Source organism: Brevibacillus centrosporus (assembly GCF_003710815.1).
Taxonomy (GTDB): domain Bacteria; phylum Bacillota; class Bacilli; order Brevibacillales; family Brevibacillaceae; genus Brevibacillus; species Brevibacillus centrosporus.
Genome location: NZ_RHHP01000015.1, coordinates 230686 through 287789, shown reverse-complemented (window position 1 = coordinate 287789; position 57104 = coordinate 230686). Strand labels below are relative to the sequence as shown.

The following is a 57104-nucleotide window of genomic DNA, read 5'->3' as shown; positions in this document are numbered from 1 at the left end:
CACTTCCACACTGTTCTCATTTAGGTAAAAGATGATTTCCAGCTCTTCTACACGGCTGCGATAAGGACCGGTCGGACGGAATTCAAATTCCTGCACGAACGGGTATGCTTTTCCCAAGTGCCGATTGTACTCGCAATCCACCTTGTACAATTGAAAGCCGATCTGCGAAACGGCATCCATGACTTTGGCCATCAAAGGATGCGGACGCACCTCGATAAAGTCGGAGTCGCCTGGGTCAATCGCATTTTTAATATCCAGTCCGGTACGCAAATACACGGGCTGACGCCCCATGGTCAACGGTGTCTCATACGGGAGACGGAAAGCGAAAGGCAGCACCTTGTGTTCCTTCGGCTGCAGAACGACCCTCTCCGTCAGACGATGCTTGATGAGCGTGCACTCCTCTTTCACCTTACTGTCGTTGTTCTCCCGCTCGTAATGGGTGATGACGTACATGTAAATCTCATCGATCTCCTGGGCCACATCTCCCCCGGTTAGATGCACTTCCCCTGACAGCACTTCCCCGGGAATGAGGGAATCCTGCTCCAAGCGGGTGTCCACTTGTGCGGAACCAATCCCCACGCTGGCCAATAATTTTTTGAACATCGACATGTACCACTCTCTCCTTTACGCTTCGACCGGTAGAATTTTGCCCGTTAGGAAAACCGGTGCTTATGTAGAGATATACGAATCCACAAAAAGAAAGTTTCGGGCAACTTTCTTCCATACATCATCCGGTTTTACCTCGGCCGTCACGAACAAGTGCAGCGTACGGCTGATGACTACCGTCTTGACCCTGACCTCCACCATCGTGCGATCAGGCAGCACATATTCGCGCCTCCGCAGCATTTCATGCAAAACCTGATGGACCTCAGCGACCTGTTCGACTTTCTTTCCTTTCAGGGACGCCAGGTCCTTTTCCATCCACTCGACCACCTGCACCTCTATGGTTGGATGGGGCTTGGGATCCATGACTGTGACCCGTACCTCTTCGATCCCGACCGCTTGCTTTCTGCGCGAGACGTTTTGACTTTTTTTCAGCTCCTGATTTTCTTCGTACAGCTTTTTGTTTTGGAACTCCAGGCTTTTCTTCACCAGCATCATTTCTTCCATCTCTTTTCCGTATAAAAAAAGAACGGTGGATCCGCCTAAAAGGATACCGATCACCCAGATAGCTACATAGCGCTGCCAATGTGCTCGCTTCATGAGCGTACCTGGATGAGCCATTGCACACAGATCGTTCCAATGTGCGCACCGAGAAAAGCGACGACGATCATTACCAGCTGCTTGAAAACAGGTGTCAAGTTGCCCATCAATATTTTTTCGATTTGCAAAAACGAATCAAAAGTTCCCCCTAACGCCCCCACCAAGCCCCATATCTTTAATTGATCAGCCAATTGTGCCATAGACAAAAGAGGAGGCTTGTCGGTCAAAAAAGCACCAATTCCACCGGAGAGTGATCCTCCGACCACGATTCCATACGCCACAAAAAACGTCAGAATGACCTGAGCCATACTGCATTCATCCCCCAGACTGCTTGTGCTTATCCTTATCCCTACGCAGCTTGTCAGACTTTTATGAACGCTCATCCAACCTGTCGTGACGGCACCCAAGTAAGAAAACCTCTATCGAGGCCTGTTCGAGGAGGAGCGACCGCGTTTTAGCGGAAAGTTTCCATGCGCTCCGGAATTCATAAGCAATACGCTTATAAATTCCTATACGTTAAAAAACGGCATGCTCAGGAACATGCCGCTCTCTGACCTAATTTTTTCGTCTGCCTTGCCTGCGCAGTCTTTTTTCGATACGAGGTGAATTCATCACCATCAGATCCATGAACAGGTTGACCATGTTCGGATTGCGCAGCAGCTGGTTAAATACGTCTGGATTTTCTTTGAACCATTGCTCATTTGCCTTGACCCAAGACTTAAATCCGGTATTGGATTTGTAGTACTGATTTAATCGTCGTATCGGTCGATAGGCGCTCATCTTAATCTATCCCTTCATCAAAGAATATGGAGAGAAGAAAGATGATAATGACAATCCAGATCACTACTTCAAAGCCATCCTGGTCAAAAAAGCCCATCCTGTCGTCCCCCCTTCAATCTGTCACGCTCTTCTCCCGCCCACGGGGCTATTCATTATAGGTATATGTCGCGTGATAGGAAATGGATTGGACGCTTGCCCTCCTGCCTCTCATTTTCCGCTATCGCCCAATTGTGTGCATAGAGAGGCTCCTGTTCCACTCATACTAATCAGGAAATGAACAGAGAGGAGACGATTATGGAAGCCTCAACGGGTTCACTGTGGCGAAACAAGCCTTATTTGTTACTCCTGCTCATTGTTTTTTTCATGCACCTCGCATCTTACTTAGTCATCCCTGTCTTTCCTATTTTTCTGGAGAAAGCCCGTACCCTCTCGCTTTCCCAGGTGGGATTGATACTCGGTGCTGGCAGCATCACGTATCAAATCGGGAGCTTGCTCGGCGGCCCGTTGTCTGACCGCTTTGGCAGGCGCAGCATCATCATGATTGGTGCCCTTTTGCAGGGAAGTGCCATGCTAGGCTACCATTACTCTCTGACCTACTGGCTCTTTTTTCTGTTTTCCGCTGTCAACGGGCTGGGGCTTGGTCTGCTAGCCCCTACGATCAAGGCCATGATTGCCGATGAAGTGGACGTTCATAACCGTACAGCCGCTTTCTCCTGGCGTGGGATTCTCGCGCACTCTGGCATTATCGTAGCTGGCGTCGTCATTGCATGGATGACTTCAAGAGGACAACAGCCATTTCTGATCGCCGCGCTCGTATTTGCCCTGCTCGCAGCGCTTACCCGCTTCAGCCTGCCCGATGACCGCTGTGTCGGACCTGACTGCCAGCGCACGCCTCTCTCGGAGTACAAAAATCTTTTGACCCATCGCAGCTTCCTGTTCTTTTCCCTGATTACCCTGGTGATTTGGGCACTCTACGCGCAGTTTGCCTTAATCCTCCCGCTGCGGGGAGAGCATGTCCTGCACTCGGCAACGATGATCGGGCTGATCTGGACGATCAACTCGATAAGCGTCGTGCTGCTGCAAGGGTTCATCTCCCGTTTTGTCCTGCAGCGAATCAATCCTTATCTGTCCCTGGCGATGGGAACGACGCTCCTGGGTACGGGTCTCACCGTGATGGGCTGGGCTGAGCATTTTATTACCTTGAGCGGATCAGCCATTCTATTCATTCTGGGGGAAATGCTGTTCATGCCCGTGCAGGACAGTCTCGTGACCCATTTTGCCAAAGAAGATCGGCTCGGTGCCTATTTTGGTTTTTCCAACTTTGTCTCTGGCATTGGAACGGCGATTGGCACGAGCCTCGGTGGGATGATGGTGGACAAGCTGGGTGGGGTCGGCAGTCTTTATCCGTGGATCGCGTATGGGGTGATCACCCTCTTCGTGACGGCAGTTCTGGGTTTGTTTGCCATATACGCCATGGCACGATACAAGAAAACCGACTCGCAAACCTTAGCACCTCGAACGAGAAAAAAGGAGGGAGCCACATGACGTGGACAGATAGAGAAGACGTGGTCGTAAAACCAGCTGCCGAGGAGAGGCCAACAAAAATGCCTTTGTCTTCGCTGCTGATTCAATTGGAAGACATCGCAAGCGCACGGCCTTATTCCAAAACAGCAAAAACCAGCAAAGGATCGTGGTTCTCATGACGAAATCAAAACCGAAATCAGCAAGAATAGACCAAAATCCCGAACGAAACAGACAACCAGACTCCATCAAAAACAACGCCCCCGGCTTCGGGGACAAGAAGCTGGAAGGACCGAATCGCCCTTCCACGTAAAGATTTATCCTCGAGTGTTCGTCCTGCGAACGCTCTTTTTTATTCCTGGCAAATGGAAGCTCATTTTCGACAATATTCGGATATTTTCTTGAAGGTTACGTCGAGATAGCCTATTATGATAGGAAAGAATACCCATAAACGGAAAGGACGTAGAGCCTTGCCACTCAAATCGACGACCAAATCTCATCTTTATCCCCTCTTTCTTCTGATGCTGCCCATCATTTTTACGGTGGTCGTTGTCATCGGGTACTCACAGGCGAAGCAGCTCTATTTTCAATCTGGTGTGCGTGCGATGGACAGGCAGCTGAACACCGTTACGCAAATCCTCTCTCTTTTTAATGCACAAGTGAAAGACAACATCCTTAGCTATACAGAAGCCGAAAATCAAATCAGAGACATGATGGTAGGGCCCAAGCGTGCAGATCAAACGCGTGACCACTCCCAGGTCAAGCTGACTCTTGCACAGGGAGATGAGCTTTTCGCTTTCAACTCCCAGGGGAGCCTGACGATTCACGGCTCACTTGAGGGCCAAAATATGTACAACCTGCCCAATCCCGGTGACCGCTTTTTGGTCAAGCAGACCTTGAACGAAGGAAAAATGGTCAGTACGTATCGTTGGAATTTGTCTGACGAATCCTCCAGCATCGAAAAAATCGCAGTTGTCCGATACTTCCCCCAATGGGACTGGTACATTTGCCTCGTCTCGCCAGAAGATGAATTTTACGAACAATTTAGCAAGGTAAAACTGTTTCTCATCATCCTGGTAGTGATCAGCTACCTGATCGCAGCGATCTTGTTGACTCTCACCACAAGAAAAGAAAAAGCACTCCTCACCTCTACCTTGCGCGGAGAACAGCTGGCAGAGGTCAATCAAAGCATTCTCAAATCACTCGCAGTCGCCTTGGAAGAGCGCGATGCCTATACGTCTGGTCATTCTCAGCGAGTGGCTTATTATACCCGTATAATCGGTCAGAAAATGGGTCTGGATAAAGAAACACTCGACCTGATGTACACGGGAGGACTTCTCCACGACATTGGCAAAATCGGAATCGAAGACAGTATCCTGCTCAAGCCAGGAAAGCTCACAGAGGAAGAATTTCACAGCATCAAGTCTCATCCCGTACGCGGGGAAGCACTCCTGCGAAAGCTGTATGCCGAAGTAGACAAAAAGGATGCAGACAGTATTCGTTCCATTCTTGCGATCACCCGTCATCATCATGAACGTTTTGATGGGAAGGGCTACCCGGATCAGCTGCAGGAGGAAAACATCCCGATCATAGCCCGAGTAACAGCCGTCGCCGACTCATTTGATGCCATGACCTCCTCCAGAGCCTATCGAAGGGGATTGTCCTTTTCCAAAGCATGCGATGAGATCATCCGTAATTCCGGAACGCAGTTTTGCCCGAAGGTTGTTGAAGCTTTTTTTCAAAGCATTACAGAGGAAACCTTTCACCATGCCCAACAAATCTCGCGAGCCAATGAGATTTTGGACCCTCTCGTACAAGAGAAACGAATTCATCTCGCCTAGAATAGGCAGATAAAATTATAAAAAGCAAAGCCGTGCAGCTCCACTTGTGGGGCGAACACGGCTTTGCTTCTTTTCATCGGGTTATGCAATAGGAACGAGCTTGTACGGCAAGGAAAACGACTCGAGCTTTGCCAAAAACTTGTCGTACGCCTCCTGATCCGGCGCGATCAACTGCAGGTAGCGAGTAAAATAGAAGACGATGCGGTCCTCTAGCCCCTCTTGCAAGCGATAGTGCGCAAGTGTTGCAATATCTCTCTGGTTGTAAAAGTAGTCGTAGCGCTCTTCGGTCAGCGGAGCGCGAAAGGTGCGGCTGACAACCACTCCGTTGCTCAGGTTTTCCCTCGTATTTTCTTTGGTTGCCCCGAGCAGCCGGAGAAGCTCCCCTGCCCTTCGTCCGCCTAATTTCTCGGCTAGCATACTGTCGTTGTACTCGACCTCCAGATCACTTAAGCGATGCGCAACCGATTCAAGCATGCTCATCAAAACTTTGCGCACGGCCAGATTCTCAGTCGCAAATTGGTTGTCGAATACGTTGAACTCGAAGGACGTAGCCTGATTGATTCGCTTCGTATAGAAAGTGACTGTGTTCATCGTGTTTCCTCCACTCGATCGTTATCGCGGCAGAATCGACTCCCATGTTTGTCGATCCAGCTTACGGATAATCGAGAACAGGAGACGCTTCGCCGCTTCGTAATCCGCTGTATCGATGATTGAAGCATGGCTGTGAATATAGCGGGACGGAATGCCGATTACGGCAGAGGGAACACCTTTGCCGTGGTTTTGCACGACACCTGCGTCCGTGCCCCCTTTGGCGACGTAGATCTGATATGGAATCTTTTCCTCTTCACAGGTCGCGATCAACAGCTCTCGCAGCCCCACCGGCATGACGTACATCGGATCGTAAATACGCATCAAGAGACCGTTCCCCAATTTGCCGCCTTCCTCTCGCACGCCAGGGATGTCTCCTGCCGGGCTAGCATCCAGCGCCAGGAACAGATCCGGTTGAATCAATTCCGCTGCTGTTTTGGCACCGCGTGTACCCGCCAGCTCTTCCTGAACAGTCGCTCCCACATAAACCACATTCGGATGACCAGGACGCTCATGCAGCTCTTTTGCCAGCTCTACTGCCAGACTGCAGCCATAGCGGTTGTCCCACGCCTTTGCCATGATGCGACGCGGGTTTGCCATCACCTGGAATGGACAGATCGGCAAAATCGGCTGGCCAGGACGAATGCCCAAACGCTCCGCTTCTTCTCGTGTATCTACACCGATATCGACGTACATGTTGCGGACATCCATCGGGCGATTGCGCTGATCATCGCTCAGCACATGCGGCGGGATCGAGCTGATGACGCCTTGAATCACACCTTGGCCCGTAATAATTTGCACACGCTGTGCCAACAGAACCTGTCCCCACCATCCGCCTAAGGTTTGGAAGGAAATAAAGCCTTTCTCGGAAATGCGTGTAACCATGAAGCCCACTTCATCCATGTGTCCTGCAACCATGATCCGCGGTCCGTTTTCGTCTCCACGCATAACGCCGAACATGCTGCCCAGGTTGTCATAGACCAATTCATTTGTATACTGACTTATGTATTCCTTCATGATATCGCGTACCGGGCCTTCAAACCCGGGTGCGCCAGGTGCTTCCGTCAGACGTTTCCACAACTCGAGCGAAAACTCGTTCTCCATTCCAGTCGTGCCTCCTCTTTTGTACAGCAAAAATTTCTACGTACTCTATTATCTGCGAGGGCGAACAGGGATGCAACTGATCGATGGGCAGGAAAAGACATTCCATTTCCCGAATGCTTGTAAGATACATATCGTCAAGGAGGGAAAAGCATGTCGATCACACTTCGCAAATTAACAGAGCCACAGGACTTACAGCAGCTCGAGGCCTTGGAGGGTGCTGTATGGAATACGACCGAGGTCATTCCTTACCACATGACCATTACGATCGCCAAGTTTGGCGGCCTTTTTATCGGAGCGTTTGATGAAGACAAAATGGTCGGGTTTCTGTACACATTTCCAGGAAATTCTCACGGAGAGCCTCATCTCTGCTCGCACATGCTCGGATTTTTACCGGAATACCGCAAGCAAGGTCTCGGCGTGCAAATGAAATGGCTGCAGCGAGATGAAGCGATGGAGATGGGGCACACCAAGATCACATGGACGTACGATCCACTAGAAACGGTCAACGGGGTTTTGAATATCGCCAAGCTTGGCGGCATCGTTCGGACGTATTTGCCAAACTGCTATGGCGATCTTGACGATGAGTTCAGTCGTGGGATTCCTACGGATCGCTTCTTAATCGAATGGTTTCTCGATAGCCACCGGGTAGAGAATCATCGTGCCCAAAAAGGAGAAAAGCCGAATCTCGTGGAGGGAGCTCCCGAAGTGCTTAGCTATGAAATCGTCGACGGACTCCCAAAACCTATCGAGCAGCGTTTCGATCTGCAAGAGCCGATCCTTCTGCTGCCTGTGCCTGCTTACTTTCAAGAGGTCAAACGCCGTGACATGGACGTAGCTCGCAGCTGGAGAAAGCTCACGAGTGAGCTCTTCCAGTCTTACATGGGGCAAGGCTATACGGTGACGTACGTCTTCCGCGATCCAGATCAGGACATCGTCCGCTACGTGCTCGACAGACGGCCGCTCCCGGCGATTCTGGATTCCACCGCCCGTGCTTAAAAGCGATTCGTCCCACCTTATGGTACAATGGGTGTTGATCTACCCTATTGGAAAGAGGACGAGAACGAATTATGCATAGATCTGAATACGATTTCGATGTCATTATCATCGGCGGCGGCCCTTCCGGTTTGATGGCTGCGGTTGCTGCCTCCAGCCAAGGCGCGCGTGTCTGTCTGGTAGAAAAAGGCGGAAAGCTGGGGCGCAAACTGATTATCTCCGGCGGTGGCCGCTGCAACGTCACCAATGCCAAGGAACAGGACGAGCTGATCAAGCAAATGCCTGGAAATGGACGGTTTATGTACAGCGCATTTGCCCAGTTTAGCAACCGGGATATCGTTCAGTTTTTTGAAGAGCTGGGCGTTGCTTTAAAAGAAGAAGACCGCGGCCGCATGTTTCCGGTAACAGATAAAGCCGTTACTGTCGCGCAAGCTTTGATCGACAAGATTAAAGCACAGGGAGTCACCATTCGGCTGAACAGCCCTGTCCATAACGTTCTGTATACAGATGGACGAACAGAAGGAATTCTGCTCCAATCGGGGGAAAAGCTGCTGGCTCCTTGTGTCATCATTGCCGTTGGCGGCTGTTCGGTGCCGCAAACCGGTTCTACGGGAGATGGTTATGCTTGGGCCAAAGACGCTGGGCATACCATTACCGACCTGTACCCAACCGAAGTACCGCTCGTTGCCAATGATTCGTTCATTCGCGATAAATCCCTACAGGGCCTGTCCTTGCGGGATGTAGAAATGACGTTGTACGCGCCAAACGGCAAGAAAGTGAACACGCAGGAAGGCGACATGATTTTTACCCATCAAGGTCTGTCTGGGCCTGCTTCCCTGCGCATGGGGCATTATGTCTCCATCACACAGCGTAAGCACGGGTCCGTTCCCCTGTCTTTGACACTGGATCTGATGCCGACCAAGAGCGTCGAGGAAATTGAGACGGAAAGCTGGGGCCTTTTGGAGGAACAGCCCAAAAAAGCTGTAAAAAATGTTCTGAAAGGCTACCTGCCGGAACGGATTATTCCGATCTTGCTATCACTCTCCTCCATTACGGAAGAGACAACGCTCAGCCATATGCGCAAACAGGAGTGGGCAGCATTCGCGAAATTGATCAAAGCCTTCCCTTTGACCATCACAGGCACGCTCTCCCTGCAGGAGGCCTTCATCACAGGAGGAGGCGTCAGTGTAAAAGAAATCGATCCGAGAACCATGCAGTCCAAATGTGTGGAGGGCCTATACTTCTCCGGCGAAGTCATGGATGTCCACGCTCATACTGGCGGTTACAATATTACGATCGCCTTTTCCTCCGGCTATGTAGCAGGCACACATAGTGCTCAAGCCGCACTGGAAAATTATTCTGCAAATCAGGTTTAAGGTCAGCGCGTTCGGGGAATCTATTGAATGGGTAACTCTTTTTGGAAAAGAGTGATCAGCATCTTACTCCCCCCTAGTTGTAAGATGCTGGTTATCACACCTTTACTCCCTTTATCTTCCCTATTATGAAGCGGCGCCTCGGTGAGCGCCGTTTCTTTTTTTGTACCCAGACTTGCTCTTTTTCATATTCAGCCACAAGAAAAACCACTCACAGGAATGAGCGGTATGTTCGGTTTGTTCGACTTCCCTCTGCAATCTGCTAATCGTTTAATCCCTTCCCATCGAGAATTTGCTGCATGTACTTTTCCACTCTTGCCTCTCTCGTTTTGGCTTGCTTGGGTTGTGAAAAATGAAGCAGGTAAGCTCTTTGACGTCCGGGTGTCAATTCTTCAAAAGCCGCTTTCAAGGCAGGCATTTCTTCAAATTTGTTCTGAAGCTCTTCCGGAACGGTATAGTCTTCGTTCTTTTTCAAGCTCACTTCCAAACCTGCTTTTTCAACTTCGATCGCTTCCATGATATACGCTTTTACGATAGCTTCCTGTTCCACGATTTGATGAATATCCGTGAAACGAATCTGGCGCGCAGCTTGTACATTCTCTGTTTGCTGGATGAGAATCCCCTGAGGGTCCTTGAGCAAGGCACCCTTGTGAAACAGCAGCGCGCAGTATTCTTTAAATCCATGTATTAAAACGATATTTTTGCCCTCAAGCGTGTAACAAGGATGCATCCACTTAAACTCTTCGGTCAGCTCACAATCCAGCACGATATTTCGCAGCTTCTCAAATTCTTCCCGCCACTTTTTAGACTTGCTTAAAAACTCATCAACCTTCGGATTCAATCTGCTGCTTGTCATCAAGGAACACTCCTCTTCTGTTTTCGAGTTCCCAGCTAAATGATTCCCTTTATTATGGAATGAATGTTTGTATATGGCAAACATTCATAGCTGCATAAAAGATAGCCTGTAAGAAAACCTCTATCGAGGCCGTCTCAAGGAGGGGCGACCGCGTTTTAGCGGTAGGCATTCATGCGCTCCGGAATTCATAACCGTAGCGCTTATAAATTCCTATACGTTAAAAAAACACCCGCTGCCTTTGCATCGGGTGTCTCTCTCTTTTACGAGGAAGCTACAGCTTGATATAAATAGGCAAAGCCCGCCATCAGAAACGCGAAGCCAAGCAGGTAAAACGTATTGGCCCGCTGCTTGACCCGTTTTTCATTCCCCTTGAAATGGGCTTCCATGCGAGACTGCCATCGTTTCGTTCTAGGCTGGATCATCACAATCACGCCAATCAGAAGAAGAAACAGAGGAAAACTCAAGGATGGATCACCCTTTCTTCTTACGTCGCAAGAGCCAGCGCGTCTCTGCTTCCTCTGGTGCCCCTTCGACTACGAGGCGCGCTTCTTCTGCCAATTGATAGGCTTCCGCAAACGCCAGCTGTCTAAACGACTGCTCCGCCTTCGTCAGCAAATCGTTTACCTGGCGATTTTGTCTGCGATAGCGGTTCGTATATTGGATGGCCCCTTCCGCCAGCTGGCAGGTGGAGATGACCCGCTCTGCCATTCGCTCCGTCTCGGCCACCAATTCGTTGGCGTCCGTGATTAGGATAGCGACTTCCTCCAGATCGTAGCGGTATTCCTCCATGATTCCTTTAATTTGAGCCAGCGTTTGAACCACTTCTTCAAACAAGTATTTCAAATGATCAGGGATGCCCGGCAGATAGCTTCTTTTGATCTGCTGACGAACGCGGACCAGTGTTCCCGAAATCCGTTCCAGCTCGTCCAGTGCATCGTCTTCGGTCTCAATGAGCAGATGGGCAGGTTCGGCTTCCTGTTTGGACTCTTCCCACTCCGGCTGGCGCTTTGGAATCACTAATTCGTATTCTTCTTCGTCCACGTCATCGGGTTCTACTCGCTGCTGGGCAGGAGGGGCAGCTTGACGAGGAGCATTCGGAAACGGGATGGCTTTCGCGTTCAGCAGGACTTCCCGCTCTGCCTTGCTCAGCTCTGTTACTGGCTCTATCTCTTCGTCCTCTACCATGTCTTTTTCGTAATCGTAAGCTGCCACGCCAGCAGGCTCGGCACGTTTATACTGATAGACCGGCTCCTCTTCTACTTGCTCTTGATAGGATGCCCGGTCCTGTGCAAGCTCTTGCATTTGATCAGCTTTTACTTGGGAAAACGCATACTTGCTACCCGCAGCTTGATCTTGGTGAGCAAAAACCTCTTCCACTGTTACCCGCTCCACTGTTGCTGGTTCAACATGTACCGGTTTCGTCTCGCTCACCTGGGAAGCCTGCTTGGCCAAAGCAGCTGCAGACGCAGCCTCTCGCTGTGCCAACACCAGCTCTTCCAAGCTCTGATACGTAGCATCCATCAAAACTTCAAATGCCTTTTGATGTGTCTGAACCATTTCCAGACTGCCTTCCTCCAGCGCGCTTTTCGCTGCAGTCAGGAGCTGCTTCGCCTGCATCAGTGAATTGTCCAGCCCGTTTTGTTCTAGCTGAAACCCGCCGCGCACAGCCTGATCGATTCCCTCTTCCAGCTGCTTAAACTCTTCCGGCAGCTCTTTTTTGACACGATTCACCAGAGCCGGGATCTGCTCCATCGCTTTCGTTACGCTCTCGAGCAGCTGCTGTGCTTTTAGCGTCGTTTCGTACGCTTGAATATCATCACCTGCAGCCCGTGAAGTTTTTACCAGACTGCGCATTGTTTCGATTTCATCCAGCTTCCCTTTTAACTCATGGAACGAGAGCCCGTATTCCAGACGCAAGTCAGACAGTTTTCTTTCGACCTGCTCCACCTGCTTGCCGATTTCTGGGATGACGACCTTCGTTTCCTGCTTGGTTACCGCGACCTGCGTCGTATCCGTCTTCAGGTCTGCCAGTTCCTGCTCAATCTGGGTGATTGCCTCTCTCGCTTCGTCCAGCATGCCGAGCGCCAGAGTAAAGCGGAAGCGGTCACACGCTTCCTCGGCATCGAGGATCATCATTTCCACATCAGGGATGCGGATGCGCAGCAGGTTTTCCTTTTTATCCGCGATGTGATGGTAGCGCACCTCCGTCATACCACTAGAGCGGCGCATTGGCTTATCCACTTCGATCACATTGATTTTTTCGACCAGCTCTTCCTTCCAGTCTTCCACTTCATCTACTTGAGCGAAAATCGCGCGCCGGCGAATCATCGCGTAAATCAGCGCGATAGACAGACCAGCAAAAACGACTCCGATCAGGTAGATCCACCAAGGAATACCGCCGAGTCCAGAGTCTGCCTTCTCTTTGGCTTCCTCGCCCGCTTGACCTGCATCAGCTGTCCCCGCTGCTGCTTGGTTCGTCTGCAGTCGATCCATCTCTGTGTTGACCTCGTCGATGAGGGTTTGAATCCCGGTTAAATACTGCTTCTGGTTACGAAAAGGCTCGAAGTAGGAGTTGATTTTGTCGTGAAGCATCTCCATGTTCGCGCCTTTTGTTTGCAAGGCTGGTCCCGCGTAAACGCCAAGCTGCTCCGTATCCATGTCCAAGACGAGCATCAAGGCATCCTCTGCCAAATTGTAGTTGTCAAAGAGCTTTTGCGCGTAAACATCGGGAGACTCCGCTTCCGGAGACGTGCTTTCTACTACGACGACCTTGTAGCTTCCCGGGCTTTCCTTTAGCTCTTCTGCAAATTTCGTTCGGTCTTCCTTTTTCAAATAGTTATCCGCGTCTTGGACGACTTCATCCGTTTTGTCAGGAAACGGCGTCGCAAAAGCCGGATTCGCATATAGCAACATGCCTGCCAGACAGAGCATGAATAATGATCGTTTCACTTGTTATACAACCCCTTAGCGTCTTTATTCATGGGAGAGGGTACTGCTTATGTGGGAAGCAAGCATGCTCGAAGATAGCGCATGATGGAGGCTTGCAGCCATAAGGCGAACTCCTCGGAGTACGGTTCCAGATCATAAACCTGGCGAACCATTTGAGCCTGCAAAAATGGGTACGTCATTTGACTGATCACGGCCAAGACGACGCGGTCCGATGATATGGGTAGAAAATCACCAGTTGCCATGCCCTGCTCGATGACTCGAGACAAGCCATGCTTCCAGCGGCTGATGTACAGAGTGAGTACTTCTCTTGCCAGCATCGACTCGACACTCAGCTCACGTTGAATCAAACGGGTGATTGGCGCATGTTCGCATTGAAAGCTTACATAGAGAGCTACGACCTTTTCCAGCCGCTCAAAGAGAGGGATTTCTTTACACTCGGTCTCCTGCTCCTCTATACGGCGAAACAACGTATCAAAATAAGAGGCGATCAAGGTTTCCAGCACGCCTTGCTTTCCTTGAAAATGGTAGGAAATCAGCGCGGAGTTTACCTGTGCCTCCTCGGCAATATGGCGAACGGAAGTACCTTTGTAGCCATGTATGTCGAACAGCTTGGCCGCTGCAGACAGGATGCGCATTTTCGTCTGATCCATTGCCTTGTTCCCTCCTGCTATTGGTTCATCACCAAGGCCAGTCAGGCATCTCATCTATTTTACAGAGGTTTCGACGTAAAAAGATAGTCTCGTTTGTTAGTTCGACAAACTTTTCCAGTATTCCTCCTGCATGTAGACAAGCTATGATAAAAAAAACCTCATAAAGTCGGTCTTGTCAGCAAAGGAGGTCCCATGCGCAAAAAATGGCTGTCACTCACCCTATGCCTTACATTCTTTGCTTTTCCGTCAGGGGGTACGCTCGTTCACAACCTGCCTGCCTCTGCAGCTCCGACTATGAGTGATTACGAACATACGCTGTCAGTCGTTACGTACAACATTCGCGGCTGCCGTACGGACGATGGAACCGCAGACCCCGCACTCATCATTTCTGCCTTAGAGCCCCTCCATGCCGATCTTATTGCTTTGCAGGAGGTAGACGTACGTTTGCCGCGCTCCGGCTTTGTCAATCAGCTCGCCACCATTGCCGCGGGCATGAACATGAACTACGCTTACGGCCCCTCGATCGATTTCGTCATCGGTCAATATGGAAATGCCCTGCTCAGCAAATATCCGATCCAGCAAGCCGACATGGTTGCCCTGCCTTCCCAATGGGAGCCGCGCAGCCTTCTGGATGTGACGGTCAACTGGGACGGAGAACCGCTGCACGTCCTGGTCACTCACTTAGGCGTCAAAAAGTCAGAACATAGCGAACAAACGGAATCCTTGCTCGCTTATTTGCACGAACAATCGTACAAAACCAGCCTGCTGCTTGGGGATTTCAACATGCTTCCTGGCGACCCATCGCTCGATTCCTTGCGAGCCTTTTATAAAGATCCGCTTTACGAGGAAAATCTCGGACTGCGCACGCTCAAGCATCCTGTCGTCCCAAGAGAAATTGACCGGATCCTGCATTCACCGGATTTAACCTACATGGATGCCGCAGCCCCTGCTGTCGGTCCTTCCGATCATTATCCGCTGCAGATGCATCTGACTCGCTCCTCCCTGCTCACGCAAGAAGCGGCCTCCTCCTACTAGAGAAAGACCGCTTCTTGGACGTATCGTATTACCTGGAGGATTGACTCTCGGTCGGAGTCGGCAGTGGCTTGACTCGCCCGTAATTTTGCAGGTAGGTTTCCACCTGGGAATGTTCATTGACTCGTTGTCCGTTCACGTCGTATTGAGAGCGGATAGACATCGTGATCGTTGTGGGGAGCATGCTGGTTCGATTGTAGTAGACAGTATAATCGGCATTGACATCCATCTGGTCAACAATTTCCCTTACGTTTGGCGCAGGGTTTGACTCCGACTGGATTCGCGGACCCTTTTGCCCCGTCGCACTCTTCTTCCACGATCCATCCGATAAAGCCATAGCCAGCTTCAGCCTGGGCTTGTGTGCAGCAGCAGACTGGATGTGGGAGCCGGCAGTCTGAGTGCCTTGCGTCTGTTCATTCATCTGGGTGACCAGCCAGTTTTTCAGCTTGGCAGAGTCCAGCGTGACCCGTATCGCTTCGACATCATCATTTGGATCTTCGTCGGGCAGCTGGCGTATGTTCTTTTGCATATCAGCCATCTGCGAAAAGCAGGAGGCAGGGTCCCAGTTGTCCATCTCCTGCTGATACGCCGCCTGTGTATGGGCGACATTTTTCCACGCTGCATCGCTTCCTTGCTTGGCGTACAGCTTGTCTCCTTGATGCAGCAGGCTAAGACTGTCCACTCTCTTTTCATCCGGCATCGACAGCTTCACATTCATGTACACGGCGTCTTTATCTTTTCGGCCTGAAAAGTTGACCACGTTGGCATTCGCGCTGTTTTCCGTCAGCAGCTTGGTACGACCATAAAAAGCGTAGGAATCCTGTGCGGAGAAATGATCGCGCACCTGATCAAAAGCCGAACTTGGGTTTTGCTTTACGCCCATTTGATTGCAGCCGGTCATGGACGTACATAAAAGGGTCAAGAGACAAATCGTCCAACCTTTGCGCATTACTGCCCCTCCTTCACGCTACTCTGGCAAGCCTCCACCATAGCGTCTCCAGGGCAGAAAAAGGTTATTCTTAGACCGAATAATAAAGAACGCCGTCCTGCTCCCGCACATCTACCTGGTGCAGGATCATCAGCAGATCGATATGACCCAAGGTTTCCGATAGCGTCAGCGGCAATTCCTTTTCATACAAGGTAGGAAAGAGCATCGCCGTCAGCTCGTACGCTGTCTTTTCTCCGTCTTTCAGCATCTTCCGGAGTGCATCTGTCCGCTCCCAGTTTTTCCGCAGTCTTGCGAGAATCAGCTCACGGTGATCCCGGACTGGCTCACCATGCCCGGACAGCACCATTTCAATATCCATGTCTGCGCACATCTCCAGTGCAGTCCGGTACTGAACCAATGTCAATGGGCGTACACGGCTACGGTCGCGTGGGGGCTCGATAAAAGCATTCGAGGATATCTTTTGGATGATGTGATCGCCCCCGATCATGATGCGGTCGGATGCTCGGTACAAGGACAGGTGACTCTGGCTATGACCAGGTGTGTAGAGGACTTGCCACTGCGACAGATTCGGCACCATCTGCTCGTGCTTCAACAGCATATCAATCTTGCTCGTCTGGGAAAATGTCTCCATGAGCTTGTGGAACCGCTCGATGATAAACATCTTTTCCTGGGGAACCCCACTCTGTTTGTACAGATCCGTAAAAAAACGATCATGAAAATCGATGAACTCTTTATCCAGCTCTATGTACGGTGCAGCTAGCGGATGTGCCAGTGTCTGCGCTTTGGATACCTGTCTGACCCGCTCCAGCAGTCCACAATGGTCCACGTGATGATGTGTGAGCACGACCTGTTCGATCTGCTCCACGCTGATCCCAATCGAATCCAATCCCGTTTGTAAAGCCTGCCATGCCTCCTCCGTAAGCGGGCCAACATCCACTAAAGTCAGCTTTTCCCCTTTTACGAGATAGACGTTGACCGGCCCTACTTTAAATGGGGTTGGCAGCTCCAGCCGAAATACATCTGGCGCCACTTCTTGCGCTCGCACGTACTGCTCTCGTGAAGTCATCTTTATCCCTCCGGAAACCTCTTCGTTTTTTGCCCGTTTCTTCTGAAAAAAGAAAAGAGCCATCGCTAGGCTCTATGCTAACACAACTTGGTTTCTACCCGAATTTTTTGCTTCGTATAACGCAATATCTGCCTGATGGAAGAGCGATTCGACACTTAAATCCAGCCCTAAGTCTTTATTCCATTTCGCAAGACCACACGAAATGGTGACTCGCGGTGACGTCTCCTGCTCCACACAATGTCTGATTCTCTCTGCGACACCATGTGCGGTAGACTTGTCCACGCGCGGCAAGTAAACGGCCAGCTCCTCGCCTCCCCAGCGCGCGGCAATGTCGCTGTCCCGAATGCTGTGGCGAATGAGATTGGAAACCTGAATCAATACCTCGTCCCCTACCTGATGCCCAAACGTATCATTCACCGTTTTAAAATAATCAATATCGATCAGGATCAAAGAGCCATAGGGATCTTTCTCCAGCGATGTCCGGACTCTTTCGTTCAGATGCCTGCGGGTGTACAAACCCGTTAAATTGTCCGTGATGACCATTCGTTCCATTTCGTTATGCAAAACAGCGTTTGTCATGGCGAGGCTGGCGTGTTGGCCGAAAATTTCAAGCAGCTTGTAATCATCAAAACTAAAAAAATGATAGCGTGAATCCGAAACAAGCAACACGCCGCTGATTTCGCCTTCGACGATCAACGGAACCCCCATCAACGAGCCACAAGGCAAGAGGGAAAAGGGCAGCGGCCCTGCTCCTGGCTGGGCGAGCAGAAGCGCCTGTTTGTTCTGCAAAATTTCCTGAAACGGTTTTTCATTTGCCAGCACGGTCTTGCCTGTGTACTCCGGCTGCGAGCTGGACAGAACGTCGAAGCGCTCCTCACCGGGTACTTTGCTCAGGATGGCGCAAAATTCCGCATCAAAGGTAGCGCCCATCATCGTGGTGACAAAATCCAAAATTTCTTTCAAATCAAGGCTGCGATTCAGCTGTCTCGCCATCTCATTGATCAGCCGAAGCTCGCGGATCAAATTGCGGGATTGCTGGTACAGCTGCGCGTTTTCAAAAGCAGTTCCTGCCGTATCCGCCAAGATTGCGATGTAGTCGGTTTCATGCTGACTAAGCGACACCCGCTGATCGGACGTAACCTGCAGCACGCCATAGATGCCCTGTTTTCCTAGCAAAGGCGCTGCTATGACGGTGACCGGCTGCTCGTCCTCCTCCCGCTTTTCTACAATCAGACGACCTTCCAGATATGCCCTCGTACTGGTTGTAGGCTCTGTCTCTTGAAAAGACAGCTGCTTGACTGGAGTGGTCGCGTTCGGCTCGACTGTGAGGAAGAGCTCGACGGACAGCTGCGGATACAAGCTGGGAATGCTCGTTACGATCTCATGCAGAACATCGTTCACATCAATAGACGCCTGTATCTTGGACATCAGCTGATACAGCAGATCCTTCTTTCCCGCTTCTCGCCTCAGATCGTCAGATGAAATGGCTCTCCACAGCGCACTGCTCGCCTTTTCACACACTTCCTGCAGAAAGGCGACGTCCCTTTCATCATAGAAAACGTCCGCTTCCTCCTGTGGCAAATGCAGGATTAATGCGTACAGCGGTGTGTAGTTGTGACTGATGGGAACAACGATGATCCGATTGCCATCCAGCACGGAAGGTGTCAATGCATCCTGACCAAAACGCAGGAGAATCTGGCTGATCTGGCTTGTCCCATACTCAGCAGGCTGTGTCGTCATGCACTCATGCGTTATGCACTGGCCGTTCTCCGAGAGCTTCACTGCCGAGCAGTACCCCTTTTGGATGATCTCGCTAATCTGACTGATCAAGCACTCCAGCAGATCGCGTGTGCTGTCGTGAAGATTGAGATCCATCACGATTTGACTGGTCGCATGCTGGATGTACGCATCATAGCCCATCCGTATCATCGGCTCTAGTCCTCGCATGTAGGCGAAGAGGTCCAAATCAAACTCCGCTTGGGAAGTCACGATCCCGATGACGGCGCGAATACGACCGTCGTACTCACGCAGAGGTATTGCCCCATAAAGCTTTGGGTCCCCCTCCCAAGTTTCTACGGTAATTTCCCTGGTGCTTGCTGTCTTTTCGATCAACTCCCGTACATTCCCGGAAGGTACAGAGTGTAGCATCAGGTCAAGTCCCCCGAGGTCCCCGGATTGGCCTACTTGCATCTCCATGAAGTTGATCACACGGCCCCCGGAATCTGTCAAGAAAAGGATGCCTGGGCGCTTTTCCGGCCATGATTGAAGAATAAAATGGGCCGTGTAGGAAAAGACCGTCTCTAACTTCCCCAACATTTTACTTGACACGAGATACTCCCTCTCTCAGCATTTTCTCAAATTTCCAAATGGTCTGTATTATTCACCTGCAAAACTTCCCACCGACCGTCTACATACCGGAACATCGTGATTCCCGTATTGTCGATCCGCGTAATCCCCGTTCCCTGTTCGCCTGCTGTCACGTAGTGCAAAAAGCTGTTGATAAGTCCGCCGTGTGATACGACCACGACCGATTCGCCCGGATGGTTCGAGGCTACTTCCGTCAAAGCCGTCACAGCGCGACTCTGCATGTCTTCAAACGTCTCGATTCCGCATGCCGCTTCATCTTGTGCTTCAAAACGGGCACGGATTTCTTCGTAGGTTAATCCCTCCCACTCGCCGTAGCACCGTTCCCGCAGCGTCATCCGTGTAGAGATGGACGAGCCTGATTGCTCCGCGATTCTCGATGCTGTGACACGCGCCCTGCTCAAATCGCTCGAGTAAACGGCGTGAATGATCTCTCCCTGAAAGCGACGGGCTACCTGCTCTGCCTGACGTAATCCAAGCTCATTCAAGTCGATATCGCTATGACCTTGTATGCGCCTGATCTGATTCCACTCTGTTTCTCCGTGGCGGATGAGGTATAGGATGGTTTCCAAAACGAAAATCTCCTTTTGCAAAGATTCTTAGAATAGTACTTTATATTATATAAGAAGCTTATACGCAATTCTAGATTGATAAAAAAACATTTGGGACAAATTTACCAATTTCCTTTCCTCGATAACGGTTCAGCCTGCCTTTCTTCTTTTTTCTTTCTGATCGTGAAACGACGATACTCTTTTGCTCGTCAGAGTGGTATGTGAAAATACTGACACCGTTGGAGGGATTACCCATGAAAACTTGGCTCGTCCGCTCGAGCTCCTTTCTATTAACTGCCAGTCTGGTATTGCCAGTGCTTCCGGTCCATGCGCAAACGCCATTGGCTGCTTCCAGCCAGGCGCTCCCGATACCTGCTCAGCCAAACAGCGCGATGCTCGCTGCTGCCAGCAAAGTAAAGCTCTCAAAAGAAGATGCCGTGACTCTGGCGCAGAAGCTGGTACCTACAAGCGGCCTTGCGCTCGATCAAGTTTCGTTTCGCTCTGCCGATTCCTGGCGGCCCTTTCCAGAGTGGTCCTTCAGTTGGGTGAAAAAGGTAGCGAACAGCGAGGAAATCCTGCTCTCATATACAGTTAGCATCCATGCCAATACAGGCGAAGTGACTGCCTACTCTCGCTATGATCGAGGAGCTTCCAACCTCCCATACGCCAAGCGAATCTCTTATGACGATGCGCGCAAGCAGGCAGAGAGCTTCCTGTCCAAGTACAATTCTGGCAAAGCCGAACAGACTCGCTTGTACACACGCGACATGCCGACACCAAAGACTCCGCTGAACTCGGACATTAACTATAGCTTCCGATTTGTCCGGGTCGTAGATGGCGTTCTCTTTCCTGACAACAGCGTGGACATCATTGTCAATGGCGCAGGAACGGTAGTGGGCTATTCCCTCATGTGGAACGACGTCACCTTTGAAAAGCCTGCCAAAGCCATCTCGCAGGAAGAAGCCGAAAAGGAAATGCACGCTCAGGCGCAGGCCCGCCTCTCCTACCTCATGGCTTGGGAAAAGGAGGGAGTGGATCGCAACAAACCGATCTTGGCTTATCAAAACCCGTTCTCGTTTTACATCGATGCTTCGACTGGTGAGGCCATGACTCTGTTCTCGCTGACGCCTCTCGATAAAGTCAAGGAGCCGACACCTGTCAGCAGCAAGCCTTTGCCTGCGCGTCATACGGGCAAAACCCTTTCTCAGGATGACGCGGTCAAGTTTGCGGCGAGCACCTTTGATCTGGACAAATACGAGCTGCGCTCTGCCAATTACAGCGAAAAGGACTACCGCGGCAATCGTCCGGTCTGGAACCTGGAGTATGGGGAAAAAGACAATCGCAACGGCGGCTATGCCTACGTATCCATCGATGCTCAGACTGGCGATATTTACGCCTTTAACAAAGACATCCGCCCATTAAAGGATAAGGACACTTCTTCCACCAAGAAAATCGAAACAGACAGTCTCAAAGAAAAAGCAGCGGAAAATATTCGCAAATGGTCCCCGACCGCCGCGAATCAGCTGTATTGGCAGGACCGCTCTCAGGAAGAATCATGGCAAAATGATGGCGACCGATACACCGTGTCGTTCCAACGCTATCTAAACGGCGTCGCAGCAGCTTCTGGCTCCTCTTCTCAGACTTTCGATACCACAACGGGCGAGCTTCTCTCCTATTACACTGAGTTTGGCAGCGAAACGTATCCATCCAAGCTGCCCAAGCATTTGAGCGAGGAGGAAGCCGTCGCTGCCTGGCAGAAGGAAGTAGAAACCGAAGCGGTCTACGTCCTGACGCCTTTGAGCAAGGAAGACAACCTGAAAATGCAATCGCTGCCTTCCTACATGCCAAAGAGAACGGCCAAATTGGTCTACCGAGCGACCGCTACGCCGTTTGAACAGCCATACTTTTTCGATGCTGTCACAGGAGAATGGCGCTCCCAATCCTCTGGAAAAGTCATCAGCCTTCACCGTCCGGCACCTTCTGACCTGAAGGGAGACCCTGCCGAAAAAGAATTGATGCTGATGTATGAATATGATGCTCTCTCCCTCGTCGACGGTAAAATCATGCCGCAAAAACAGATCACCCGCGGCGAGATGATTGAGATGCTGATGATCAGCTTAAACAATGGACGCTTCTATCCGACTTATGCATCCGATCGCAAGGCCACTTACAGCGATGTGGCAAACGGATCCCGCTACTTCTCTGCCGTCGAGGCGGCTGTCGATCGCGGTCTGCTCGTGAAAAATGGGGCCACGCTCAATCCGGATCAACCGATCAATCGCGAAGAGCTGGCTGACATGATCGTACGTGCGCTTGGGTACAGCAAGCTGGCGGACTACTCCAACATGTTCCAGTCCAGCCTGACGGATATCGCAGGTACCAAGCATCGCGGCTCGATCGTGATCGCTACGACTTTGGGCATCATGACGACCGACAAGCAAACCTTTAAGCCACAAGCGAAGGTCTCCCGTGCCGATGCAGCTGTGTCCTTCACCCGTTTCCTCGAAAAACGCGGGGAAGAGCAGGATGGTTTCACGGCCATCGAGCAAGTCAAAGAGTAGGAGGCGTGGCGCCATCCACACTAGGGTGGCGCCTTTCTTTTCCCTTGACTTCACTCTGCCGATCCTTGTATTATTGAATGTATGTGTACAGGGTAGCATTGATTGCAGGTAAAAACGGAAGGATGTACCCTCTTAGTTCCCTCCCTTTCAGGCAGCGGCTGAACTACCTGTGAGGAGCACGATGCGGAAACGCTACCGTCCGAAGTTCGTGTAGATAAAGTAGGAACTAACCTGTCGGAAGTAAACACCTGCGAATCCATATTAAAGGAGAATGAAAACATGTCACGTTACACAGGACCTCGTCACAAACTGGCCCGTCGTCTGGGTATTTCCCTCGATGGTACAGGAAAAGACATCAAACGCAACTTCCCTCCAGGTCAACACGGTCACAACAACCGTCGTAAACTGAGCGAGTATGGAATTCAGTTGCAAGAAAAACAAAAACTGCGCCACATGTTTGGCTTGAACGAAAAACAATTCCGCCGCACTTTCGACCACGCGAGCAAAATGGCTGGCGTAGTGGGTGAAAACTTCATGAAATTGCTGGAATCCCGCCTGGACAACCTGGTATACCGTATGGGCTACGCTCCAACTCGCCCAGCTGCTCGTCAGTTGGTAAACCATGGTCACTTCCTGGTAAACGGCAAAAAAGTGAACATCCCATCTTACCGTGTTCAACCAGGTGATGTGATCTCCATCCGCGAGAAATCCCGTGGTCTGGAAATCATCAAGAACTCCCTGGAAGGCCGCAACTTCCTGCCTAACTATGTAACTTTCAACGATGCTGCTGCTGAAGGTACCTTCACTCGTCTGCCTGACCGTGAAGAAATGCCAGCTGAAATCAACGAAGTTCTGATCGTTGAGTTCTACAGCCGTTAATCGACTTGAAAAAAAGAGTAGCGCCGCTCGTCGGCCTACTCTTTTTTTATTTCGGCAAGGCTAGGCGCGAAAGCCCTCTCCTCATCGGCGAGCGAAGTCGCTCGTTCCCATCTTGCACTTTCGAAAAGTTATTACCTTGACCACAGTTAGTGCTCTCCCTATAATTGTAAAGCATCGACGCTGCTGCTAACCGTCCTCTCGCTAAATAGGGACGTACTTCCCCTGTCAAATAGGGAAGAATGTTAGGGGCATCATTTGTATGTATTCTCACGCAGAAATGAGGGAGAGCAGCACATGAATCCAAAATACCAGCCATTCTTCGATACATTTCGCTTCCGCAGTGGTGTAGAAGTGAAAAATCGTTTGGTCATGGCCCCCATGACTACCTACTCCGGCAATCCGGATGACACCGTCTCCAAAGGTGAGCTCACTTACTATGCCCGCCGTTCGAGGGGCGTCGGCATGGTCATTACCGCTTGCACGTACGTCACCGCAAATGGCAAGGGATTTCCAGGCGAATTTGCCGGAGACCGCGACGAAATGATCCCAAGCCTGCGTTCCCTGGCTACAGCAATCAAGGAGCAGGGAGCCAAAGCAGTGCTGCAAATTTTTCATGCAGGTCGGATGAGTCCCCCTGAGCTCGTCCCCCATGGAAAAACGGTAAGCGCAAGTGCAGTAGCCGCAGAGCAGCAGGGTGCCCCTGTCCCTTCCGAGCTAACAGATGCGGAAATCCAGGACATCATCAAGGCTTTTGGGGAAACGACACGCCGTGCCATTGAAGCAGGCTATGATGGCGTCGAGATTCACGGTGCCAACGGCTATCTGGTCCAGCAATTTTTCTCCCCCCACTCCAACCGACGCAATGACCACTGGGGTGGAAGCTTGGAAAAGCGTATGCGCTTCCCGCTCGCCGTTGTGGACGAGGTCAAACGTGTCGTCGCCGCGCACGCAAAACAGCCTTTCCTGATCGGATACCGCTTTTCACCGGAAGAGGCGGAAACACCAGGAATCACGATGGCAGATACGCTCTTTCTCACAGACGCACTCGCTCAAAAGGAGCTTGATTATCTGCACGTATCATTGATGAATTTCTGGTCCACGCCGCGCAGCGCGGAAGGAACTCGCTCGGAAACGCGACTTGAGCTTATTCAAAAGCAAGTCGCAGGTCGCGTTCCCGTCATGGGAGTTGGCTCCATCCGTACAGCGGACGAAGCCCTCCAAGCTTTTGAAACAGGTGTCCCGCTGCTCGCTCTTGGCCGCGAGCTGATCATCGAGCCTGAGTGGGTCGAAAAGGTGCAGAATGGGCAAGAAGCCGACATTCAGGTGGAGATTGATAAAAACGATCAGGCCCGCTTGGACATTCCAGATCCACTCTGGCATGCTATCCTCCATACACCCGGCTGGTTCCCGATCTCACAGAAGGTATAAAGCTCGAACAGTTGGATAATGGTACTTCTACAGTAAAAGAGGGTGCCTGCCCAGTAGTTGACGCTGCTGAGCAGATCCCCTCTTTTTTTCCTTTTTCCGACGGTTTCTGACCTCCCTCTTGTCGTCTCAGCTTCTATCCTCCCGGTTCCTCCTATGGTATAATCAGGATGTATGCTAGGGGGTCATAGACTATGTCGAACAGCCACAATTCTTCCTCTGAACCGACGAAGAAAAAACGCCGAAGAAGCCGCGGCCGAATGATCTGGATTGCCATTCAGCTGCTGTTTTTACTGGGAGTAATGGGAGGCGTCGTTGCAGGAGGAATCGTGACCGGTTATGTAGCCGCATTGGTGAAAGACGAGCCTGTGCGCAACAAGGAGGAACTCGAAAAGAAGATTTTCACGAACTATCTGACTGGATTTGCCTATTACAATGACGGCTCTTTGATCGGACAGCTCCGAGCAGAAGAAGGCGACAGGCGATTGGTGAAAAAAGCAGACGTTTCTCCCTATTTGATCAACGCAATCATCGCAACGGAAGACAAAAACTTTTATCATCACAAAGGGGTAGTTCTGCAATCCACCATCCGCGGTGCCATTCAGGATTTTACCAATCAGCCCGTGGTAACTGGAGGCAGTACGATCACCCAGCAGCTCGTCAAAAATACGATTCTTACGGCGGAAGTAAGCCATTCCCGCAAAGCCAAGGAGATTTTTAGCGCCTTGCGGATCGAGCGCATGTTTTCCAAAGATCAGATTTTGGAAGCTTACATGAATGAGATCTACTTTGGGAAAAATGCGAACGGTTCCAACGTTTATGGTGTACAAGCAGCCGCAAAAGGGATTTTTGGCAAGGATGTCAAGGAACTGAACCTCAGCGAAAGCTCCTACTTGGCAGGGATGATTCAAAACCCAGGCGCCTATACCCCGTTTGCAGCCGAGGGCTATGAGCGCGGAAAAGAACGCCAAAAGATGGTTCTCGATCGGATGCTGGAGAATGGATACATCACTCAGACTCAGTACGATGGAGCGAGCAAAGCGGATCTCAAAACCGCGCTTGCCAAGCCAACGGAGCAAGCTTATCGAGAAGTTCCTTTCCTCATGATGGAAATCGAGGACAGGGCAGCCCGTCAGCTGGTCGATGCTGACCTGAAGGAAAAAGGCAGAGACAAAAACACTGTTGGCCGCAATGAGTATCGCCAGCTCGTAGAAGAGAAGCACCGCGATATTCTCCGCAATGGGTACAAAATTCATACGACAATCGATAAGAACGTGTACGCGACCATGCAGGCCGTCGCGAACGACCCGAAAAATTTCGGAAAAAACCGTTCGTATACGATCCGCCGCTCGAACGGCAAAACAGAAAAAATCGAGAATGCTTTGGAAGAAGTCGGCGCAATGCTTATCCACAACAAGACGGGGGCAATTCTCGGCATGATCGGTGGGCGCGACTTTAAAGTGGAACAAACCAACCATGCCACCGTACCTCGTCAGCCGGGGTCGTCGATGAAGCCGCTCGCAGCCTACGCTCCTGCCTTTGAGCTGGGCATTCTGCAGCCTGCTTCCCCGCTCGACGATTCACCAGTTTTGCTGGCAGACGGTCAGAACGGTACTCACCTGCCGATGAACTGGAACAACAAATGGCAAGGAATCATGAGTGCACGGGAAGCCTTGCGGATGTCCTGGAACATTCCAGCCATCAAAACCTATCTCAAAGTAGGCATTCCGACCGCACTCGAGTATGTGAAAAAGACGGGAATCACCACGCTGGTGGATGCGGATAATTACGCCTCTACAGGGGTAATCGGTGGACTTACATACGGAACGACCGTTGAGGAAATGACAAATGCCTACGCCACCTTCGCCAACCATGGCTCCTTCGTGGACGCTTATCTCATCGACTCCGTTGAGGACAGCACGGGCAAGGTCATTTACAAGCATGAGTCGCAGCCCGTTCAAGTGTACAGCGAACAAACCGCTTATCTGATCACCGATATGATGCGCGATGTTGTCAATGCCGGTACTGGTACACACATCCGCAAATACGTTCCGAAAAAAGTAGACGTCGCAGGCAAAACCGGTACGACCAACAGCAGCAACGACTTGTGGTTTGTTGGCTACACGCCGCAGCTGTCCATGGGCGTTTGGGTAGGCTTTGATGAGCCGTACCCGATGCCGGACGCCGACAAGTATGTCCCGATGGTCGTCTGGGGTAAAGTCATGAAGGAGATCATTGAGAAACAGCCGAACCTCTCTCCTCCGACTGACACGTTCAAGAAGCCGGAAGGGATCGTCAGCGCGACCGTAGACTCGAAATCAGGGCTTTTGCCAAGCGAGCTTTCCAAAGAAGCCGGTCACGTCATCACCGACTTGTTCAACCGTCGCTTCGTTCCTACCAAGATCGACGACTCGCATCAAAAAGCGCGGATCGTCACCTATAATGATGAGCGCTACCTCGCGAAGGAAGGCACACCGGATGACTTTGTCACAGAGGGTATCTTCTATCGCTCACCTGACCCGCTCGCGACCAAAGAGCAGATTCAGGCGAAAAATAAAAAGGTGGCCATTCACCCGCCTGACTGGGAAAAGCGACTTCCGGACCTGGAAGATCCACGCACCGATGTCTCTGGCATTCCGCAGTCACCAACTGGCGTGGCTGCAAGCAGCAGCGGGCAACAGAATGTGCTCAACTGGCAGTCAGCTAAGGAAGCAGATCTCCTCGGCTATCGCATCTATCGGGCTGACAGTCAAAATGGCTTTACCCGAATTGGCACCGTCAAGGATCCATCTGTATTGACCTTTACCGATACAGGAGCGGCATTGGGCGACGTCGGCTATTATGTGACAGCTGTTGATGTCACAGGTCAGGAATCACAGCCGTCAGCGATTGCCACGAGCGGTTCTTCGACACATACCTGGCAGCTCCCAGACCCGAATACAGAAACGGGCAATACAGATATCCCAAGTAATTCGAATGAACCTGGCACTCCAGGGACGACTGTACCAAACGATGGCCAAAACCCAACTTCTCCTGGAGACGGCGGAAGCAGCACGAATCCCCCGTCGACACCGAAGTCGCTGTCCCTGCATTCTGCGGGAAGCGGAGTGAAGCTGCAGTGGAAAGCAAATGCGTCAGCTGAGCAAGTCATTGCGTACAACATCTACTTCAAGCCGGATGCAACAAGCGGTTTCCTGCTCATCGATACCGTATCTGGCACAAGCTATACCCATACCACCGATGTGAAAAATGGAAGCTACTACATCACAGCCGTGAATAGTTACGGAGAATCGTCACATTCCAACAATGTAACTGCCAGTGGCTCCGAATAACGTAAAAGAAGAAGCAGAGATGGTCTTATGTGCCATCTCTCTTTTTCTACAAGCACGAGGAGGGATCTGATGGAACACGTCAAGCGTTACCACTCGCTAAAGACGATTGTGAACGGAAGAGAACTGTTGATTGAAGGCCCTATTTCGGGAAGTGAGCTCGCCTCCTACCGCTTCGATGATGGCTTAATAGCTTTTCGTATTCCCGAGCAGCAGCACCAGGCTCTGATTGAAATTGCGGATCTTCCTGAGGGCCGCATCATTGTCGCCCGCGAAGACGATCTCGTTCTTGGATATGTGACGTTTCTCCATCCAGACCCGCTCGAGCGCTGGTCACAAGCGAAGCTGCCCGATCTTCTGGAGCTGGGGGCCATTGAGATCAGCCACTTGATCCGAGCAGGCGGCGTAGCGAAAAAGCTGTTGGAGGTCTCCTTTGCTGATGACGCCATGGAGGACTACATTATCATTACGACTGAGTATTACTGGCACTGGGACTTGAAAGGGACTGGCCTGGATGTGTGGCAGTATCGGAAGGTGATGGAAAAGGTCATGGGAAGTGTCGGCATGGTATGGATGGCGACTGATGATCCGGAAATCTGCTCGCATCCTGCCAACTGCCTGATGGCCAGAATCGGCAAGCGCGTTCCCCCTGAATCAGTCGAAGCTTTTGATGGGATGCGTTTTCAAAATCGCTTTCTTTATTAGAGCCATCGACACCCTCTCGGAGAAAAAAGGAGGCTTCTCTCATGCGTATTGAGGATATTATGCGGAAAAAGGTCATCACGGTCAGTCCTTCCACTTCTATCGGGGAAGCACTCCTGTTGCTCCGTACCAATCGGATCAGGCATTTGCCCGTACTAGAAGAAGAGCGGCTGGTAGGGCTCGTCTCGGACCGTGATTTGCGCGATGCTCTCCCCTCTCATCTGCTGACCCACGAAGATGACGACATGATTCTGCAAAAACACGTCTCGGACATCATGAGCAAGCAAGTCATCACAGCTCATCCACTCGACTTTATCGAGGATGCAGCAGCCCAAGTCTATGAGCATAAAATCGGATCTCTCCCGATTGTCGAGAACGAACGGCTCGTCGGGATGATTACCGAATCCGATTTGTTTTCCAGTCTGATTGAACTGTTTGGTGTCAACCGGCCAAGCTCTCATATCGAGGTGCAGGTCGATGATCGTGTCGGCGCTCTTGCCGAAGTCAGCCAGGTTTTCCGGGATGCGCATGTCAACATTTGCAGTGTCTTGGTCTATCCAGCTCAGAACCCACCACAAAAAAACCTGGTCTTCCGCGCACAGACCATCGACCCACGCCCTCTGATCCAGCAGCTGACCGACAAAGGCTTCACCGTCGTCTGGCCAAAAGAAGGAGGGAGCCTTCTTTGAGTCGCAACTCCCGCCTCATCTACTCGCCAGATTATACAAACTACTACTTCCATGACGAGCATCCTTTCAACCAACGGCGCTTGCTGCTCACGCATGACTTGATGAGCATGTACGGCCTCCTGGACGAATCGGACATCGTTCCTCCCCGCTTCGCTACGGATGAAGAGCTGGAGCTGGGACACGATTCCCGCTACATCCAGTTTGTTCGCGATCAAGGCCATAGCGATACGGAGCTTCCTCTCGCTGCCAGCTACGGGCTGGGTACCGAGGATGTCCCCTGCTTCGCGAATATGCACGAATCCGCCTCCCTGATCGCCGGAGGGACCTTGAATGCCGTAGACCTCGTTATGAACGGTCAAGCCGAGCATGCTTTCAATCCGGCAGGCGGACTTCATCACGCTTTTCGGGGTCGGGCATCTGGCTTTTGCATTTACAACGACTGCTCTGTCGCCATTGCCTACATACGCAAAACGTGGAACGCACGCGTCCTGTACATCGACACAGATGCCCATCACGGGGATGGCGTCCAATGGGCCTTTTACGACGATCCGAATGTACTGACCGTCTCCATGCACGAAACCGGAAAGTACTTGTTTCCTGGCACCGGCAATTTGACCGAGCGTGGCGATGGAAGCGGTTACGGGTATTCCGTCAACGTTCCGCTTGATGCTTTTACGGAAGACGACTCGTATCTCGCGATTTATCAGGAGCTGGTGACCAAGCTTGCACACGGCTTCAAGCCCGACGTCATATTGACCCAAAACGGCTGTGATGCCCATGCGTTTGACCCGCTCACCCATCTGTCCTGTTCCATGAAAATCTATCAGGCGATCCCTCGATTGGCGCACCAGCTCGCCCATGAGCTGTGCGGGGGGAAATGGATTGCGGTTGGCGGCGGAGGCTATGATATTTGGCGGGTCGTCCCTCGCGCCTGGACCTTGCTGTGGAGCGAGATGACAGACCAGCCATTGTCTGACGGACCACTACCCGCTGCCTGGGCAGAGCGCTGGCAGCCTCACTCTGAGCTGGTATTGCCAAAGCGCTTGTTTGACGAGCCATTCCCTGCCATCCCACGACGCGCTGAGATCACGCAAAAGAATCTAGTAACGTTGGAGCGCGCCATGATGTATGCTCCTATCTCCTCTGAGTCATGATGGTTTGTCTCCTAAATAAAGAGAAGCGTACAGATCCCGTATCCCTCTGATACGAAAACCTGTACGCTTCTCTTTGTGTATGATAGTCACTATGAGCACTTCGTTGCCAAAGGCTAGTTGGATGACAGGCTGCTCACGAGCTGCTCCAGCTCAGCTGGCTGATACCCTTTTACCGCTTTGTCGCCGACGACTGTCACAGGAACACCCATGAAGCCAAAGCGCTCCACTTCCTCCTGATAGGCGCGGCTAGTCATAACATCGCGCACTTCAAAAGCAAGTCCCTTGGCGGTCAGCCATTGCTTGACCAGATTGCAGTCAATGCAGTTCTGTGTGGAGTAGACGATGACCGCAGAACCTTCCGAAGCTGCCGTCAGCATATTGCGGACAATCGCATAGGATCGCTCGGAGGCGAGTTTTGTGAATTCCACAAAGTTGACATGCGCAGAACCATCCGCCTTGTCCGACATGGAGCGCACGACGACGAATGGCACATCATTCATCGCGCAAACTTGTCCGACGGAAGCTCCTTCCATTTCCGTGCAATGCGCTTCAAACTGCTCATACAGCCACTGTACTTTTTCGCGGCTGGCAACGAACTGGTCGCCGGACAGGATGCGTCCGCTCACTACCTGCACATCTGCCTCTAGCTTTTGACCAGCATCGATCGCTTGCTGCATCAACTCTTCATCGGCTTTCCAGACCCACTGCTCCGTAAACGGAATCTGACCTGGCGCAAAGCCGAGTGGCGATACATCGATGTCATGCTGGATGCAATCTGTCGAAACGACGATATCTCCAATATTCAGCGCTGGATGCACTGCACCCGCTACCCCTGTAAAGATCACCCGATCCACCTGGAACGTGTCGATCAAAATCTGTGTAGTAACCGCAGCGTTGACTTTTCCTACTCCCGATTTGCAGAGGACGACCTCTTTGCCTTCCATCTGGCCTTCATAGTAAGTAATGCCCGCTTTTACAGTTTGCTTTGTCTGCTGCATGGCTTCCAAATACAGTGCGATTTCTTCATCCATCGCACCAATAATGCCGATCCGCATCCCTAATTTCCTCCTCTTGCTCGTCCAATCTGCCCGTCTTATTCTTGCTCGGGTCTGGTGCTTTCTCTGTATTCGATTCGATGTGGCAGCAATACGACATGCTCTTCCACATGTTCATTGTTCATGTACTTGGTCAACAGGCGCATTGCAACTGCTCCGATATCATACATCGGCTGCACGACAGAGGTCAGACGCGGACGTACCATCTCAACCAGGCGGATATTATCATGCCCGATCACTTCCACATCGTTTGGCACGTTTAAACCGGAATCCTGGATCGCATGAATCGCTCCGATCGCCATCTCGTCGTTTGCGGCAAAAATCGCAGTAGGCGGTTCCGACAGCTGCAGAAACTGTTTTGTCTTTGTCAGACCGGACTCGTAGAAGAAGTTCCCGTTAGCAACGAGGTCTTCATTCAGTCCAATTCCCGCGTCAACCAACGCTTTTTTGTAGCCCTCAAAACGCATCAGACCACTCAGTGGATCATTCAGCGGTCCAGTAATCATCGCGACACGCTTGTGACCGCGGTCGATCAAAGCTTTTGTCGCATCGTATCCCGCTTGGAAATGATCAATCGTAACAGATGGCAGTGCGTTATCTGCATCGCGAGTCGCTGCCAGAACGGTTGGTACGGATGTGCTAGTGAGCGCCTGCAGATGATCTTCCTTGATCTCCGCACCCATGAACAACAGCCCGTCCACCTGTTTTTCCAGCAATGTATTGATTAATTGCAATTCCTTTTCCATTCTTTGGTCGGAGTTGCACAAAATGATGTTGTACTTGTACATGGTCGCGATATCTTCAATCCCTCGCGCCAACTCTGAAAAAAACAAACTGGAGATATCCGGGATAATGACACCGACCGTTGTTGTCTTTTTGCTGGCGAGTCCTCGCGCTACCGCATTTGGACGATATCCCAATCGTTCAATTGCAGCTAATACTTTTTTCCGGGTCAACGGCTTCACATTGGGATTTCCGTTGACAACCCGGGACACGGTCGCCATCGAAACCCCCGCTTCTCTAGCCACGTCGTAGATCGTAACCGGCATCACACACCCTCACTTTCCCCATTTAATGGTTTTCATAATCATTTTCATAAATATATGCACCTATGATACGACAAGCTGTACGTGGTTGCAATTGTTTTTAGCTTGTCTCTATACGCGTTACTTCATTAATTTATTCATCGTTTTCAGCAGTTCGTCAATGACTTCCTCGTCCCCCTGCTGAATCCGCTCCATGACACAGCTGCGCATGTGCCCTTCGAGTAGGATCTTGCCCACTGCGTTCAGCGCGGATTGGACTGCCGCGATCTGGTTCAGGATGTCATCACAGTACACATCCTTCTCTACCATTCCGCGAATCCCGCGAATTTGGCCCTCTACGCGATTGAGACGGGACACGAGGTTTGACTTGATCTTGTCAGAACGCATCGTTGAACGTTCAGCCGAGCAGCATTGGTCGTGTTCATTCATCCGGCACATCCCCCTTCTGCCTTAACAGCACGTAAGTCTAGCTTACTTGCTCACCATCTGTTCGTCAAATTAGAAGAGGCCTCTCCTGCGTGCAGGAAAGACCTCCGACTACACTTTACGCTTTCAAATTAACCGCGTGCAGCGACTACTTCACCTTTGTACAGACCAGAAGCGAGCAGATCGTCAACAAATTTGTTGAAGTCTGGGATGTTCAGCTGTTGTTTGGCATCGGACAAAGCCACGTCTGGATCCGGGTGAACTTCGACCATGATACCGTCAGATCCGACAGCGATACCCGCTTTTGCGGTAGGCAAGAGCAGATCGCGACGACCAGTAGAGTGTGTCACGTCTACGAACACTGGCAAGTGCGTTTCTTGCTTCAGGAGTGGTACTGCCGAGATGTCCAGTGTGTTGCGAGTCGCTTTTTCATAGGTGCGGATACCGCGCTCACACAGCATGACTTGCGTATTGCCCTCGGACAGGATGTATTCTGCAGCGTAGATGAATTCTTCGATCGTTGCAGACAAACCGCGTTTCAGCAGGATCGGCTTGTTCAGACGACCAGCTGCTTTCAGCAGTTCGAAGTTTTGCATGTTGCGTGCACCGATTTGGATCACGTCGATGTATTGGCTCGCCATTTCCAGGTCAGCTGGAGTCACGATCTCGCTGATGGTAACGAGGTTGTACTCATCGCCGATGCGCTTGAGGATTTGCAGGCCCTCTTCACCCAGACCTTGGAAATCGTATGGGGACGTGCGAGGCTTGTATGCTCCGCCGCGAAGCGTACGCAGACCGCGCTTCACATGGTTCTCCGCGACTGCTTTTACTTGCTCATAGCTTTCTACCGAGCAAGGACCTGCGATCAGGATCGGATTGCCGGCACCGAACTCTACGCCTTTTACCGTGATTACTGTATCTTCCGCCTGCTTTTTGCGGCTGACGAGCAAAACCTTTTTCTTATCGTCGTTTTGCAATTCGAGGGATACTTGGAAGATTTGTTTGAAAAGATGACGAACTGTATTGTCATTGAATGGGCCTTTGTTGTTTTCTACCAGCTGGTTGAGCATTTGACGCTCGCGCTCTGGATCGAATCGGTTGCTGCCCTGTTTTTCTTTTTCTTTGCCCAGCTCTTGTACCAGGGTCGCGCGCTTGTTGATCAGATCGAGAATTTGCAGGTTGATTTCGTCAATCTGTTTGCGCATGTTATCAATCAAATCGTGTGCCATGACTCTCCACTCTCCTCTTTTTATTTGCAAATAAGATTTTATAAAAACCTCATTTACCTAAGTACAACGAAGGCATTGCCCAAAAGCCCAGTTCAGTATGGTTTTCTGATCAGCCACTACGGGTACTTTTCGATAAATTAGGGTTATTATAATCGATTCAAATGCCCTTGTCAGCAGTTTAGCGCCAAAAAGCGCGAAAGTAAATTGTAAATATTGGTCAACGCGCAGAAGATTCCTTTATTCGACAGGATTCTCCTTGATCGAAGTCGAATAAATTGGATAGATGTACATATTTTGCATGGTATTCATCCAGAACGAGGAGTGACCTTACCTTTGTCTGCGCATACAGAAACAGCCAAATCAGAGCTGATTTTTTCTTTAGATATCGGGACACGCAGCGTAGTCGGACTGATCGTGGAAGCGATCGGTGAGCAATACCGCGTTCTTGATTGTGCGATCAGAGAGCACGACGAGCGCTCCATGCTCGATGGGCAAATCCACGATATCGTGGCGGTAGCCAAAGTCATCCAGCAAATCAAAGAGGAGCTGGAACAAAAGTACGGACCGCTTCATCAAGTAGCTGTTGCAGCAGCAGGACGTTCCTTGCGTACTCGTCGGGTACGGACTGACATGCCGCTTGCCCGTCATGCCTTTATCAACCGTGAAGATGTGCTCACGCTGGAATTCGCTGCCGTGCAGGAGGCCCAGGCCGAGCTGGCGCAGGAGCTGAAGGATCAGGACGTTACCCGTTATTATTGCGTCGGGTATAGTGTGGTCAACTACCACCTCGATGGCGAGTTGATCGGCAGCTTGATCGATCAGCGCGGGGATACAGCCAGCGCAGATGTCATTGCTACCTTTTTGCCTCGCGTGGTTGTCGACTCCCTGATCGCCGCTTTGAAGCGCTGTGATCTGGAGATGCAGGCTTTGACTCTGGAGCCGATCGCCGCGATCAATGTGCTTATCCCTGTAACGATGCGCCGCCTGAATATCGCCCTCGTAGATATCGGAGCGGGCACCTCCGACGTCGCCTTGACCGAGGAAGGAGCCATCACAGCTTACGGCATGGTTCCGGTAGCCGGGGACGAGATCACGGACGCGCTGATGAATGCGTACCTGCTCGATTTTCCGATGGCGGAAGAGGTCAAGCGAGTTCTGTCCACACACGAAACCGTTACTTTCACTGACATTTTGGGAGTGGAGCAGACCTTGCCCTGCGCAGAGGTCATTGCTGCGATCGAGTCGGACATCCATTTGCTGGCGGAAAAAATCGCCTTTAAAATTCTCGAGCTGAACGGAAAAGCACCGCAGGCTGTCATGCTGATTGGCGGCGGCAGCCTCACACCCGGGCTGACAACAAAAGTGGCGCAGGTACTCAATATCCCAGCCGCTCGCGTTGCCGTCCGTGGAGGAGATGCCATCAAGCAGTACGTAGGCGATCATCCACTGCTCGGAGGACCTGAGTTTGTTACACCGGTCGGAATCGCGGTTGCGGCTCGTCGCCATCCTTTGCGCTACGTCACGGTGACTGTCAACGACATGCCTATCCGAATTTTTGACCTGCGGAAAATGACGCTGGGCGATGCCTTGATCGGAGCTGGCATGGACATTCGTCGACTCTATGGACGCCCTGGACTGGCGATGACCGTGACGATCAATGGCAGAATGAAGATGATACCAGGCAAGCACGGGACGCCGCCCGTCATCGAAAAGAACGGACAGGCTTCCAGTCTGGATGCTCCCTTGGAGGATGGAGATACCATCGTCGTTGTTGCAGGGGAGAACGGAACGGATGCTCAGGCAACTGCCAAGGACCTGTTCGACCAACTGGACACGTTGGAAATACACTGCAACGAACGGCCCCTGTCTCTTGGACCCGTTATCCTCATTAACGGGGAGCCGCAATCCCTTGATGCCGAGGTGCCAGATCGCAGCGAAGTGGAGATTCGTCTGCCGCGAACAGTTGGCGAAGCATTGCAGATCGCCGGGGTAGTTGACAGCTCGGAGCAGGAAACGACTCCGTACCAGTTCAGTGTGAACGGCCATACTTACACGCTTCCTTCCCGTACGGTCACGCTGGAGGTCAACGGAAAGCCTGCCACGCCATCGGATTCTATCCGTCAAGGCGATGAGCTGACCTACCGACTGGAAGAGGTATCCCTTCCCCCTATTCGCGAGGTAATCCCTCTCGAGGAATGGGTGCAGGAGTCCATTACCGTTCACTTCAATGGGGAGCGGGTCGTGATCCCTGTAGCCCATGTGACGATAACCATGGATGGCCGTACAGTACAGGACGTGGATTTGGTCGAGGATGGGGCTGTCATTACGGTCAAATCTGCCCCGGCCACCATTCCCGTTTTCAGTGACGTGTTCCGCTACGTCGACTTCTCACTAGAAAAACCGGATCGCGAAAGCATCTCGGGATTTGTCATGCTGTTAAATGGTGAGGTCGCCTCTTTCCAAACGGAGCTAAAAAGCGGGGACAAGCTCGAATTGTATTGGGAGTAAAAGCAGAAGAGTCGGCTTCGCTGCACGAAAACCGGATAGAATCGCATTCATTATTACCTGTATGAAAAAAGAGCTGCTCACTCCGTGGAGTTGACAGCTCTTTTCTCTATTAGGCCTTCACTGCTTCCGTGATGGAATCCTTGGTGATTTTCCAGTGGGACGTATGCCACTTTACTTGTCCGTCATCCAACAAGAAGATTTGCGGGGATTCATGCTTGATCCCGAAGCGCTCTGCGACTGCATTGGAAACGGGCCGGTCTTCGATGACGTGAATCACTGCTGCAGGTACGCTTTGCTCTTGCAAAAACGACTGGAATTCGGAATACGCCGTTGCGCTGATCGGGCAAGTCGTGCTGTGTTTAAACAAAAGTCTTTTTCCGCTCTCTGCGACAAACTGATTCAAATCCTCCGTGGAGGAAAGCTGTTTTTGTGCCACGCTGTATCTCTCCTTTTCATCTACCCTGTGGTTTTCAGTATACAGAAACAGGCAGCTGAAAGTCTACGTTACCGGTGCAGGAGAAATACATGTGCATTAGAAAACTTGGCTCCGCCCAGCTTGACGGTGGAGCCATAGTTGCACTTATACTGGCTAAGAATCTTATAAATTCTTACTGTACAAAGAAAAGACGCCTCTTCCGGCGCCCCTCCCCCTTCGTTTACACCATGATTTTTGTCAGTCTTTCACGCAACTCCAGCATCCAGCTCTCGTCTCCTAGTGACTGTGCCAATAGGAATAAGTCCAAAAGCTCGTTAACCCGCTCACCCAAGACATCGCGTACGGATGAGTCCAGACCTTCATTGGCAACCAAAACCAATATATTGGATAACTCTGACATTTCTTCGAATTCGATCGCCTGACGCTCAGGATGCTGCCCCAAGTCCTCCATCAGTGATTTCAGATCGTCTTTAATCACATCAACCACCTGGGAATGGGCGCAGCAGTCGTCCACGCAGACGTGCACTGGTACGTTCATGATCTTGACCCGTTTGCGGTACACGACGTTGCGCAGCACGATTTCCATGTCTTTTCCGCAGCGGCTGCATTTCTTCTGCATCTTTTCACCTCTATTCCACATATGTATACCTCTGTACTATTCGTGAAACTCTTCTTCAATCCTGCTAAACCCTAAGTGGTACATGGTGGATACAGAGGCAGATAAAGAAAAGCGATGCCTTGTGGAGGCACCGCTTTTTTCAGGTCATATCCCTTGGTTTTAAAGACAGGTTAGGCGTAAATCGCATTCACTTTTTCACAGTGAGGGCAAACAGCGACCTTGCCTGCGTGGCCTGCTTCATCTTCCACTCGGTACCCGGTAATGCGCTCGGAGAAGCAAAACAGACATTCCGTATTGAAATCCATATCGTATTGCGCTTTCCAGACGATGGATTTAAAATCTTCCCCTACATTAATGGTGATGGGTACGAGATCGTGTTGGAGGCTGGACAATGATCTTTGCATGTATTTAACATCCTTTCGCTATTGCAAAGTCTTTTGGTATCCTCTAGCTTTTCCTGCTTTTCAGAATAATAAACATCGAAACGCTTACAGATTCGAAATCTTGGCCGCCCTCCAAAAGAATCTTCCCAAAAATGGGCATATGCCCGTATCGGCGCTGTGCGAAAACCCATATGTTATGGGTGTAAGCACAAGAGGCTTAACACATTAAAGGAGGATGTTTCTCATATGAGTAGCATTTTTAACGGCGGTTTCGATGGATTCACTCTTGTACTGATTTTGTTCATCCTGCTGGTAATTGTAGGATGCGGCTGCGAATAAATCAGTCTGGATTAACCAGGAACATTTAGGTACGGTGCTGCATATACATTAAAACCGAATCCTGTTAAGCGCGTTTCTACGCACGCTACCCATTCACGTGGGTAGCTTTTTTGTGTGCGTGTTGTGTACAATACATACTGAATGATATGGAAAGCGAGGGATACTCTTCCTATGAAAGATTCTCGTATCGAACAACTGGCAGATGTACTGGTGAACTACTCCACTACCGTGCAGCCCGGTGAAAACGTATTGATTTACGCGATCGGCCAAGTTCATGATTTGGTGAAAGCTGTCATCAGCAAGGTATACGAAGCAGGCGGCCACCCTTATGTGCAGCTGATCGACCAAACGATCCAGCGTGAGCTTCTGCTTGGAGCAAATGAAACGCAGCTGGGTGTCATGCGCGATGCGGATGTCTCCTTTATGAAAAAAATGGACTGCTACATCGGGATCCGTGGCGGCGATAACATCAGCGAGCTGGCAGACGTCCCTGGTGATAAAATGCAGCTGTACTCCAAGCTGTTGATGCGTCCGGTTCTGGACGTACGTGTACCGGAAACGAAATGGGTCGTGCTCCGCTACCCGAATCCATCCATGGCGCAGCTCGCCAACATGAGCACGGATGGCTTCGAGGATTTCTATTTCAAGGTGTGCACGTTGGATTACGGCAAAATGGACAGTGCGATGGACAGCCTGGTCGAGCTGATGGAAAAGACAGACAAAGTCCGCCTGACTGGTCCTGGCACCGACCTGACTTTCTCCATCAAAGGAATTCCCGCCATCAAATGCGCTGGAAACGCCAATATTCCTGACGGGGAAGTGTTTACAGCGCCTGTGCGCGATTCGGTAAACGGGACGATTTCCTACAACACTCCTTCGCCGTACCAAGGCTACACCTACGACAATATTAAGCTGACTTTCAAGGATGGCAAAATCATCGAGGCTACTGCCAACGATACGGAAAAAATCAACGAGGTATTCGATACGGATGAAGGCGCTCGTTACGTTGGGGAGTTTGCCATTGGAGTGAATCCTTTCATCCAAAACCCGATGAAAGACATTTTGTTTGACGAAAAAATCGATGGCAGCTTCCACTTTACCCCAGGCCAAGCCTATGACGAAGCGTTCAATGGCAACAAATCCTCCATTCACTGGGATCTCGTCATGATCCAGCGCCCTGAATGGGGCGGCGGAGAGATCTGGTTTGATGATCGTCTGATTCGCAAGGATGGACGATTTGTGATTCCAGAGCTCGAGTGCCTCAATCCGGAAAATCTGAAGTAAGACGGCAAGCCGAAAAAGGGAAGCACTCTCCCCTAGGGCAAGCATGCGGCAATCAAAGCGACCTGAGTCCGATATTCAAACGGGCTTTGGTCGCTTCATTTTTGTGGAACAGAATGTAGGCGATCCGCACTAACAAGAGGACGAAACAAGATAAAAGCCCCTGTATGCACAGGAGCTTTTGGATGTTGTGCCTTCTTTATTGCCTGCTCCAAACCGCCCTCCCCTTGCTCCTAGTGCCCGAATTGTAACGGATGTGACTCCCGGAGGTACGACCCTTTTCCCCATAAAAAAACGCGGGAGGAATTACCCGCGTTGCTTGAAGGAAAATCCCCCCATCATAGACATAGTAAGCGCTTGCTCCTTTCTGTCTACAATGAGGGGATCCTACCATCTAGTCTTCACTTTTGGTTTGGCATAAACTTGGCTTGTGTTAGTATGAACCTGAGTAAGCGGGCTGTTTCAGCAGAGTAGACGACTTTTGTTCCAGGAACGCAATCGTCGATTCCAAATGGTGAATCGTATATTCCCAGCAAAAGCGCTGATACTCGTCAAAAGAGGCTTCCAGCTTTTTAAAGGTAGAAAGGCTTTGCTGCAAGACCTGGCGCTGGACTTCGATACAGCTCTCCATCAATTCCTTCTGTTCCTTTTCATTGCGGCTCTTTCCGAAGAAGATTTTAACCAGCATATCGGAGCGGAGAACAGCAGGAACGATCGGCGTCTGAATCTCCTGCAGGAAGGTTTCTTTTCCGAGCTCTGTAATGCGGTACAGAATTTTGTTTGGTTTGCCGGATTGAATGATTTCCTGCTTCGTCACGTATCCTTCTTCTTCCAGCTTGCGCAAAGCTGGGTAAATCGCCCCGAAGCTTGCATCATAAAAGAAGCCAATACTGTTGGTAAATGCCTGCTTTATATCGTACCCACTCATCTCACCATAGCTCAAAAAGCCAAGTATGATCGTTTTTACATCCATCTCTTCGCATCCTCCATTACCGTTCTTTTCTTTTCTCTCTGTGTCGGCTCGGGCAGATCGATTCTCTACGCTTTGCGAGTATCCGCGCAGCCTTTATGTTCAAAATATTCTTTAACTAAATGTATTATAATTCGATTCTAATAATTATACCAATGCTATTTCTTTATTATATCAATCAAAAATAATGATATATAAACAGTGATATATGCTCGAAGCTAGGAAAATTGGGCTTCCCTCCACAATCCACTCCCCATAAGATGATACATACCTATCTGCTGTAGGGGGAGAAATCGGTGAAAAGTAAAAAATGGTCCCAATATACGCGGGTAAAGTACCCCGTGAGCAGCAGCAGTTTGCATCCCTTCAACTTTTTTGTGCCCATCGTGGAACGAGTCCAAGAGGGAGTGGTCTCCATCGTCACCGAGGACGCTCCCCATTCCAAAAACATGGATTCCTTGATACGCAGCCTGATTAATGAAGAAGAAACACCATCCACCACGGAGCGCAGCTTTGGTTCAGGCTTCCTTTTTCATCCCAAAGGGTACATCCTGACCAGTGAGCATGTCATCGGTAAATCCAAAAATATTTACGTCAAGCTGATTAACGGCCGTGTATTCGAAGCACAACGGATTCTGTCCGATCGTGTGCGGGATTACGCCGTGATCAAAATCGATGCAGACTGCAAGCTGTACCCACTGGCTTTAGGCAACTCCAGCCATACCAAGGTAGGCGAATGGGTCATCAGTGTCGGTTCCCCACTTGTCGCCATAGAGCCAAAAAGCGCAGCAAGGTCAGCCTTACCTTCGCCGGCGCGAGGACAGCTCCACCTCTTTGGTCAGCCTCTTCGTTTTTTCCTCAATCAGGTAACAGGCATATTGTACGGGTCTGCAAATGGCTTCCGCGTATAAATCCAGTGCGCCCATCTGCTGGAATACTTCGCGGCCAGGCTTTGGATTGACCTCTATCAGCCACGTTTTGCCCTGCACATCTACCCCGATATCAAGTCCGAATTCCATCATGCGGCCAAAATGCTCTTCCAGAACCATCGCTACCTGATGGGCCATATGGTGACATTCCTGAAGAATCTTTTGAGCCCGCTCCTCGCCAAAGCGCCTGGAAACTAACAGATGAAATGGAAGGGCCTTGCCTCCTCCGTGCAAATTGGACGTCGAGCTCCCCTTCTCTCCCACCCGGACAGCGCATCCCGTCACCCGCCATTCGCCTTTCTTATCCTTTTGGATCAACAGGCGCACATCCGTGACACGATCGGGCACAAGCTCCAAATCCAGTCCTTGCTGCAACAAAAAATTGCCGTCGCGAATGCGCTGCTCGTTTACCCAGCGCTTGACCCATTTACCGACTTCCGCAGGATCGGATAGGCTCGCCGTCTTGCGGGCATAGTTTTTGTCACGTCCAGACAGCTGATACTTGCTGCCGCGTTCCGCGACCTTCAGAATGCTTTTGCCTCCTGTGCCATTCCCGGGCTTCACATAAAGAATCGGATGCTTTACCAGCATCGTCTTCAAGGTGGCGGGAGCATAGACATGAGTCTCCGGGATCCAGCGCTTCACCCGTGCATCCTTTGCGAGTAGCTGGGTAACCCGCCATTTTTTGCTGAAAGGGCTATTGGCAAAATCAAAAAGCCCGCCGTGTCGCAGCTTCATATATTCAGGCACGCGTCTGCGGTACCGATCGATCACAATTTGCGGCCAAGCAAACCAGCCGCTCTCCCATCCCCCTGACTCCTTTGGGACAAATCCTCTGATTTTCTTTTCGCTGGCGAACACGTCTTGATGGGAGAAAACAAATATCTCAGCCCCCAGCAAGTGACCCGCATGAACCAGCCTTCTCAGATACTCCGGTTCTCCGAAGCGCTTCCCCTCTCTCCAAGCCAAGATGCCGATGATCTTTTTGGGTGACATACCCGCACTCATCCCTTCTCTTTTTCATAGTGTATGTGCACCTTGCCCGGCATTGGCACAGCCTAACGGGAAACAGGCTTGGACCTGCCGCTTATTGGGTGCATAGCCTATCCGCTTTTAGGCGAACATGAGTAGAAATGCAAGGGTAAACTTATGTTACTTACTTTTTTCAAGTCCATGTGCTACAATAAAGATCAATTCAAACATGTTTGGTAGAGGTGACTCGTCATGAATCAGGATTTTGCTGGCGAACACATGTGTCCGAAATACGAAGGGGCGATCAACGTCCTGGGAAAACGCTGGACTGGCTTGATCCTCCATGTTCTGTTGCGCGGTGCGGTACGCTTTAAAGACATCCGGGAAATGGTTCCTCAAATGAGCGATAAAATGTTGTCCGAGCGGTTAAAAGAACTGGAGGAATTGGAAATTCTGGAACGGAAAGTGTATCCAGAGATTCCTGTTCGCATCGAATATACCCTAACGGAAAAAGGAAAAGACCTGCGTCCCGTCATTGAATCCATTCACGAATGGGGTCAACGGTGGATGTAGTCCCCCGCCTCGTCTCCAAGATGAGCTGCGGGGCTTTTTTTATTTGTCCAGGCATAAGCAAACCCTTCCTGCTGTAGACTCTAGCAACGTTGCAGCCACAGGAGGGAAGCTCATGCGAACAGCTGTCTATATACGTGTCAGCACGGAGGACCAGGCACGCGAGGGATTTTCCATTCCTGCCCAGCGAGAAAAGCTGCTCTCTTACGTTCATTCTCAGGATTGGACGCTCAGCAAGCTTTACGTGGATGAGGGCGTCAGTGCCAAGGATACCAACCGGCCAGCGCTGGCAGAACTTTTACAAGATGTCCGAAGCGGAAAAATCGATGTCGTCCTCGTCTACCGTCTAGATCGGCTCACGCGGTCTGTGCTCGATCTGTACCAGCTTCTGCAGGAGTTCGAACGCTGCAGCGTGCATTTTAAGAGCTGTACAGAGGTCTACGATACGACTACAGCTATGGGAAGGCTATTCATTACTTTGGTGGCCGCACTCGCGCAGTGGGAACGGGAAAATCTAGCCGAACGAGTCAAGCTCGGCATGGAGCAAATGGTCAAGGAAAGAAAGCGCCCCGGTGGTCCCCCGCCCTTTGGCTATGTGCTCGTCGATGGAGCCCTGCAGCTGCATCCGGGGGAAGCTGGCACCGTTCACACGATGTTCGAACAGTACCTACAGGGAGCATCCCCGCGCCAAATTGCGGAACAAGCGAACAGCTTAGGGGCGAGGGGCAAAAATGGAGCCCCCTGGTGCGCAAGTGCCGTTTTACGCCTGCTCAAAAATCCAGTCTACTATGGGGCGCTGCGTTGGAATCATGCTGACTCTACCCAGCGTCAAAATCCCCCTGAGGATTGGCTCCTCGAGGAATCCACACATCCGGCAATCGTCGATGAGCATACCTTTCTTCAGGTCCAGCAAAAGATCCGCGACAGGAGCTCCCGGCATCCTCGCGTCCTCGCATCCTCTTTTCTTTACTCCGGCCTGCTTTACTGCTCCCACTGCGGCTCTCCCATGCGCGGAAAGGTGACACGCTCGCAGACAGATGCAGGAAATAAAAACGCACACATCTACTACGTTTGTTCCGCCAAGCACGATGCCTCCTGCCCCTCTGTCGCCCTTCGCGAGGATCGGGTGGAGAAGGCCCTCCTGCAGCAGCTCATGCAGTATCCGAAAGAATCTCGGGAAGCAGCTGCGACTGTCCAATCGGCAGAAGGCAGCAGCCAGCAGCAAGTCGAGGCACACAAAGAAAAAACGCTCTCGCAAAAGCGAAAGCGCTGGGAAGATGCTTATGAGAATGGCTTGATTTCCTTGGACGTTTTTCGATCCAAGCTGCACGAGCTAACATCCCAAGCCATACCGCCATCCCCTGCCAAAGCAGAGGCCGAGTCAACTGTACCCGATAGTACGAACAAAGAAAGCTTCTTGACGAATTGGGATATGATCTGGAATTTCGCGACTCGCGAAGAAAAAAGGCAGCTCACTACTCAGCTCATTGCACGTATGGAAGCACAAGCCTGCTCGCAAATTGCCCATCAAAGAAATCGAGAAGTCATTCTGACCGATCTGCAGTTTCGCTGATGCATGCTCGTTTTTGCCTCTACGGGAACAAGTGGCTCCCCACTTGGTTTGGAAAATTCGGTCACTGCTGGTATCATCAGCGCAAAAAACAGAAGATTGCAGGTAGCCAAACGTTTGTATGAAGAAATCTTTCAGACAGATGCCGCCATCAATCCGGGCAACAGCGGCGGACCGCTCATCAATCTGAACGGAGAAGTCATTGGTCTAAACGCCTTTATCATCCAGTCCAGTCAATGTCTTGGCTTTGCCATCGGGATTGACGCCCTGAAATCCCAGCTGGAGCAATATGCGTTCAAATAAGCCGCTTGCATGGACCCATTCGTGAAAAAGTAAACTTGGCTGCGCCACAGCGGCGTAGCCTATGCCAAAAGGGTACACATATAGACATATAGGAAAAACCCCGTCTAGCGGGACGGGGCTTGTTTCTCGTATGCGATCAGATAAACATTTTGACCATCTGAATTGATTTGTTCCTCAGCCTGTTTGAGCTGTTGCAGCTGTGCATTCGACAGTTGCGCAAGAGGCAATTCATGCAAGCGATTTTGTTCCATAGCACATTCCTCCGTTGGTATCAGACTCGTAGGATAGTCTGTCCACCACCGATGATATGTATTTACGCTGTCATGTGAAAAGCCTTGGCAATAGCCGAACACGAGCGCTTACAAAAGAGAATGGGCAGCTCCCGGTCTTTTGCCTGGCTCTTTACGGTTTTAGCCAGATTGTGATTGACGTAGTCAGTCAGCACCAGGATCATATGTGTACCCGTTGGTATTTTCACTCCGGTTTGCGAGCTTTTTCTTCCCGTTACGTGATGGATTTCTTGGAATCCCCTCTCTTGCAAGAACTCGATAATATTCCCGAGGCGATCCCCGCCAATGACTAGAATGGATGACATAACCGTGTTACCTCCCTAAATTTTTGATTGTGTATGTGATCTATGCGGATTCTCAGTTATTCAATTGATAATGAATATCACTATTATTGATAAATATTATCATTCCCATTTAGGTTTGACAATACTCTCCACGATATCTTTTTTGTAAAATAACAAAACTTAATAAAACCTTGGATTCAGAGCTTGAATTGTACGGAAAAGGAACGGAAATCCTTTTTAAGTAGAACAAATCCAGGAAAATGTACATACGTCTTGCCCGGTGTATTTTTCCAAATGTATAATGAAGAAATAGATCACTTGTGAGGAGGTGGCGTAGGGTGCAAGACTTTACACAACTGCACACCATTTTTGATCGCACTAGAGGCTACATCAATCGCTTCATGGGCATCATTCAGCCGATTATTGACGCTGCCCAGGACGAGCACACTCGTCTGTACTACCATCACATTCTTGAAGAAGAAGAACAACGCATGGGACGCCTGCAGCAGCTGGTTCCTCATCTAGAATCTTTGTCTGCCGAGAAAAAGTCAGATCAATTGAGTGACCGCGAGCTGTCCCAGTTGCTTTCTGATATTAATCTGGAGCGCTTCGGACTGCACAATTTCCGTGAGCACCTGGAGCTTTCCCTGTACGAATTTCGGGATGACGAGACGCGCATGGAGCTCGATGGCATGCGTGAAAAAACACATGCAGACTATCTGCAGGTGAAAGACATCATGAGCAAGCTCAGTGAGCGCTTTTCCGATGTGTATACCACGGATCTCACTGATCACGATGAAGGCCACGATGTTCATCAGGTTGATCACCTGAAAGCATCGGCGAGCGCGCCTTTGGGCGTAGCATCCGTGATCACCCATCCACAGGCCCCTGTCTCTGGTAAAAAGGGACTGACGGTGGGCAGCTTAAAAGGTCTTCATTAATAGAACGATCCTGTATGACTTGGAGGTAACGCTATGGACAAGCTTCGTAAATACCCGGATTCTCCCCTGACGAACGAAGAATGGAACCAACTGGACGCAACTGTTATCGACATGGCTCGCCGTCAACTGGTTGGCCGTCGTTTTATCGATATCTACGGACCATTGGGTGAAGGGATTCAGACCATCACCAACGATGTTTATGATGAGTCCCGCTTCGGTGGATTGAGCCTGCGTGGTGAGTCGCTGGAAATGACCCAGCCTAGTCGCCGTGTCAGCATGACTATCCCGATCCTGTATAAAGACTTCATGCTCTACTGGCGTGATGTCGCGCAAGCTCGTACACTGGGCATGCCACTCGACATGAGTGCGGCTGCCAATGCAGCTGCCGGCGGCGCCCTGATGGAAGACGATCTGATTTTCAATGGCGCTGCAGAATTCGATCTGCCGGGCTTGATGAACGTGAAAGGACGCCTCACCCATCTGAAGAGCGACTGGATGGAGTCCGGCAATGCATTTGCCGACATCGTGGAAGCTCGCAATAAGCTGCTGAAAATGGGTCACAGCGGTCCTTATGCACTCGTAGTTTCTCCTGAGCTGTACGCCCTGCTGCACCGTGTACACAAAGGAACAAACGTACTCGAGATCGAGCACGTGCGCAATCTCGTAACAGACGGTGTTTTCCAATCGCCAACGATCAAAGGACGCAGCGGTGTCCTCGTCGCTACTGGCCGCCACAATCTCGACTTGGCCATCGCGGAAGATTTCGACTCTGCTTTCCTCGGAGACGAACAAATGAACAGCCTGTTCCGCGTCTATGAATGCGTGGTCCTTCGCATTAAGCGTCCAAGTGCGATCTGCACACTGGAAGAGACAGAAGAATAAGGTTTGCCATCAGCTAGGAACTTAAAAAGGCGGATCAATTGACTAAGCTTAGCAATTGGTCCGCCTTTTTCCATAAAGAGATGAGATAGGAGTACTGGTGATATTTTCTTGAAGTGGGTGACTGTTTTTCATGTTCTTTCGCAGCTATTTGGGTCCTGTCTTTGCCGCAATCGTTCCCCTTTTGTTCTTTACGTTTTTACGAATGAACGAATCACTTGATCCGTTGGTCGTTTTGCCAAAGGGGCATTTTTACATCGTCACCTGTGTAGCCCTTCTCGGCGCCCTGTTTGCCATCTCAGTCGGTGTCGCTGGTTCACGCTTGCGCAATAGCAAAGTAAAAGTCCTGTCCCTGGCCTTTCTCTCACTCGCAGCTGCTTTTGCCGTCCATGGATTATCCACACCCAATTTTTTGCTTCATGCGACCCACTTGCCTGGAGTTGCCGCGCAAATCAGTATTTTCCTTGCTGCCTTTTGGCTATGGCTGTCTTCTTTTCCCGCCGATCATCGGTGGAGCGAAATCCTATCTCGTGGGCACCGCCTTCTGCTTCCCGTGTGGACCGTGCTTTTGCTCAGCGCGGGGATCGTCAGTATGCTGTTTCCTCATTTAGCCGATTGGATTCAAGTGGATTCTAGACCCGTCAACGTGCTGTTAACGAGCACCATCGTACTTTTCAATACGATCACCATGTATCGTTACTATCGTTCCTACAAGTATTCTCAGTTTCCCCTCCAGCTCTCCATCGTTTACAGCGCAGGTTGGCTGATCACCTCGCAGCTCATCATGCAGCTGGGCGAATCCTGGCGAGTCAGCTGGTGGATCTATCATTTTCTGCTGCTCGCGTCCATGATCGTCATGATAACAGGGCTGTACCGGCAATACGCATTGAAGCACTCCTTATCTGATGCGATACGTGCCTTGTTTACGACAGATCCGATTGAGCGGATAACGAACTGTCTTTCTCCGAGTGTGAAAGCACTGATTGTGGCTACGGAGAGCAAGGATCGTTATACGGCCGGCCATAATTTTCGCGTGGCACTTTATGCGCTTAAGCTGGCAGAAGAGCTGCGTCTAAGGCCAGAACAGCTGCGCGCCGTTGCACAAGGTACCATTATTCACGACATTGGCAAAATCCAAATTCCCGACCCCATTCTCAACAAGCCAGGAAAGCTCACCCCAGGCGAACGAGAGGTGATTGAAAAGCACACCGTTCGTGGCTATGAAATGTGCAAGAACCTCGGCTTTATGAAAGACGAGCTATCCATCATTCGCTCGCACCACGAAAAATGGGATGGCAGCGGCTACCCAGACCAGCTCCAGGGTGGACAAATCCCCTTCATGGCTCGGATCGTTGCCGTCGCCGATGTGTATGATGCCCTCACTTCCAATCGCGCTTATCGGACAGCTTGGTCCCATGAAGAGGCCATTTCCTTTTTACAGAAAAACAGCGGCACTCACTTTGATCCCAGCTGTGTAGAGGCATGGATTCAACTGTGCGACAGAGACTCCTCTGTCTATCAATACCCGGCAATGATGATTCACGAGGATTCTGCGATGGTGTCCACTGGGGAGAGCAAATTTGTGTAAGCTAGAAAGCTAGCTTCGCGTACCTCTGCCTGCACAAAAAAAGACAGCCATGCTAGGCTGTCTTTTTCGCTTTGCTTATTGCTTATGCTTGTGTCACTGCTTGATTTTGCTGCTGGTATTGAGCCAAGGCTTTGCCCAGTCGGGTAATGGCCAGCTCTGTATCTTCCTTGTTCAGCAGCGTGTAGTTCAGGCGTATGGTGTTGGATTTTGCTTCTTCCGCATAGAACGGTTTGCCTGGAACGAATGCCACTCCTTCTTTTACGCAGAGAGCCAGCAGCTTCTCGGAGTCGACATTTTCAGGCAGGTTTACCCAGAGGAACATACCACCACGTGGCTTTTCCCATGTAACGCCAGCCCATTGCTGCTTCGTCATCAGCTCGTGCATCCACTCCATGCGCTCTTTGTAAGAGGCGCGGATTTTGGCAATATGCGATTCCAGATCAAATTGGGACAATAGCTGGTGCAGCGCAATCTGGTCGATCGTACTCGATTGCAGATCCACTGCTTGCTTCGCTTTGACCATCATCTGGATCACACGCGTGTCGCCAATCGCCCATCCTGTACGCAGACCAGGGGCAACGATTTTGGAAAATGTACTGGTGTAGACTACACACGAATCAGTCGGATGCTCATCGAGTGAGAAGATGGAGCGATATGGCGCGTTTCCATCAAACTGGATTTCACCGTAAGGGTCGTCTTCCAGAATCAAAATGTCGTTTTCCTTACATTGTTTCAACAAACCGAGTCGGCGTTCCATAGACCACACTTTGCCAGTCGGGTTGGCGAAGGTCGGGATGACGTACGCCATTTTCGGACGGTACTTCGCGATTTTGGCTGCCAAGTCCTCCAAATCCATTCCTTCATCGTCTCCGTCCACCGGAATGGCGCGAATACCACGAAATTGGAACAGTTGGACCGCAGCCAAGTAAGTAGGGTTTTCTACCAGCACGACGTCGCCTTCGTCCAAATAGACTCGGCAAAGCAAGTCGACGGCCTGCTGGGAGCCGGTGGTGAGCAGCATATTGTCCACGCCAACATTCATCTGTTTCTGTTTCATGCGTTCAGCTACCCACTCACGCAGCGGAAGATAGCCGTCAGTCAAACCATATTGCAAGGCTTTTGCTCCCAAATCAAATGAACGATCAAAAGCTTCACGCATTTCTGCGATTGGAAATGAATCCTCTGCTGGTAAGCCTCCAGCGAGCGAGAGTACTTGATTGCCTTGGGTCAGCTTCAAGATTTCCCGGACAGCCGAGGAGGATAATGCTTCTACTGATTTTGAAAAGGAATACTCCATGTTCCGTTCCCCCTTGATTATACTTTGAAAAACGTCTCGGCGTTTCTCAGTAATGTGGATGCAACCGTTCGTGTTCAACGAAAACGGTCACGGTCAATTTTGTTTATACTTGTTTTATCACTGTCTACTGGCAATGTCCAATGCTCACTTACTATGAGGGGATAGGTTTTGGCTATGTCGAGCGATCGTTCGATCGGATTGCAAATACGTGGTAGATCAATTAAAAGGGCTTAAGTCCAGTGCGAACCCGAACCCAAGCCCTTTTATTTGCTCGAAAGTATGTTCATACAAAACAAGCCAATCATGCGTCACTGCTTTCACATGAATTTCTCTGAACTGCTACCAGCTGCTCAGACGAGTGTCCTGGTAAAGCCTTTGCTTTTCAGTCGAGCAAGAGTAGGCGCAGCGATTGGTCAAATCGACGAGTGTCAGCCGAATATGATGCTTCGCGCCCGTATCAATGCCGATGCGCCCCGGCTGACACCAGATCTCGCCTTCCTTTGCTCCCATCACATGCGTCGGCGTGTGCCCGAAAATGATTTTCTGCGGCAGTGTTTGCTCCGCCCCCCAGAAGTCTTTTCGGATCGTCAACAAGTCCTCTCGCGTTTGCTCGCTGATCGGGATATGAGGCCGCATGCCAGCGTGAACAAAGATATAATCTTCATCTGTCAAGTAGGTCGGCAATGTTTGCAGCCACTCCCCTATCTCCTGCCGGTAGCTGCTGCCTTTCTCATGAATGGTTTCCAAATACCACATCTCCAGATTGCCGATGATGGCTTTTGCCCCTTGCTGGACTCTTTCGCGGATGTAATCGAGTGATTTCCATGTCCTTGGATCTTTGTCGATGTAATCCCCTACGAAAAAAAGCTTGTCAGTCTGCGGTTGATAGCCGGCTTTCTGCAGGAGCAGCTTCACTCCTTCCACATGACCATGGATGTCTGAGATAGCCAAGATGCGTGACATAGCGATCTACCTTTCGTCTATTTGCGGATAGAGATACGCTGCTGACCTAGGAAGCAGCAGCCACCCTTTCTTACCTGATTCTATGCACCTGGAATGAAAATAGGTAACTTGCTGCTCATCCTGCGTCTGGGCAAGGATTCGCCATCGGCTGCCCTCGAAGGTACTGTGGACGACACGAGCCGCCAGCTGGCTGCATATGCCATCCCCCATTTCCCCATCCGTTTTTCTCGCCCAAGCTGCGGCAGTCCATGGCTCCTCCTGCCAGAGCAGATCTTCTGGGCGGCAGAGCAAATGAACGACGGATTCAGACTGAAGCACATGCTGGCCTGGGATGATACCCGTCAACACGGATTCTCCGATGCGAGCAGCCGGCTGATGCTCATGAAAGACAAATTTGCCTGTCAGCTGATTCCCAGCTCCGAGTAGCGCCGCTGCCGACTGGGTAGCCGGGTAAGAGTAGCAGGAGGCTGCATCAGCGATCTGGTCGATGGCACCCGAGCGCATGATAATCAGGCGGTCCGCCATCGCAAAAGCTTCATCCGGGTCATGGGTGACGTGAAAGACCGTCGTTCCGAGCCGGCGAAACAAATACGCCATCTCCGTGCGCATCGCGATTCGCAGCCGCATATCCAGGTTGGACAGCGGTTCATCTAGAAGCAACAGGTCCGGCTCCGTCGCCAAAGCCCTTGCGATGGCAACACGCTGCTGCTGTCCTCCCGACAGCTGTGGCGGCAAGCGGTGCTCGAGACCCTGCAGTCGTAAAAGCGCCATCAATTCCTCGATTTTTTTGCGAATGTCCACTGCCGCCATTTTTTTGCGCGTAAGCCCATACGCGATATTGTCAAATACGTTCATATGCGGCCACAGAGCATAATCCTGAAAGACCATATTGATGTTGCGCTTCTCCGGCGGCACGAGACTTTTGGCAGTCGCCACCGTCTTTCCACGCAGCACGATTTCACCTGCATCCGGCTGCTGTAGACCCGCTATGATTTGCAGCAAAGTCGATTTTCCGCAGCCCGATGGACCCAAAACACTGATGATTTCTCCCGGCGCCACGGAAAACTGGATGTCGCGCAGGGCGTCATGCTTGCCAAAGCTTTTTTGCACGCCGCGAACCTCTAGTAGTGGAGTCATGAGATCTCCCTCCCCGATGTCATATTCTTCGGCTTGAACAACCATTCCATCACCACGATGATGACGACGACGATCCCGCCGCCAGTCAGCGTTGCAGCAGCCGCATACGCGAATTTCAGGTCCTCGAACGCTTTATTGATAAAGACAGGCAACGTCATAAAATCCGGTGGATACAGAATCGACGTGGACGCCAGATCAAAGACACTGCTGCCAAAAGCAGCCAAACCAGCTGAAACCAGCGACCCTCTGATCAGTGGCAGGAGAATTCCCTGTATCCTTTGACCAAAGCTCGCGCCTTGCATCTGCGCGGCGTTTAGCAGCTGACCCGGCACTTTTGCCATCGCCCCTACAATAATTCGCGTGATGATCGGAATGGCACCAGCCACACTTGCCAGCACCAGGATCCACGGTGTTCCGTACAAAAGCAGGCCAAGTGGCTCCAGCCATTTTTGGTTCCAGACGAAGATATAGCCAATCCCCAATACGACCCCAGGTACTGCCAAGGACACCAAAGACATCACATCTACCATCCTGCGATACGTAAAGCTCGAGTACGTCAGCACATACGCCACCAAAAACCCAATGACGAGGCCAACAATTCCGGCGGTTGCGGCAATGCTCAGCGAATGAAGCAACCCGTCCAGCAGCGCACCGGCATTTTCAAGCAACGCCGCATAATGACGCATCGTCAAACTCGTAAAGCTGGCAGCGCCGGATGTATCGGAAACGGACATAAAGGCATTTGTGCCAAAAGGAATTCCGATGACAACCAGCAAAAAACACACATTGAGGATCGTCAGCAGAACTCCTCCTCGCACCGGCTTCTGTGGCTTTCTGCGAATCGCCCGCGACGAGAGAAAATCAAATCGCGATTTGCGCATGACAAAGAACTGCACAGTCATCGCCAAAACGATGAACAAAACCAAGTAGAAGGACAGGATCCCTGCCATATCAAAACGAATCGGTGACGTATACAGAGCCGAATAGATGGAATAAGGCAGCGTTGGAAAGCGAAAGACCGTCGCGATGGAGGCCGGCAAGCCGAAATCCCCGATGGTATCCATGAAAACCAGCATCGCCCCCGAACAAATCGCTGGCAGCAGCAGTGGAAATTCGATCGTTCGCCACGCTGTCCAGGCAGAGCTGCCGCATAGGCGGGCCGCCTCCCCCAATCGATCCACCTTCCATTCCAGAGCGCTTGCGATCGCCAGGTAGGCAAGCGGAAATTTACTCAGAGCCATGACCAGTACCAGCCCGCTCGGTTGAAAGATGAACCCGCTAACCCAGTGCCAGCCCAGCCAATTGCTGGCGAGCCCGTCAGCAGCAGCGAACATCACCCAGCCTTGCGCGAGAATAAAGGAAGGAGTAATGATCAAAATCCACACGGCAAAGTCCAAGAGCCGTGCCGTTTGGAAATCCCATCTGGAGCGTACGACAGCTAATAATCCTCCCAGCAGCGTCGCAAAGATCGTCGTGCCTATCCCCAGGAACAGCGAGTTTTTCATCGATGCCAGCCATAGCGGTCTATGGAAAACCTCCAGCAGCAAGGACAGATCGCCTACATTCCACTGGCCAAAGAAAACGCCAGGCAGCAAGACCTGAATGATAACGGCGGCGAGGGGCAGCAAAATGAGTAAAAAGAGGAGGGCCAGCACGAGCCAGCCCGTCCGATTCCCATATGATCCGAACATCCTCATCGATTACTTCACCGCTTTGTCTGCAAACCACTGCTTGATTTCCGCTTCGTGCTCGGCTGCCCACTCTGGATCGGCTACAACGAGCTTCGCCTCAGCGGCACGATCACTTTTCGGCTTTACGCCTTTTGCAGACGGTTCAAAGTAGCTCTCTTCTCCCTTGTCGATCAGTTCCTGCTGCACCTTTGGATCGAGGATGAACTCGACAAACGCTTTTGCGGCTTCCACGTTTTTCGTGTCCTTCTGAATCCCTGCTACGCGAACGGAAGCAGGTGCTCCCTCTTGCGGCCATACGATCTCGACTTGCGCTTTGTCGTTTTTCATGCCGTACGCATTGCTCTCCTGAAGGGCCGCGGCCTTGATTTCCCCACCTGTCAAAGCTTTTGCCACATTGGGATTCTTCGGATAGACATGGGTGCCGTTCTTCAGGATTTGGTCGAAGTACGCTTTTCCTCCCTCCATCCCACGCTGTTCAAAGAACCAGGCGACAAAGGGATATGCAGGTGCTGCTACCGCAGGGTCAGCCATGCCGAGCAGATTGGCAAACTCCGGCTTCACCAGGTCATCCCACGATTTGGGCGCTTTGTCCGCTGAAACCGCTTTGGTGTTGTAGATCAAGACGGAAGCTGCATGAGCGCCTGTCGGGTAATACGTTTTATTGGCCGGGATCATTTTTTGATAAGCATCGGTCAAATTATCCGCATTTTTCGGCGTCCAGCCTTCGAGCAGCTGACCGTTTTTGCCTAGCTGATGGATCGATGGCATTGCGTCCATCCACACCACATCCCAATGCGGGTTCCCTTTCTCCGCCTCAATCCTGGACATGATTTCGGCACCGTTCCCCGCTACGACTTTCAGCTTGTAGCCTGTTTCCTTTTCAAACATGGGAGCAATGATTTCATCAAAGTCATTTAAGTAAACGACCAGTGGCTCACTGGATTTGCTGTCCGCGCTGCTAGCAGGCTCACTTGCAGCTGGCTTGCTGGCTGCCTCTGTTTGATTGCTCGTCGCAGTCGCTGACGAACCGGATGCACCGGAAGCATTTTGTCCTGACGGGCTTTGCCCACATCCTGCAAAAACCAGCGTTGTTGAGACAAGCAGAGTGAATAGTGCGAGTTTGTTGCCCATTGTTTTACGAATCATCAAGGATAGCCTCCCACGTCATTTTCTTCTCACCAACCACTCTACGGCATTTATGTAAGAGGAAAGTAAACGGGATGCTAAGGTTGTGTTAAATAGACTCTATGTTTATTGATACCTCCATAGAGACTGTCTATACTGGCTGTGGAGGGATGGCCGTGAACATTCAGCAATTGCGCGTATTTGCCGTCGCAGCCCAGTGCCGGACGCTAACAGAAGTAGCCGAGGAGTTAAGGGTCAAGCAGCCGACCATCAGCTTTCATTTGAAAAAGCTTGAGACCGATTTGGGGGTCGAGCTGTTCTACAAGCAGCCTAGGCAGCTGCGCCTCACCGAAGCAGGGATGGCCATGCTGCCCTATGCACGGAGAATTACGACCTTACTGGATGAGGCAGAGCAGCTGGTGCAGGAGTATCGGGAAGGAGGCAGAGGGACGCTGAAAATCGGCGCGAGCTACACGCCAGCCACCTATTTCTTGCCTCCGTTTTTAGCAGACTTTCAAGCGATCTATCCAAACGTACTGCCCATGCTGACCGTGAAAAAGGCAAAAGCCATCATGGAGCTCTTGCTCGACTTTGAAATTGACGTCGCCATCGTCTCGCTGCCAGAGGGTCAGAAAGAAGGTCTGCATGTCATCCCCTTGATTGCCGACGAGCTGCGATTGGTGATGTCTCCCTCGCATCCGCTTGCCGCTAAAGAAGAGATCGCTCTGAGTGATTTGCGCAATGAACCCTTTCTCGTGCATGAGTACGGCTCCACTTCCAGAGAGCTGGCGGAGCTGTGGGCAGAAGAAAACCGGTTTCGCTGGAAAATTCGCATGGAGCTCGGTGCGATCGAGACGATCAAGGAATCGGTCAAGCACAACATGGGCATCAGCATTTTGCCTCAACGAAGTGTCATCCGCGAAAGCCAGCTGAAAGAACTGATCGTTCACGAGCTGCCGGGGTATGTCAATCGCCGCCATATCTGCCTCGTGTACCGCCAGGACGACATTATGGCGCAGCAGGTACGGACCTTTATTGATTTCATCCAGCGCAATGGAAAAGGAATCCAGCCATAAGGAAACCTCTATCGAGGCCTGTTCAAGGTGAAGCGACCGCGTTTTAGCGGTAAGTTTTACCGAAGGAATGCCAGAAGCGGACGCTGAGGCACTTCGCCATGCGCTCCGGAATTCATAAACGTAAACGCTTATAAATTCCTATACGTTAAGAAAACCTCTATCGAGGCCATCTCATGGAGGAGCGACCGCGATTTATCGGAAGGTTATTCATGCTGAATCAGGTAGATGGCTCACGTCTTTTATACTTTCTGATTCAGTAATAAAAACCTCTTTCCCTATGAGGAAAGAGGCTGGAAATTTATTGTATGTAGCTGTCTTAAGCGATGCGAACTACTTTTGACTTTTCCGCTTGTGGCAGGAAAGACAAGTCTACTTGCGCGTGAGCTTCTTCCAAGCCAACGTCTTGCGCGAGCAGCAGCGCTTCTTCCTGGAACGTCAAGGTACAGCTTCCTTCGTTCAATTCACATAGCCGTTTCAAACGCTTCATGCGATCAGCCTTTTTCTCCGCTCGCATGCAGTCATTGCGCAATTCACAGACGTTTACGTGGCGTGCATCCGCGATCATGCTCACATCGTCTACATGGACGATCAGCCGCTGTCCTTCTTCTGTAACAAAACCGATCGAGCAAAAATGCGCA

Annotated in this window: 55 protein-coding genes (2 of these 55 only partly in view); 24 read left to right on the top strand and 31 right to left on the bottom strand. The window is 51.0% G+C overall.

Translation table 11 applies throughout. The annotated features are described in order from the left end of the window. From EDM55_RS15390 to EDM55_RS15375, 4 genes are all read right to left on the bottom strand, one after another. A protein-coding gene (locus EDM55_RS15390; RefSeq protein ID WP_092268864.1) for a sporulation protein crosses the window boundary here: on the bottom strand, nt 1-609 show its 5' portion. The gene continues 168 nt to the left of window position 1, outside the view; the window shows 609 of its 777 coding nt (coding positions 1-609); its start codon is at nt 607-609; its stop codon lies beyond the left edge, outside the window. A 60-nt stretch (nt 610-669) separates the two neighbouring features. Further along, on the bottom strand, nt 670-1203 hold the full coding sequence (locus tag EDM55_RS15385) for a sporulation membrane protein YtrI (RefSeq protein ID WP_092268952.1): 534 nt from the start codon (nt 1201-1203) through the stop codon (nt 670-672). Further along, nucleotides 1200-1511: a YtrH family sporulation protein gene (locus tag EDM55_RS15380; protein ID WP_092268861.1), complete on the bottom strand. Its 312-nt coding sequence runs from the start codon at nt 1509-1511 to the stop codon at nt 1200-1202. The genes EDM55_RS15385 and EDM55_RS15380 overlap by 4 nt, the downstream gene beginning before the upstream one ends. A gap of 247 nt (nt 1512-1758) precedes the next feature. Next, a complete protein-coding gene (locus tag EDM55_RS15375; protein ID WP_092268859.1) occupies nt 1759-1983 on the bottom strand; it encodes a hypothetical protein in 225 nt (74 codons plus the stop codon). Nucleotides 1984-2277: 294 nt separating this feature from the next. On the opposite strand from EDM55_RS15375, the gene EDM55_RS15370 reads away from it, so the two are divergent. From EDM55_RS15370 to EDM55_RS15365, 3 genes are all read left to right on the top strand, one after another. Then, complete coding sequence (locus tag EDM55_RS15370; RefSeq protein ID WP_122960686.1) at nt 2278-3528, top strand: MFS transporter; 1251 nt, start codon at nt 2278-2280, stop codon at nt 3526-3528. Further along, nucleotides 3525-3686: a hypothetical protein gene (locus EDM55_RS30300; RefSeq protein WP_170184461.1), complete on the top strand. Its 162-nt coding sequence runs from the start codon at nt 3525-3527 to the stop codon at nt 3684-3686. Before EDM55_RS15370 ends, EDM55_RS30300 begins: the two co-directional genes overlap by 4 nt. A 288-nt stretch (nt 3687-3974) precedes the next feature. Next, on the top strand, nt 3975-5345 hold the full coding sequence (locus tag EDM55_RS15365) for an HD domain-containing phosphohydrolase (protein ID WP_170184462.1): 1371 nt from the start codon (nt 3975-3977) through the stop codon (nt 5343-5345). Nucleotides 5346-5426: 81 nt separating this feature from the next. On the opposite strand, the gene EDM55_RS15360 is transcribed toward EDM55_RS15365, so the two are convergent. Continuing rightward, nucleotides 5427-5936, bottom strand: a complete 510-nt coding sequence (locus EDM55_RS15360; protein WP_122960684.1) for a hypothetical protein — start codon at nt 5934-5936, stop codon at nt 5427-5429. 21 nt (nt 5937-5957) lie between these two features. Next, a complete protein-coding gene (locus EDM55_RS15355) occupies nt 5958-7037 on the bottom strand; it encodes a M42 family metallopeptidase (protein ID WP_092268851.1) in 1080 nt (359 codons plus the stop codon). 150 nt (nt 7038-7187) lie between these two features. Here EDM55_RS15355 and EDM55_RS15350 point away from each other — a divergent pair, with 150 nt between their 5' ends. Together EDM55_RS15350 and EDM55_RS15345 are read left to right on the top strand one after the other, a co-directional pair. After that, nucleotides 7188-8033, top strand: coding sequence for a GNAT family N-acetyltransferase (locus EDM55_RS15350; RefSeq protein WP_122960683.1), 846 nt, complete (start codon nt 7188-7190; stop codon nt 8031-8033). A gap of 71 nt (nt 8034-8104) precedes the next feature. Continuing rightward, nucleotides 8105-9406, top strand: a complete 1302-nt coding sequence (locus EDM55_RS15345) for a BaiN/RdsA family NAD(P)/FAD-dependent oxidoreductase (RefSeq protein ID WP_122960682.1) — start codon at nt 8105-8107, stop codon at nt 9404-9406. 259 nt (nt 9407-9665) lie between these two features. Here EDM55_RS15345 and EDM55_RS15340 read toward each other — a convergent pair whose 3' ends face one another. From EDM55_RS15340 to refZ, 4 genes are all read right to left on the bottom strand, one after another. Continuing rightward, the gene (locus EDM55_RS15340; RefSeq protein WP_092268846.1) at nt 9666-10259 is read right to left on the bottom strand and encodes a YdeI/OmpD-associated family protein; all 594 of its coding nucleotides are present in this window, start codon (nt 10257-10259) and stop codon (nt 9666-9668) included. A 260-nt stretch (nt 10260-10519) separates the two neighbouring features. Further along, on the bottom strand, nt 10520-10723 hold the full coding sequence (locus tag EDM55_RS15335; RefSeq protein WP_092268844.1) for a hypothetical protein: 204 nt from the start codon (nt 10721-10723) through the stop codon (nt 10520-10522). A 7-nt stretch (nt 10724-10730) separates the two neighbouring features. Further along, nucleotides 10731-13208: a septation ring formation regulator EzrA gene (locus EDM55_RS15330; RefSeq protein WP_122960681.1), complete on the bottom strand. Its 2478-nt coding sequence runs from the start codon at nt 13206-13208 to the stop codon at nt 10731-10733. A 47-nt stretch (nt 13209-13255) separates the two neighbouring features. After that, entirely contained in the window at nt 13256-13858 is a 603-nt protein-coding gene (gene refZ, locus EDM55_RS15325) for a forespore capture DNA-binding protein RefZ (RefSeq protein ID WP_092268840.1), read from the bottom strand. Between the two features lie 192 nt (nt 13859-14050). Between refZ and EDM55_RS15320 the strand changes: the two genes are divergently transcribed. Beyond that, entirely contained in the window at nt 14051-14893 is an 843-nt protein-coding gene (locus EDM55_RS15320) for an endonuclease/exonuclease/phosphatase family protein (protein ID WP_122960680.1), read from the top strand. 28 nt (nt 14894-14921) lie between these two features. Here the strand turns inward: EDM55_RS15320 and EDM55_RS15315 are convergent, their stop codons facing one another. The 4 genes from EDM55_RS15315 to EDM55_RS15300 form a co-directional block, all read right to left on the bottom strand. Next, on the bottom strand, nt 14922-15839 hold the full coding sequence (locus EDM55_RS15315) for a hypothetical protein (RefSeq protein ID WP_122960679.1): 918 nt from the start codon (nt 15837-15839) through the stop codon (nt 14922-14924). 70 nt (nt 15840-15909) lie between these two features. Beyond that, nucleotides 15910-16905, bottom strand: a complete 996-nt coding sequence (locus tag EDM55_RS15310; protein WP_122960711.1) for an MBL fold metallo-hydrolase — start codon at nt 16903-16905, stop codon at nt 15910-15912. 72 nt (nt 16906-16977) lie between these two features. Next, nucleotides 16978-19221, bottom strand: coding sequence for a sensor domain-containing diguanylate cyclase (locus EDM55_RS15305; protein ID WP_122960678.1), 2244 nt, complete (start codon nt 19219-19221; stop codon nt 16978-16980). Nucleotides 19222-19259: 38 nt separating this feature from the next. After that, nucleotides 19260-19841, bottom strand: a complete 582-nt coding sequence (locus tag EDM55_RS15300; RefSeq protein WP_092268830.1) for a histidine phosphatase family protein — start codon at nt 19839-19841, stop codon at nt 19260-19262. Between the two features lie 233 nt (nt 19842-20074). On the opposite strand from EDM55_RS15300, the gene EDM55_RS15295 reads away from it, so the two are divergent. The 7 genes from EDM55_RS15295 to EDM55_RS15265 all read left to right on the top strand — a co-directional run bounded on the left by EDM55_RS15295 (nt 20075) and on the right by EDM55_RS15265 (nt 30559). Next, complete coding sequence (locus tag EDM55_RS15295) at nt 20075-22381, top strand: S-layer homology domain-containing protein (protein ID WP_122960677.1); 2307 nt, start codon at nt 20075-20077, stop codon at nt 22379-22381. Nucleotides 22382-22660: 279 nt separating this feature from the next. Beyond that, nucleotides 22661-23260 (top strand): 30S ribosomal protein S4, encoded by a 600-nt coding sequence (gene rpsD, locus EDM55_RS15290; RefSeq protein ID WP_092268826.1) that lies wholly within the window; start codon nt 22661-22663, stop codon nt 23258-23260. Nucleotides 23261-23554: 294 nt separating this feature from the next. Then, nucleotides 23555-24688 (top strand): NADH-dependent flavin oxidoreductase, encoded by a 1134-nt coding sequence (locus EDM55_RS15285; RefSeq protein ID WP_122960676.1) that lies wholly within the window; start codon nt 23555-23557, stop codon nt 24686-24688. 191 nt (nt 24689-24879) lie between these two features. Continuing rightward, complete coding sequence (locus EDM55_RS15280) at nt 24880-28017, top strand: penicillin-binding protein 1A (protein WP_122960675.1); 3138 nt, start codon at nt 24880-24882, stop codon at nt 28015-28017. A 69-nt stretch (nt 28018-28086) separates the two neighbouring features. Continuing rightward, nucleotides 28087-28719 (top strand): N-acetyltransferase, encoded by a 633-nt coding sequence (locus EDM55_RS15275; RefSeq protein WP_092268820.1) that lies wholly within the window; start codon nt 28087-28089, stop codon nt 28717-28719. Nucleotides 28720-28760: 41 nt separating this feature from the next. Continuing rightward, the gene (locus EDM55_RS15270) at nt 28761-29405 is read left to right on the top strand and encodes an acetoin utilization AcuB family protein (protein WP_092268818.1); all 645 of its coding nucleotides are present in this window, start codon (nt 28761-28763) and stop codon (nt 29403-29405) included. Continuing rightward, on the top strand, nt 29402-30559 hold the full coding sequence (locus tag EDM55_RS15265) for an acetoin utilization protein AcuC (RefSeq protein ID WP_122960674.1): 1158 nt from the start codon (nt 29402-29404) through the stop codon (nt 30557-30559). Before EDM55_RS15270 ends, EDM55_RS15265 begins: the two co-directional genes overlap by 4 nt. 113 nt (nt 30560-30672) lie before the next feature. Here the strand turns inward: EDM55_RS15265 and EDM55_RS15260 are convergent, their stop codons facing one another. The 4 genes from EDM55_RS15260 to EDM55_RS15245 form a co-directional block, all read right to left on the bottom strand. Beyond that, nucleotides 30673-31614, bottom strand: coding sequence for a 5'-methylthioadenosine/adenosylhomocysteine nucleosidase (locus EDM55_RS15260; RefSeq protein WP_122960673.1), 942 nt, complete (start codon nt 31612-31614; stop codon nt 30673-30675). A 38-nt stretch (nt 31615-31652) separates the two neighbouring features. Beyond that, nucleotides 31653-32663, bottom strand: coding sequence for a catabolite control protein A (gene ccpA, locus EDM55_RS15255; protein ID WP_092268813.1), 1011 nt, complete (start codon nt 32661-32663; stop codon nt 31653-31655). Nucleotides 32664-32780: 117 nt separating this feature from the next. Next, on the bottom strand, nt 32781-33089 hold the full coding sequence (locus EDM55_RS15250; protein ID WP_092268811.1) for a metal-sensitive transcriptional regulator: 309 nt from the start codon (nt 33087-33089) through the stop codon (nt 32781-32783). Between the two features lie 128 nt (nt 33090-33217). Next, nucleotides 33218-34315 carry a bifunctional 3-deoxy-7-phosphoheptulonate synthase/chorismate mutase gene (locus tag EDM55_RS15245; RefSeq protein WP_092268809.1) on the bottom strand — a complete coding sequence of 366 codons (1098 nt, stop codon included), beginning with the start codon at nt 34313-34315 and terminating at the stop codon, nt 33218-33220. 333 nt (nt 34316-34648) lie between these two features. Here EDM55_RS15245 and EDM55_RS15240 point away from each other — a divergent pair, with 333 nt between their 5' ends. Continuing rightward, nucleotides 34649-36823: a cell division protein FtsA gene (locus EDM55_RS15240; RefSeq protein ID WP_122960672.1), complete on the top strand. Its 2175-nt coding sequence runs from the start codon at nt 34649-34651 to the stop codon at nt 36821-36823. A 109-nt stretch (nt 36824-36932) separates the two neighbouring features. On the opposite strand, the gene ytxJ is transcribed toward EDM55_RS15240, so the two are convergent. From ytxJ to EDM55_RS15225, 3 genes are all read right to left on the bottom strand, one after another. Next, on the bottom strand, nt 36933-37259 hold the full coding sequence (ytxJ, locus tag EDM55_RS15235; RefSeq protein ID WP_092268803.1) for a bacillithiol system redox-active protein YtxJ: 327 nt from the start codon (nt 37257-37259) through the stop codon (nt 36933-36935). A gap of 220 nt (nt 37260-37479) precedes the next feature. Continuing rightward, complete coding sequence (locus EDM55_RS15230; protein WP_092268801.1) at nt 37480-37878, bottom strand: hypothetical protein; 399 nt, start codon at nt 37876-37878, stop codon at nt 37480-37482. A 170-nt stretch (nt 37879-38048) separates the two neighbouring features. Continuing rightward, a complete protein-coding gene (locus tag EDM55_RS15225) occupies nt 38049-38282 on the bottom strand; it encodes a hypothetical protein (RefSeq protein ID WP_092268799.1) in 234 nt (77 codons plus the stop codon). 225 nt (nt 38283-38507) lie between these two features. Here EDM55_RS15225 and EDM55_RS15220 point away from each other — a divergent pair, with 225 nt between their 5' ends. Next, nucleotides 38508-38600: a YjcZ family sporulation protein gene (locus EDM55_RS15220; RefSeq protein ID WP_092268797.1), complete on the top strand. Its 93-nt coding sequence runs from the start codon at nt 38508-38510 to the stop codon at nt 38598-38600. Nucleotides 38601-38771: 171 nt separating this feature from the next. Continuing rightward, nucleotides 38772-39884: an aminopeptidase gene (locus EDM55_RS15215; RefSeq protein ID WP_092268795.1), complete on the top strand. Its 1113-nt coding sequence runs from the start codon at nt 38772-38774 to the stop codon at nt 39882-39884. 430 nt (nt 39885-40314) lie between these two features. Here EDM55_RS15215 and EDM55_RS15210 read toward each other — a convergent pair whose 3' ends face one another. Beyond that, the gene (locus EDM55_RS15210) at nt 40315-40854 is read right to left on the bottom strand and encodes a PadR family transcriptional regulator (protein ID WP_092268793.1); all 540 of its coding nucleotides are present in this window, start codon (nt 40852-40854) and stop codon (nt 40315-40317) included. A gap of 293 nt (nt 40855-41147) precedes the next feature. Between EDM55_RS15210 and EDM55_RS15205 the strand changes: the two genes are divergently transcribed. Next, nucleotides 41148-41762, top strand: a complete 615-nt coding sequence (locus EDM55_RS15205) for a trypsin-like peptidase domain-containing protein (protein WP_122960671.1) — start codon at nt 41148-41150, stop codon at nt 41760-41762. On the opposite strand, the gene EDM55_RS15200 is transcribed toward EDM55_RS15205, so the two are convergent. After that, nucleotides 41652-42776, bottom strand: coding sequence for a YheC/YheD family endospore coat-associated protein (locus EDM55_RS15200; RefSeq protein ID WP_122960670.1), 1125 nt, complete (start codon nt 42774-42776; stop codon nt 41652-41654). The genes EDM55_RS15205 and EDM55_RS15200 overlap by 111 nt on opposite strands. Before the next feature lie 228 nt (nt 42777-43004). Here EDM55_RS15200 and EDM55_RS15195 point away from each other — a divergent pair, with 228 nt between their 5' ends. From EDM55_RS15195 to EDM55_RS15185, 3 genes are all read left to right on the top strand, one after another. After that, the gene (locus tag EDM55_RS15195; RefSeq protein WP_092268787.1) at nt 43005-43325 is read left to right on the top strand and encodes a winged helix-turn-helix transcriptional regulator; all 321 of its coding nucleotides are present in this window, start codon (nt 43005-43007) and stop codon (nt 43323-43325) included. A gap of 112 nt (nt 43326-43437) precedes the next feature. Then, complete coding sequence (locus EDM55_RS15190; protein WP_122960669.1) at nt 43438-44895, top strand: recombinase family protein; 1458 nt, start codon at nt 43438-43440, stop codon at nt 44893-44895. A gap of 3 nt (nt 44896-44898) precedes the next feature. After that, nucleotides 44899-45195, top strand: a complete 297-nt coding sequence (locus EDM55_RS15185; protein WP_122960668.1) for a S1C family serine protease — start codon at nt 44899-44901, stop codon at nt 45193-45195. Between the two features lie 104 nt (nt 45196-45299). On the opposite strand, the gene EDM55_RS30295 is transcribed toward EDM55_RS15185, so the two are convergent. Then, entirely contained in the window at nt 45300-45446 is a 147-nt protein-coding gene (locus EDM55_RS30295) for a hypothetical protein (RefSeq protein WP_170184463.1), read from the bottom strand. Between the two features lie 62 nt (nt 45447-45508). After that, nucleotides 45509-45790 (bottom strand): DUF2325 domain-containing protein, encoded by a 282-nt coding sequence (locus EDM55_RS15180; RefSeq protein WP_092268781.1) that lies wholly within the window; start codon nt 45788-45790, stop codon nt 45509-45511. A 317-nt stretch (nt 45791-46107) separates the two neighbouring features. Between EDM55_RS15180 and EDM55_RS15175 the strand changes: the two genes are divergently transcribed. The 3 genes from EDM55_RS15175 to EDM55_RS15165 all read left to right on the top strand — a co-directional run bounded on the left by EDM55_RS15175 (nt 46108) and on the right by EDM55_RS15165 (nt 49177). Next, nucleotides 46108-46710 (top strand): IMEF encapsulin system ferritin-like cargo protein, encoded by a 603-nt coding sequence (locus EDM55_RS15175; protein WP_122960667.1) that lies wholly within the window; start codon nt 46108-46110, stop codon nt 46708-46710. A gap of 33 nt (nt 46711-46743) precedes the next feature. Further along, complete coding sequence (locus EDM55_RS15170; RefSeq protein ID WP_122926168.1) at nt 46744-47592, top strand: family 1 encapsulin nanocompartment shell protein; 849 nt, start codon at nt 46744-46746, stop codon at nt 47590-47592. A gap of 130 nt (nt 47593-47722) precedes the next feature. Further along, nucleotides 47723-49177, top strand: a complete 1455-nt coding sequence (locus tag EDM55_RS15165; protein WP_122960666.1) for an HD-GYP domain-containing protein — start codon at nt 47723-47725, stop codon at nt 49175-49177. Between the two features lie 82 nt (nt 49178-49259). Here EDM55_RS15165 and EDM55_RS15160 read toward each other — a convergent pair whose 3' ends face one another. From EDM55_RS15160 to EDM55_RS15140, 5 genes are all read right to left on the bottom strand, one after another. Further along, complete coding sequence (locus EDM55_RS15160; RefSeq protein WP_122960665.1) at nt 49260-50474, bottom strand: aminotransferase-like domain-containing protein; 1215 nt, start codon at nt 50472-50474, stop codon at nt 49260-49262. 339 nt (nt 50475-50813) lie between these two features. Beyond that, entirely contained in the window at nt 50814-51437 is a 624-nt protein-coding gene (locus tag EDM55_RS15155) for a metallophosphoesterase (protein ID WP_092268771.1), read from the bottom strand. Nucleotides 51438-51443: 6 nt separating this feature from the next. Beyond that, nucleotides 51444-52574: an ABC transporter ATP-binding protein gene (locus EDM55_RS15150; protein ID WP_092268770.1), complete on the bottom strand. Its 1131-nt coding sequence runs from the start codon at nt 52572-52574 to the stop codon at nt 51444-51446. After that, nucleotides 52571-54265, bottom strand: coding sequence for an ABC transporter permease (locus tag EDM55_RS15145; RefSeq protein ID WP_170184464.1), 1695 nt, complete (start codon nt 54263-54265; stop codon nt 52571-52573). The genes EDM55_RS15150 and EDM55_RS15145 overlap by 4 nt, the downstream gene beginning before the upstream one ends. 9 nt (nt 54266-54274) lie before the next feature. Then, entirely contained in the window at nt 54275-55411 is a 1137-nt protein-coding gene (locus EDM55_RS15140) for an extracellular solute-binding protein (protein ID WP_122960664.1), read from the bottom strand. Between the two features lie 155 nt (nt 55412-55566). Here EDM55_RS15140 and EDM55_RS15135 point away from each other — a divergent pair, with 155 nt between their 5' ends. Beyond that, complete coding sequence (locus tag EDM55_RS15135; protein WP_122960663.1) at nt 55567-56466, top strand: LysR family transcriptional regulator; 900 nt, start codon at nt 55567-55569, stop codon at nt 56464-56466. A 316-nt stretch (nt 56467-56782) separates the two neighbouring features. Here EDM55_RS15135 and EDM55_RS15130 read toward each other — a convergent pair whose 3' ends face one another. Beyond that, a protein-coding gene (locus tag EDM55_RS15130; protein ID WP_122960662.1) for a hypothetical protein crosses the window boundary here: on the bottom strand, nt 56783-57104 show its 3' portion. It continues 149 nt past the right edge of the window; only the last 322 of its 471 coding nucleotides appear in the window; its start codon lies beyond the right edge, outside the window — the gene reads right to left on this strand; the stop codon is at nt 56783-56785.

Excerpts from the sequence above, each read along its gene's own strand:
- EDM55_RS15385 (WP_092268952.1), bottom strand. The coding sequence starts at position 1,203 with ATGAAGCGAGCACATTGGCAGCGCTATGTAGCTATCTGGGTGATCGGT.
- EDM55_RS15380 (WP_092268861.1), bottom strand. The coding sequence starts at position 1,511 with ATGGCTCAGGTCATTCTGACGTTTTTTGTGGCGTATGGAATCGTGGTC.
- EDM55_RS15375 (WP_092268859.1), bottom strand. The coding sequence starts at position 1,983 with ATGAGCGCCTATCGACCGATACGACGATTAAATCAGTACTACAAATCC.
- EDM55_RS15370 (WP_122960686.1), top strand. The coding sequence starts at position 2,278 with ATGGAAGCCTCAACGGGTTCACTGTGGCGAAACAAGCCTTATTTGTTA.
- EDM55_RS30300 (WP_170184461.1), top strand. The coding sequence starts at position 3,525 with ATGACGTGGACAGATAGAGAAGACGTGGTCGTAAAACCAGCTGCCGAG.
- EDM55_RS15360 (WP_122960684.1), bottom strand. The coding sequence starts at position 5,936 with ATGAACACAGTCACTTTCTATACGAAGCGAATCAATCAGGCTACGTCC.
- EDM55_RS15355 (WP_092268851.1), bottom strand. The coding sequence starts at position 7,037 with ATGGAGAACGAGTTTTCGCTCGAGTTGTGGAAACGTCTGACGGAAGCA.
- EDM55_RS15350 (WP_122960683.1), top strand. The coding sequence starts at position 7,188 with ATGTCGATCACACTTCGCAAATTAACAGAGCCACAGGACTTACAGCAG.
- EDM55_RS15345 (WP_122960682.1), top strand. The coding sequence starts at position 8,105 with ATGCATAGATCTGAATACGATTTCGATGTCATTATCATCGGCGGCGGC.
- EDM55_RS15340 (WP_092268846.1), bottom strand. The coding sequence starts at position 10,259 with ATGACAAGCAGCAGATTGAATCCGAAGGTTGATGAGTTTTTAAGCAAG.
- refZ (WP_092268840.1), bottom strand. The coding sequence starts at position 13,858 with ATGGATCAGACGAAAATGCGCATCCTGTCTGCAGCGGCCAAGCTGTTC.
- EDM55_RS15320 (WP_122960680.1), top strand. The coding sequence starts at position 14,051 with ATGCGCAAAAAATGGCTGTCACTCACCCTATGCCTTACATTCTTTGCT.
- EDM55_RS15315 (WP_122960679.1), bottom strand. The coding sequence starts at position 15,839 with ATGCGCAAAGGTTGGACGATTTGTCTCTTGACCCTTTTATGTACGTCC.
- EDM55_RS15310 (WP_122960711.1), bottom strand. The coding sequence starts at position 16,905 with ATGACTTCACGAGAGCAGTACGTGCGAGCGCAAGAAGTGGCGCCAGAT.
- EDM55_RS15305 (WP_122960678.1), bottom strand. The coding sequence starts at position 19,221 with ATGTTGGGGAAGTTAGAGACGGTCTTTTCCTACACGGCCCATTTTATT.
- EDM55_RS15295 (WP_122960677.1), top strand. The coding sequence starts at position 20,075 with ATGAAAACTTGGCTCGTCCGCTCGAGCTCCTTTCTATTAACTGCCAGT.
- rpsD (WP_092268826.1), top strand. The coding sequence starts at position 22,661 with ATGTCACGTTACACAGGACCTCGTCACAAACTGGCCCGTCGTCTGGGT.
- EDM55_RS15285 (WP_122960676.1), top strand. The coding sequence starts at position 23,555 with ATGAATCCAAAATACCAGCCATTCTTCGATACATTTCGCTTCCGCAGT.
- EDM55_RS15280 (WP_122960675.1), top strand. The coding sequence starts at position 24,880 with ATGTCGAACAGCCACAATTCTTCCTCTGAACCGACGAAGAAAAAACGC.
- EDM55_RS15275 (WP_092268820.1), top strand. The coding sequence starts at position 28,087 with ATGGAACACGTCAAGCGTTACCACTCGCTAAAGACGATTGTGAACGGA.
- EDM55_RS15270 (WP_092268818.1), top strand. The coding sequence starts at position 28,761 with ATGCGTATTGAGGATATTATGCGGAAAAAGGTCATCACGGTCAGTCCT.
- EDM55_RS15260 (WP_122960673.1), bottom strand. The coding sequence starts at position 31,614 with ATGCGGATCGGCATTATTGGTGCGATGGATGAAGAAATCGCACTGTAT.
- ccpA (WP_092268813.1), bottom strand. The coding sequence starts at position 32,663 with ATGCCGGTTACGATCTACGACGTGGCTAGAGAAGCGGGGGTTTCGATG.
- EDM55_RS15250 (WP_092268811.1), bottom strand. The coding sequence starts at position 33,089 with ATGAATGAACACGACCAATGCTGCTCGGCTGAACGTTCAACGATGCGT.
- EDM55_RS15245 (WP_092268809.1), bottom strand. The coding sequence starts at position 34,315 with ATGGCACACGATTTGATTGATAACATGCGCAAACAGATTGACGAAATC.
- EDM55_RS15230 (WP_092268801.1), bottom strand. The coding sequence starts at position 37,878 with ATGCAGAAGAAATGCAGCCGCTGCGGAAAAGACATGGAAATCGTGCTG.
- EDM55_RS15225 (WP_092268799.1), bottom strand. The coding sequence starts at position 38,282 with ATGCAAAGATCATTGTCCAGCCTCCAACACGATCTCGTACCCATCACC.
- EDM55_RS15220 (WP_092268797.1), top strand. The coding sequence starts at position 38,508 with ATGAGTAGCATTTTTAACGGCGGTTTCGATGGATTCACTCTTGTACTG.
- EDM55_RS15215 (WP_092268795.1), top strand. The coding sequence starts at position 38,772 with ATGAAAGATTCTCGTATCGAACAACTGGCAGATGTACTGGTGAACTAC.
- EDM55_RS15210 (WP_092268793.1), bottom strand. The coding sequence starts at position 40,854 with ATGGATGTAAAAACGATCATACTTGGCTTTTTGAGCTATGGTGAGATG.
- EDM55_RS15200 (WP_122960670.1), bottom strand. The coding sequence starts at position 42,776 with ATGTCACCCAAAAAGATCATCGGCATCTTGGCTTGGAGAGAGGGGAAG.
- EDM55_RS15195 (WP_092268787.1), top strand. The coding sequence starts at position 43,005 with ATGAATCAGGATTTTGCTGGCGAACACATGTGTCCGAAATACGAAGGG.
- EDM55_RS15190 (WP_122960669.1), top strand. The coding sequence starts at position 43,438 with ATGCGAACAGCTGTCTATATACGTGTCAGCACGGAGGACCAGGCACGC.
- EDM55_RS15185 (WP_122960668.1), top strand. The coding sequence starts at position 44,899 with ATGCTCGTTTTTGCCTCTACGGGAACAAGTGGCTCCCCACTTGGTTTG.
- EDM55_RS30295 (WP_170184463.1), bottom strand. The coding sequence starts at position 45,446 with ATGGAACAAAATCGCTTGCATGAATTGCCTCTTGCGCAACTGTCGAAT.
- EDM55_RS15180 (WP_092268781.1), bottom strand. The coding sequence starts at position 45,790 with ATGTCATCCATTCTAGTCATTGGCGGGGATCGCCTCGGGAATATTATC.
- EDM55_RS15170 (WP_122926168.1), top strand. The coding sequence starts at position 46,744 with ATGGACAAGCTTCGTAAATACCCGGATTCTCCCCTGACGAACGAAGAA.
- EDM55_RS15165 (WP_122960666.1), top strand. The coding sequence starts at position 47,723 with ATGTTCTTTCGCAGCTATTTGGGTCCTGTCTTTGCCGCAATCGTTCCC.
- EDM55_RS15160 (WP_122960665.1), bottom strand. The coding sequence starts at position 50,474 with ATGGAGTATTCCTTTTCAAAATCAGTAGAAGCATTATCCTCCTCGGCT.
- EDM55_RS15155 (WP_092268771.1), bottom strand. The coding sequence starts at position 51,437 with ATGTCACGCATCTTGGCTATCTCAGACATCCATGGTCATGTGGAAGGA.
- EDM55_RS15150 (WP_092268770.1), bottom strand. The coding sequence starts at position 52,574 with ATGACTCCACTACTAGAGGTTCGCGGCGTGCAAAAAAGCTTTGGCAAG.
- EDM55_RS15145 (WP_170184464.1), bottom strand. The coding sequence starts at position 54,265 with ATGTTCGGATCATATGGGAATCGGACGGGCTGGCTCGTGCTGGCCCTC.
- EDM55_RS15140 (WP_122960664.1), bottom strand. The coding sequence starts at position 55,411 with ATGATTCGTAAAACAATGGGCAACAAACTCGCACTATTCACTCTGCTT.